Here is a 57,671-nt window from a genome sequence, read left to right as displayed (position 1 = left end):
TCGCTCGATCGCAGAAGACCTCAACGACCGCAGCTGGGCCTTCTGATTCCTCGCAAAATCACGGCGAACGAGCTCCCTCTTCTGAACTGATTGATGCCATCAACCAGGTGTTTGCCCTGTTCCGGATTAATTACCACAACCAGTATCACAGCGCGTTTGGCGATGTCACGACACTCAATCAAGCCAAGCGCCTGTGGGTGGAATCCCTGCAACGCTTTAGCCCTGACGCCATTTTGCGCGGCGCCAAAAAAGCGATTGAAGAATCTGAGTACTTGCCCACCCTGCACAAGATGATTGGCTTCTGTCAGGGTTCACCGGCGCTTCATGGCCTGCCCGATGTGCACAGTGCCTACATCGAAGCCTGTCAGGCACCCAGCCCGAAAGCCGAATTCAACTGGAGCCACCCCGCGGTTTATCACGCCGGCAAGCTCAGCGACTGGTATTTCCTGAACAGCAATATTGAGCGCGTAGCCTTTCCCGTGTTCCGCGATCACTATCGAACCTTGTGTGATCGGGTGGTCCGCGGTGAAACCCTGCCGCCTCCTGAGATTAAACGCCTGCCGGAAAAAACCGAAACACCGTTGAGCAAGGATGAAAACCTCGAGCGACTGGCGTCCCTGCGCAAAGATCTGGGGTTATAAACGCATTAATAACATTTGCCATTTCGAGAACATCGCCACTCACCTACCCGTTTTGTCATTGGGCGTAGCCTGACAACGCTGCGCTGTCCCGACACTAGTATTCAACAGTCATTTTGAGGTTTTTCATGAGCAACACACCATCCACTAAAAACGTCTGGCTCGGCTGGCTGTTTGTCGCGTTCAGCTGTTTCTGTCTGGCCGGAGTGTTTTTCTTACAACACTGGTTACATAACACCGAAGAATTTAAAGCCTCTCATGAAATCAAAAGCCAGGCCCGTGAAGAGTCTCGTGCATCGCGCAGAGAAACCCTGGAAGATGAAGATCAACAGGTCGCAGAGACACTTCAGATCCCCTCAATTCCACAAGATACTCCGGCACTGAAGAAAAGCTTTTACAAACGACTTTTGCCTGCGATCATTCGCCAAAACGCAAAAATCAGCAAACAGAGACAGCAATTGCAGGACATCGCTGAACGCCAAACGAACGGCAAAAGCCTCAGTCTCAGACAACAGGCGACTCTGGAAACCTGGGCTCTCAGATACCGGGCACCAGAAGAGTTATCCGATAAAGAGCTTGTTCAAGACCTGATGACCCGCATTGACGTAGTCCCTCCGTCGATGGCTTTGGCGCAAGCGGCGATGGAGTCAGCCTGGGGACGCTCCCGCTTTGCCAAAGAAGCCAATAACTATTTTGGTCAGTGGTGTTTTACCGCTGGCTGCGGCGTTGTACCCAGCCGTCGAATCCCCGGCGCAACACATGAAGTGGCGAGTTTTGACAGCCTGGATGCTGCTGTTGCCGCGTATATGCTAAACATTAATTCACACCCGGCCTATGAAAAAGTTCGAGAAATACGCGCTGACTTCAGACAAGAAAAACAGTCCCTCGACAGTCTCGCACTGGCTGAAGGACTGGAGAAATATTCAGAGAAAGGGGAAGTGTACATTCACGACTTGCAGGGGATGATTCGCTTTAACAAACTCAAGCAGTTTGATCCCAAGCGCTCAGCTTCAACCTCGGCTGAAAGCTAAGACATGGTGGCAACCAAACCCGGCGGCCTGCCTGTTGGTTGCAATATCGAAGGCCTGTTGGTTGCAATATCGAAGGTGGCTATAAATAATCCCTGGCATTCAAACCAAATGTCGAGGGAACCACTGCCGATGCGATATTGCCATACAAATCGGTATCTGCCAGATTAATGATCTTCTCCTGCATTTTTAGCTGACGCCTGCCGTCATACACCAGTTTTAATCTTGGCTGAGCGGGCTGACGAGTACAGACTTCCAGCACTACTCCCACATGACCAGAGTCAAGCTGCACCATAGAGCCAGCCGGATAAACCCCCACACAGCGGATAAGCTGATAAACAAGCTCACGATCCAGATGGTCGCCGCTCCACTCCAGCATTTTTTTCAAAGCCGCATTCGGCTCCAGTCCTTTGTGGTAAACCCTGTCCGATGTAATCGCATCATACACATCGACCACCGCCCCCATCCTCCCCTGCCGACTGATCTGAGCCGCGGGCTTGCGGGATGGGTAACCAGTGCCATCCAGCCGTTCGTGGTGCTCAGTACAAATGGCCATCGCGATTTCCGGGAAGTTATCAATCGCCTCTAACGCTTCAATGCCGTAATCCACATGGCGCTTCATCTCTTCCCATTCGGTCAGTTCCAGCTTGCCCGGTTTATGGAGAATGCTTTCAGGCACACGTATCTTCCCTACATCATGAACAAAAGCTCCCATCACCAAATGGTGAAGCTCTTCATCGCGATATCCCAAGGAACGGGCCAGCACCCCCATTAACACCGCCACGTTCATGGAGTGTTCCAACAGGTATTCGTCTTTCTCGCCCATATACATCAGGCTCAGCAAGGCATTTTGGTTATTCACCAGCGACTCGGTGATATCCAAGGCAATATTATCGACAGCTGAGCGATCAACAGAGCGGCCCATTTTGACATCGTGCATGACATCACTAACCAGCATCAGGGCTTTATTGCGCACTCTGATCGCGTTTTCACGCTCCTCTTCATAGGGAACTCTTGGGACTGGAAAATCTTCGTCACACTGAGGAAAGTGTGTCTCAACAGGATTGCGTAACGGCTTCAGCGGAATACCTTCGGGGCAATCATCTCCCTTGGCAGTATCGATGAAACACTCCTGCATGCCCTGCTGGCGGAACCGCTCAATGGTATCTTCACGAGTAATCAGCCCCTGTGCCCTGAGGTTGGCACCTGCAGCACTGGTTTTATCAACCTGGGTGACATACATCCCCACCCTGAGCTGCGCCAAGCTAATTTTTTTAATGGTCGTCATTCACTCACAATTCCTGTAGGTACCGCTACTCGTTAGCCAATTCTATTCAGGTGGCCACTCCCCGTGTTTATCGGGTTGAAAAAAGGGTTGAGAAAACCAGTAAAAACGCCCTTCGCCCGCAGCGGCAGTGCAGTTGATCCTGCTGCGGCCAGCCGGCAAGGGCTTTTGCAACTCGATCTCAACCCGCTGATCATCCACATGCGTATCTACTCGCCCCTGCCCAGTGGCAAAGCAACTGATCGTCTGCGCCAAAGCTGCAGAGCCCACGTTCAAAACCAGTTTGGGCTGGCTGTCGCCCGGCGGCAACAAAGGCTCAATGGCCACATCTTCTGAGGACGCAGTCTCTAAAAATACGGATTCCAGAGGCATCGGCAAGGTGGAGGCTTTCTGGGCAAAGTCACTGATATCGCCGTAATGCCCCCCGAACGGGAAACGCGGCAACGCCTGAGGAGAGTGTGAACTCCCCAAAGGGCCGGAATGCTGCCCAAAACCGACAAAATCCAGCGATTTCAACAATTTCATCAGCGCCAAATCGTACTCGCCAAAGGGATACGCCAAGATACGGTGATTTTGTCCGGTTTCCTGTTTAATACGTTTTTCGGCCAAAAGCAGATCTTCTTTAATCCGCTGACGCCATTCCTCCTCGCTTTCCCCCTCCTGCCGGCGGATCAGGTGGCCGTGATTCACGGTATGGTTAGCAATGGTTGCGCCGTTGGCGGCCATTTCCCGCAACTGATCCCAGTCAGTAAACTCCTTCCAATGCTCATCCAGGGGCTTGGTGTTCACAAACACCGTAAACGGCCAGCCGCGCTTTTTCAGCTCAGGGTACGCCGTGGTGTAGACACTGCTGTAACCGTCATCAAAGGTTATGGCAACCCGCTTTGCTCTGTCGTCCTCCGATGAAGTGTATCCCTCCAGCAACTCCGGCAAGGAGACCACCTCATAACCCTCACTTTCCAGATATTCCATATGCTGACGAAATAAGGCTGGCGTGGTGGATGTAGAGGCCGGTGTGGCATCTGAAACATGGTGATATTGCAAAACCACCGCAGCCTGCACCGGCAGGCAACTGAGCAGAAGACCCCAGATCGCAAAGACCCACCGTGATACGGCTGCTCTTTTCTGGTTCACAACTGCACCTGCCCTGTTCACACCTGTTCTGGCCCTATTCACACGCGTTTTAGCCATATTCACAACCGTTTTTGCCCTATACACAAAAGCTCCTCCGCAAAGATGACAGTATTTCGTTTATACGCCATCATGATAACAAGACTTGTCGAAACACTCTTCCTGTTGATAACGACTGATTGCCACCACGAAAGGGCGTAAGAAAGCTTTATGACCAACCAATCGCTGACCCCGACAGCCAAACGCATAGCCAAAACCATTCTCAATGGTTTTGATGCGTATTTTGCCGATTTTCAGAATATGACCCTGGGGGCAAAAGCACGCTTCGAAAAAGTCGACTGGCAAGGGATACAAGACGCCCACTACGAGCGGATCGAACTCTACAAAAACAAGGTGGATCAGGTCTGTAAGCTAGTGGCCGGCGTCACCAGCAAGGACGTCAGCGATCTTGAATTGTGGCAGCAAGCGAAGACCACCTACACTCAACTGATCTTCGGCCACAGCAACTATGAAATTGCCGAGACCTTCTACAACTCCATCTTTTGCTCTCAGTTTCATCACGATCACATCCACGACCGCAATATTTTTGTCAAAGCTTCACGCCCTCTGGAAGACAAACCGCTGAAAGACTACAGCATTTACCTCAGTTATCAGGTGGATAACAACTTGAAGGAAACCCTGCTTCAGGTGATGCGTGACTTTGAGTTTTCCGTCCCCTGGGAAGATCTCGACCGAGATCTCAACAATGTCATTCAGGCAATTCAGGAAAAGGTACCCGCTGGAGAAGACGGCCTTTGGAAAGGTCTTCGGTTCGACATTCTGGAAACCATTTTCTACCGTAACAAAGGGGCCTACTTGATAGGCAGAGTGAATATTAACAACCGATACCTACCTATCGTGTTGCCCATGCTCAACAATGGAGAGGGGGGGATTTATATCGACACCGCCATTTTTGATCGGGACGGTGCCAGTATTATTTTCAGCTTCACACGCTCTTACTTTATGGTGGACGCGTCGATCCCATCCCGACTGGTGCGTTTTATCAGCTCCTTTATGCCGAGCAAGGAAACCTCTGAAATTTACACCGCCATTGGCTTCAATAAACATGGCAAGACCGAGTTTTATCGCCATTTACTTCAGCACATGAAAAACAGCGATGACCAATTCATCATCGCCCCCGGCATCAAGGGCATGGTGATGACCGTATTCACACTGCCCTCTTACAGCATCGTCTTCAAAATCATCAAAGACAAATTCGATTACCCAAAACAAGTCACGGAAGAGGTCGTCAAACAAAAGTACAAACTGGTATCCCGCAGTGAACGCGCGGGTCGTATGGCAGACACTCAGGAATACACCAATTTTATTTTTTATCGCAATCGCTTTAGCGATGAGCTACTGGAAGAACTGCAAAAGGTGGCTCCCTCAAAGCTGGAAATCAACGAGAAGTGGGTCATTATCAAACACGTTTACACTGAACGCCGCATGACACCGCTCAATCTCTACCTCAAAGAAGCCAACGAAGAACAGACTTACGACGTAATGGACGAATACGGCAATGCCATCAAGCAGCTGGCCGCCGCCAATATTTTTCCGGGCGATATGTTACTGAAGAATTTTGGTGTCACCCGACACGGCCGCGTGGTGTTTTACGATTACGACGAGATTTGCGCGATCACCGAGTGCAATTTTCGTAAAATACCGGAACCTCGAAACGAAATGGAAGAGATGGCCGATCGCCCCTGGTACACGGTGGCCGAAAACGATATTTTCCCGGAAGAGTTTCGCTTGTTTTTTACCGGAAACCCCACTGCAAAAAAAGCGTTCGAGTCGCTGCACAGTGATCTCTATGATTACCGCTACTGGCAGCACATTCAGAATTCTCTTCGCGCAGGGCATATCGAAAACACCTATCCCTATCGTCGCCGTCTGCGCTTTAACCGCGACCGGCCTTCCACAGAATTGATTAATTGTGACTAGTGCATTGTCACTTATGCACCAAGCCACCAATCTCGTTGAAACCCGTTATTTTTACAGTGAACCATGAGGATAAGTCAGCTATGAGTAGACAGGATGCCCATTACGATCTGGTCATTATCGGCGGCGGCGTCAACGGTACCGGCATAGCTGCGGATGCGGCCGGCAGAGGCCTCAAGGTTCTTCTTTGTGAAATGAACGACCTCGCTTCGTCTACCTCATCCAAGAGCAGCAAGCTTATACATGGCGGCCTGCGCTATCTGGAGCACTATGAATTCCGGCTGGTACGAGAGGCTCTAGCCGAACGGGAAGTTCTGCTTAAAAAGGCCCCCCACATCATGTGGCCCTTGCGTTTCCAGTTGCCTCATCGGCCTCATTTGCGACCCGCCTGGATGATACGAATCGGGCTGTTTTTGTACGATCATTTAACCAAGCGAGCATCGCTGCCGGCATCCCGCAGCATTCGCTTCACCGCCAATGGACCACTGGCGAGTCATCTGCATAAGGGGTTTGAGTATTCAGACGGCTGGGTGGATGACTCCCGGCTGGTAATTCTGAATGCCATGACAGCCCGGAATCACGGTGCCACCGTGTTAACCCGAACCCGCTGTGAATCCGCCAAACGCAGCAATGGCCAGTGGACGATTGAACTGACAGATCGCAACAATCACGCTCAACCAATCTCTGTCACCAGCAAGGCTGTGGTCAACGCCGCCGGCCCGTGGGTCTCCCAGTTGTTCAGCAGTGCTTTTAAAACCCCCGCCCCGAAAAAGATTCGGCTGGTAAAGGGCAGCCATATTATCGTTCCTCGCCTGTACCCGGGCGAGCAGGCGTACATTTTACAAAATGAAGACCAGCGTATCGTGTTTGTCATACCCTATGAGGACAGTTTTTCATTGATTGGCACCACCGATGTCGAACTGCTCGGCGATCCCGCGAAAGCCCAAATCTCCGATGAAGAAGTTGACTACCTGATCCGGATCACCAACGAACATTTCAAGAACACCATTACCAAAGACCATATCGTTTCCACTTACGCTGGCGTACGCCCCCTGCTGGATGATGAATCCGACAAGCCCCAGACCGCCAGCCGGGATTACACGTTTGAACTGGACGCTCCAGACCATCAGATGCCACTGCTGTCCGTCTTTGGTGGAAAGATCACCACGTATCGCAAGCTTTCTGAAGCCGCCGTCAATCGCTTGTGCGAGTTTTTTCCGAGCGCAGGTCCCTGCCTGACCAAAACAGAACCGCTGCCTGGGGGGGATTTTTCTTCGCCCGCTGAACTGAACACGCTATTGGAAAAAACCTTTCCCTGGTTACCCGCAGCTATACGCAAGCGCTACGTGCGCACCTACGGAAGCCTGACGTTTGAACTGTTGCAAGGCATAAACAGTGTTGAAGGAATGGGAGAGCATTTCGGCGCGGGGCTGTATGCCGCGGAGGTAAAATATCTGATTGAGTATGAATGGGCTCGAACAGCAGACGATATTCTCTGGCGACGTACCAAGCTGGGGCTGCACATGGGTAAACGCGACATACAACGATTCAAAGACCGCTTTCAGGCTTCTCAACCCGAAACCTGTCAGGAAGACTGACAACTCAGGCAGGGATTACCGTCCGGCCAGAAAACAAAAAACGCGCAACCTCTTATAAGATTGCGCGTTTTTCAGTGGGCTCATAGTAAGTCTTTATGTATGGATATCAGGACTTAACCTCAGCCGCATCCACGTTCTGGAATCCTCTGGGTAACTTGTTGCCTCGACGGCCTCGTTCACCGCGATAATGATCCAGATCATTACCTTTCAATGTCAGATGACGCTTACCGGAATACATCACCAGCTGCTCACCCGCCGCAATCACTTTCAACGCCACAACGAACTCTTCGCGAGACTGGACCCGGGCCGATGGAATATTCATGATTTTATTCCCCTTGCCCCGCGCTAATTCCGGCAACTCATTGACAGGAAACACCAGTAAACGCCCTTCATTGCTGATGGCCGCCAGCAGATCCGTTTCGGGATCCTTGATCACCAGCGGCGGCATCACCCGACCACCTTTCGGCAGCGTAAGCGCGGCTTTACCGGCTTTGTTTTTGGTGTACAGATCACTGATCTTACCGACAAAACCATAACCCGCATCGGACGCCAGCAGAACACGTTGCTCGTCATTGCCCATCAGCACACCTTCAAAGGTTGCACCGCTGGGCGCGTTCAGACGCCCGGTAATCGGTTCACCCTGACCTCGAGCCGAAGGCAGGGTGTGAGCACCCAACGCGTAACTGCGACCGGTTGAATCGAGCAGCATCACGCTTTGATTGCTTTTCCCTTGTACCGAGATTTTGAACTTGTCGCCGGACTTATAGTTCAGAGCAACAGGATCCACATCGTGCCCCTTGGCTGCACGAATCCAGCCTTTATCAGAAATAACGACGGTCACCGGATCACTGCCCAACAGATCAGTTTCACTGAACGCCTGAGCTTCACTGCGACTGACAATCGGTGAACGGCGATCATCCCCGTACATGTCAGCCGCAGCCAACAATTCTTTTTTCACCAGCGTTTTCAGACGACGGGCCGAGTCGAGAGTCTGCTTCAGATCTTCACGCTCTTTCTCCAGCGCGGCCTGCTCTTCCTTGATCTTCATCTCTTCCAGTCGCGCCAATTGACGCAACTTGGTTTCGAGAATGTATTCCGCCTGAGTTTCCGTCAGATCAAAGCGTTCCATCAACACCGGTTTGGGGTGATCTTCCGTGCGGATAATATGAATCACTTCATCCACATTAAGGAATACGATCATCAACGCCGCCAAGCGCGACAGACGCTCTTCCACTTTCGACAAGCGATGCTGCAGACGGCGTCTGACCGTCACCATGCGGAAGCTCAACCACTCACTGAGGATTTTATCCAGCGGCTTGACCTGGGGCAGACCGTCAATGCCGATCATGTTCATGTTCACACGGTAGGTGCGTTCCAGATCGGTGGTGGCAAACAGGTGATTCATCATCGCCTCCACATCAATGCGATTGGAGCGCGGCACAATGACCAGACGGGTTGGGTTTTCATGATCCGATTCATCGCGCAGATCCGCCACCATAGGCAGTTTTTTAGCCTGCATCTGGGCAGCGATTTGTTCGAGAATCTTCGCTCCACTGACCTGGTGAGGTAAGGCGGTAACCACCACGTCACCCGCTTCCTGTGTCCACAGAGCACGCATACGCACACTGCCGCGACCAGTCTGATAGAGTTTTTGCAGATCTTCTTTAGGGCTGATGATCTCAGCTTCGGTGGGCATATCCGGACCCGGTACAAACTGAACCAGATCTTCAACCGTGGCCTTGGGATTTTCCAACATGTGCACGGTGGCATTCACCACCTCGCGCAAGTTGTGCGGCGGAATGTCCGTCGCCATACCCACGGCAATACCGGTGGTGCCATTCAACAAGACATTGGGCACCTGAGCCGGCAGTACGGCGGGCTCGTTCATGGTGCCGTCAAAGTTCGGCGTCCAGTCAACTGTGCCCTGCCCCAGCTCGGAGAGCAGCGCGTCACTGTATTTGGTCAGCCGGGATTCCGTGTACCGCATGGCCGCGAATGACTTGGGATCATCTGGCGCGCCCCAGTTACCCTGGCCATCCACCAACGGGTAACGATAGGAGAAAGGTTGCGCCATCAGCACCATGGCCTCATAGGCCGCAGAGTCGCCGTGCGGGTGGAACTTACCGATCACATCCCCCACGGTACGCGCCGACTTTTTGAACTTGGCCGTAGACTTCAGCCCCAGCTCGCTCATGGCATAAACAATGCGTCGCTGTACCGGCTTCAGGCCATCGCCAATGTTAGGTAACGCCCGATCGAGAATCACGTACATGGAATAATCCAGGTAGGCCTTCTCGGCGTAGGTTTTGAGCGCGATTTTTTCGTCAGCTTCCTGAGGGACAACCTCGGTGGTCATAAAACATCCTAAATGATCAAAGGGCGACTGTTTTTAGCGATTTATCATGGTCGCTGTGGTTATTCACCACAGCTTATACCAAAACCCCCTTTGGCCATCAATGCCGGAGCACTGTCCCGCCAACTGGCTGGTCGTGTGGAGAGCCATCTAGCGGGTTTTATGGAGTGCCATCTAGCGGGTCGTGGAGTGGCCCATAATCCATAAAAAGGCATATGAAGAACCACACGCAAGCCAGCTTGTTCTAGAAATACAGCCATAAAAAAAGCCTCCGCACGGGAGGCTTTTTCAGCATTGAAGCGAGTCTTCTATTTCGCTATCAACTCAACTCAACCGCAATGGCCGTGGCTTCACCACCACCCAGGCAGAGACTGGCAACACCCGTCTTTTGACCACTGTTTTCCAACGCGCCCAGCAAGGTCACAATAATGCGAGCACCGGAAGCGCCCAGAGGGTGCCCCAGTGCACAGGCACCGCCATTGACGTTCACTTTGGCGTGATCAATCGACAGCTCTTTCATCGCCGCCATAGGGACCACAGCGAAGGCTTCGTTGATTTCAAACAGATCCACAGACTCAGCGGTCCAGTCCAGACGCTGCATCAGCTTGCTCATCGCACCGACAGGGGCGGTGGTAAACCACTCTGGCTCGTGAGCATTCTGCGAGTGACCTTTGATGGTGGCGATGACTTTCAGGCCGCGCTTTTCAGCTTCAGACTTGCGCATCAGCACCAGAGCCGCCGCGCCATCAGAGATGGAGCTGGCATTGGCCGCGGTGATGGTGCCGTCCTTTTTGAACGCGGGGCGCAGGGAAGGAATCTTATCGGGACGTGCACTGCCCGGCTGCTCATCGGTATCGATGACTTGCTCGCCCTTACGGGTCTTGAGGGTTACCGGAACGATTTCGCGCTTAAATTTGCCCTCGGCAATAGCCTTGTTGGCACGAGCCAGAGACTCGACCGCGTAGGCATCCTGTTGCTCACGGGTAAAACCGAACTTGTCCGCACAAATTTCACCAAATGCGCCCATAGGCCCACCCTGATAGGCGTCCTGTAAGCCGTCGTACAGCATATGATCAAAGATTTGCTCATGGCCAAAACGGTAACCGCCGCGGGCTTTCGCCAGCATATAAGGAGCGTTAGTCATACTCTCCATGCCGCCAGCAATCACGATCGAAGCGCTGCCCGCCAGGATCGCATCGTGACCCATCATCACTGTTTTCATGCCTGAACCGCAGACCTTGTTCAGTGTGGTGCAGGGAACATGCTTGGGTACGCCAGCTCCCAGAGCCGCTTGACGTGCTGGCGCCTGACCCGTACCAGCTGGCAGGACACAGCCCATCAGAACTTCATCGACAGCATCAGCCTCAACTCCGGAATCCGCCAGTGCGCCGCGAATAGCCTCTGCGCCCAGCTCAGATACACTCAGATTACCGAACATACCCTGCATACCGCCCATGGCGGTACGAGCCATACCTACAATCACAACTGGATCAGACATAAGAACCTTACCCTTTATTTTAACATTTCTACGATCGCTGAATTATAAACAGAACTGCCGCCGATGACATCCAGACATAGCGTCATATACCGATCATGCTAATATGCTGTTCTCTTCAGGGCTAATTACTTTTTCGGCTAATTGCCTTTAGTATTAGAAGCTTAAATACCGCATTAGAAACTTAAATACAGAATTAAGGACTAAACGCAGTATTGGCAACGTCACGACAACAGAGGCGCCTAGAGACCGACTTTAGAAACCCCTTGCCGGGGTTCCGACTGGCTCCTGTACACGAACACTTATAGCAATAAGGGATTACGACTTATGGATATTTCATCCATCATCATTCTGGTGGTTTTGGCCGGCCTGGTTTTCTACGTCATCGGCATCTACAACCAGCTGGTCAGTCTGAAAAACCGCTACGAAAACGCCTTTTCTCAAATTGAAGTCCAGCTGAAACGCCGTTACGACCTGATTCCCAATCTGGTCGAAACCGCCAAGGGCTACCTAAAACACGAGAGAGAAACACTGGAAGCGGTCATCAGCGCCCGAAATGGCGCGGTACAGGGACTGCAAGCGGCCTCCAACGCACCTGGTGACAGCGCAGCAATGAACGCACTGGGCGGCGCCGAAGGCGCTCTGACCAACGCACTGGGCCGCCTGAATGTGGTCATGGAAGCCTACCCGGACCTCAAAGCCAATCAGAACATGATGCAGGTATCGGAAGAGCTGACCAGCACCGAAAACAAGGTCGCATTTTCTCGTCAGGCCTTTAACGATTCTGTGACGGCATACAATACCTACAAGCAGACTTTCCCACCGGTCTTTTTTGCCGGTTTTTTTGGTCATCGCGAAGATGCCAGTCTGCTGGAGTTTGAGGATTCTGCGGAAATTCAGGCAGCCCCTAAAATCTCGTTCTAAAGCAGCATTCTTACCGCTCTGTTTGTATTCAGTCTGTTGGTGAGAGGCTTGCCGGGATCAACTCGGCAAGCCCTCCCAACGTCACCACCACTTCCGCTCATCAACCTCAGCAACAGTAAGTCGAACCATGAACTTTTTTGAACATCAGGATCAGGCCCGTAAAAACACCACCCGTCTTATTGTGCTTTTTGGGATGGCAATATTGAGCCTGATTGCCATCACGACAGCTTTCGTCGCCGGATTCCTCTACTTTTTCGATGTTCAAAATCAAAAACGTCACGCGCCGTTGCAACAGATTGATGGCGGCGTCACGGGCATCATGCAGATCGTCAGCTGGGATCTGGTGGGCGGGATTGCGGCAGTGGTGTTGTGTGTGGTGGCCATTGGCAGCCTGTATAAACTGATGCAGCTTTCCGGTGGCGGTGAAAAAGTCGCGGAATCTCTGGGCGGACGACGCCTGCAACCCAATACCGCCGATGCCGATGAGCGCAAACTCCTCAATGTGGTGGAAGAGATGGCCATCGCCTCCGGCACCCCGGTGCCACCGGTGTTTCTACTGGATGAAGACGGTATCAACGCCTTTGCCGCCGGTTATGATGCCAACGACGCAGTCATTGGTGTTACCCGCGGCTGTATGAAACTGCTGAATCGAGAACAGCTTCAGGGCGTCATCGCTCATGAGTTCAGCCACATCCTGCACGGTGATATGCGCATCAACATTCGCTTGATCGGTATTTTGCACGGCATTTTGATTATCGGTCTGCTGGGATCGATTCTGCTGCGCAGCGGCATGTACAGTCAGGGGTTCAGCAGTCGACGGGATAAAGACAACTCCGGTATCGCCATGCTCGGTCTCGGCCTGGGTCTTGTGATTCTGGGTTATGCGGGCACGTTTTTTGGTAAATGGATTAAAGCCGCTGTCAGTCGCCAGCGGGAATTTCTGGCGGATGCCTCGGCCGTGCAATTCACCCGCAATCCCGACGGCATCAGCCAGGCGCTGCAAAAGATTGGCGGCTTCAGTCATGCGGCGGAGATTCGCCACCCCAACGCCGAAGAGTACAGCCATATGTATTTCGGCGAGGCGATTCTCTCTTCCATGAACAGCCTGATGGCCACTCACCCGCCACTGGAAACCCGCATCAAGCGCATCGATCCCAATTGGAACGGAGAGTATTCAGGCCCCCGAAGTTCAGCGTCACCCAACGCCAGCGAGGCTGTGAGCGGCTTTGCGGCGGGAGCAGGCTCTGCCGCCTCCCAACCCCATACCTCAAGCGCTCATCCAACAACAGCAGACAGAGATGTCGCCACTGCGGACATTTCTCTTGAAGACATCGGCTCACCCACGCCAGAGCATGTTCAGCAGGCACAACGCGTGCTGCAAGACATCCCCGATCACTTGTCCGAGGCGGCACATGATCCGTTTGCAGCCAGAGCGATTATCTACAGCCTGCTGATTCAGACGGACACTGCCGACAGCCAGTGGCAACAGCTACAGCAACGGGCGCATCCGGTCGTTTTTAAACTCACTCAGGAGCTGCAGAGCTCTGTGCAACAGCTGCCCAGAACACTGCGATTGCCGCTGTTCACACTCACGACCTCAGCCCTGAAAACTCTGTCGACACCTCAATACCAGCTTTTTAAAGAAAATGTGATTGCTCTGATCAAGGCCGACAAACAAGTCGATACGTTTGAGTGGGCACTGTATCGGATGCTGATCAACACCATGGAACCAAAGAGCTCCAACCACACAGCAAGCGCCAGCATCCGCCAGCTGGGCGTACCCTGCCAACAACTGATCAGCACTCTGGCCACGGCCGGGCACAATGCTGCAGCCCCCGCTGAAGCCGCTTACAATAGTGCCATGGCTAAACTGGGACTGGCCAACCTGCCTCTGCTGGGGGACGGTCAACTCTCTCTTCCCATGCTCGACAGCGCCATTCAGCAACTGCAACAGCTTAAGCCGCTGCAAAAACCGGCTCTGTTGAAAGCGTTAATCGCCTGCATTCAGCACGATGGCAAAGTGGATCCGCAGGAATACGAACTGTTCCGAGCTATTGCCGACTGCCTTGATTGCCCAGTGCCGCCGCTACTGCAGTAAAACCACTACTTCGACTGCTGTAAGACATCACGTCAGTAGCAGTATGAAGACCAACACACATAAACTGAAACCCTGTTAGCAAACACAAAAAAAGAGCCTTTCGGCTCTTTTTTATTGGGATATTATGATTGCTTGCTGGTTTCTTTAGCGGGTCAATCCACGTAGACAGGCCCCATTCCCATCCCCCAAACCAGTACAGAACCAACCCGCACAATCACCATCATCACCAGGCCCACAGTCACTACCGACGTGGCGTACATAAAGGCCTGCTCTTTGGAAATGTTCATCAGAATCGGAATGCCTTCATACACCAGATACACTGCATAGGCACCCGCAATCACCGTGGCCAGAGCATTCACCCAGAGATCGGGATACACCTGAAGAATTCCTGCCAGGAAGATCGGCGTCGAGACATACACCGCCAGCGCGGTTCCCTCATAGTGACGCTCTTCGTCGCTACCGGCGACACCGTAGGTTTTCGCCATCCAGTTAATAAATTCCCCCAACAGATACACACCTGCCAGTAACGCGACATAGGTCGCCGCACACAGACTCATGGCACTGGCTGCCGTCAGCCGCACGGGCTCTCCATCGGCAACGACCCACCCCACCTGAGTGACGCCATAATAAGAAGCAAGAGTTGGGATAAGCGCCAGAAACGGCACGTGACTAATAAAGACTTGCAGAAAGGAATGGCGTTCGTTGCGAATCGCTTTCCATTCTTTATCGGGATGTAGCAGGATTCCAAGGGTATGTTCCAAAATGGCCATACAGCGCTCCTTTTTCATTATATTTTCTAAGGACTCCAGAGTCAGTATTAAGGAGTTAAGGACAAGTCACCAATACGAATTCGTAATTAGCAAAATTAAGTTAATCCCAAAAGGCTATATATGGTTTTGCTTGCCAGCCGTTTCGGGGTGCGTTTCAATGGCGATTTAGGGCTAATTAACCAACCAAAGGATTTAAGTGATGAGCCAGATTTACCAAGATAATTCGCTGACCATCGGCAAAACGCCACTGGTCAAGCTGAACCGGATTACCGATAAAAATGTCTTCGTTAAATTGGAGTCACGCAATCCCGCCACCTCGGTAAAATGCCGCATTGGCGCCAATATGATCTGGGACGCAGAAAAACGCGGCGCCCTAAAACCAGGCATGACCGTGGTTGAACCCACCAGCGGCAACACAGGCATTGCACTGGCGTTCGTGTGCGCCGCAAAAGGCTACAAACTGATTTTGACCATGCCCAACACCATGAGTCTGGAGCGTCGTCAGCTGATCAAAGCGCTGGGAGCCGAACTGGAACTGACTCCTGGCGAAAAAGGCATGAACGGCGCCATCGCCAAAGCCGAAGAAATTGCAGCGCAGGATCCACAAGGCACCTTTATGCCGCGACAATTTGAAAATCCGGCCAACCCCGAGATTCACGAAAAAACCACCGGCCCTGAAATTTACGAAGATACCGAAGGCAAGGTGGATATCTTTGTCGCGGGCGTTGGCACTGGCGGCACCCTGACCGGTACCGCCCGCTACCTGAAAAATACCAAAGGACTGGATGTAAAGTGCATCGCAGTAGAACCTGAAGCTTCCCCTGTTATCAGCCAAACCATCGCCGGCGAGGAGATACAGCCCTCCCCTCACAAAATTCAGGGTATTGGCGCCGGCTTTATCCCAAAGAACCTGGATATCTCCCTGGTCGATGGCGTCGAAAAAGTCAGTAATGAAAATGCCATTGAGATGGCACAACGCTTGATGAAAGAAGAAGGTATTTTGGCAGGCATTTCCTCCGGCGCAGCACTGTCTGCGGCCCTGCACCTGGCAGAGCTGCCCGAGAATGGTGGTAAAAATATCGTTGTCATTCTGCCTGACTCTGGCGAACGCTATTTGTCCAGCATCCTGTTTGCCGGTCAGTTCAGCGAGAAGGAATTGCAGCAATAACACTCCCTCCGCAAACAAAAAAGGCGATGATTCACACCATCGCCTTTTTTGTTTAAGTCTCACAAGTTCAGCTTGGCCGGTTTTTCAACACACTGCGCCCCTTGCGAGCCTCCAGTCGTCTGGCCCAGCTACCTTCACTGTGCAACTCACAAGCCTCTTCCGAATCAAACACCACCTGTTGATTCAGAGCTTTGAATTTCACCCCAATTTTCAGCAGCTTCATCTGAATCTGCTTCTTCAACTGCTCGGCTTCGCCAGTCGTTATCGCAGCTTGAAGATTCTCTTCTGTATCAAATACACAAGTGACTAACAGGCTGGCTGGGAAGTTGGTGTAATTCGCCTGATGGGTCAACCACTCGAACCCCTGAAGTCGTCCCAACACCTGCTCACAGACATCCGTTAAAGCCAGACGGATATTGTTATCTATTTTCTTTTCAGTTTTGCTTTGCGGTTTTGCCATGAAATTGTCCTGTCAGCCCGGAATGAACAGCAGCCGTCGAGAATTATGAGGAGCGAGGAGCAAACATAATAATGGCCATGCCCAGTAACGCAACACCAGAGCCAAGCAAATCCCAGGCTGTTGGACGAACGCCATCGACAATCCACAACCACAAAATCGCCATCATAATGTAGACGCCACCATAGGCTGCATAGACCCTGCCCGCTGCCGTTGGGTGCAATGACAGCAACCAGGCAAAGACGGCCAAACTCAGTGCCGCAGGCACCAATAACAAAATGGATTTCCCTTCGCGCAGCCAAAGGTACGGCAAATAACAGCCAATAATTTCGGCCAACGCAGTCACCGCAAACAGTCCAACGGTTTTCAGTTCCGGCAAAATACGACTCCTCAAATAAAAAAGGCGCTTACCCCCTGGGCAGCGCCTTTTGCCATCGTCACGACAATCGCAACTTACTTCACCTGACTTACTTCACAACCTTCAGACTGGGGCGTTTAGCATCCGTCTGAGGCTCAACCGATTTTTCAGCTTTATCTTTGGTCGTCGGCTTTGGCGGCTCAGGATCCAGTTCAGGCTCCGGCTCAAAAATCATGCCCTGGCCGTTCTCTCGGGCGTAAATCCCCAAAACTCCGGAGCAGGGAACATAGATATTCGTGGGAATGCCGCCGAAACGTGCATTAAAGCTCACCGCAGCATTTTCAATGGTTAAACCCACCACCGCGGTTGGCGCAATATTCAGAACAATCTGACCATCCTTGTTCACATACTGCTGTGGCACTTCCACATCAGAAGCGTGAGCGTCCACCAGTAGATACGGCGTACACTCATTGTCCACTATCCAGTCATAGAGTGCCCGTAACATATACGGTCGGCTAGATGTCATACCCATTGAAAATTCCTTACCTGGTCGCTAGACCACATTGACTGTGTCATAACGACGCTGCCAGCTCGGCAGCATCGTGATTCAGCAACGATTAGAGACGCATTTCCCGCTCGAGCTCGGTCAAGCTCTCCTGGAATGACTCTCTGGCAAACAGACGATCCATATAATCCTGCAACGGCTTGGCCTGTTTGGTTTTCGGCAGTTCGATGTCCATCTGCTGCAGACGCCACAAGATCGGAGCCAGACAACAGTCAGCGATGGTAAACTCTTCACTCATAAAGTAAGGCAGTTCAGAGAAGATCGGTGCAATTGTCAGCAGGCTTTCTTTCAGCTCTTTACGAGCTTTTGCTGCGGCTTCTTTGTTTTTCCCATTAATGATGGTGTCAACCATAGGACTCCAGTCATTCTCGATGCGATGCATCCACAGACGAGTCTGGGCACGTGCTACCGGGTAGACAGGCAATAGCGGTGGATGAGGGAAACGCTCATCCAGATACTCCATCATAACTTTGGTTTCGTACAAAGACAGATCGCGATCCACCAGAGTCGGCAAAGCATTGTAAGGGTTCAATTCTGCCAGTTCTTCCGGCTTGTTTTTAGGGTCCACGTCAATGATATCAACGGACACACCTTTTTCCGCCAGAACAATACGAACACGATGACTGTAATGGTCACACGCATCAGAAAAATAGGTCATGGAAGAACGCTTGGCCACAACGCCCATGGGCTTCACCTCAATAAGTAGAATTTAAAAACACAAACGGGCGGACTGCTTATGCAGACCGCCCGGAAAGCCAAACCCCGAAAATCTAGTGGATTTCTCTCCAGTATTCGCGGTTCAACAGGTAGACAAAAACAAACAATACGGCGAGGAACAACAGCACGTAGACACCGATGCGCTCACGATCAACCGCAACCGGCTCAGCAATGTATTCCAGGAAATTCACCAGATCGTATATGGCCTGATCAAATTCCTTTTCATCCATGGTCCCTTTCACCTTGCCAACTTGCAGACTACCACACTCGGCTTCAGCAATGGCTTCACCCGTCACCGGATCGCGAATCACTTTACCGTGGTGGTCAAGTTTCGGGCCCGGCGCGCACTCCTGCAAGCCTTGCAGCTCAAGCATCACGTGCGGCATGGCAACCTTATCGAAGACCTTGTTGTTAACGCCAGTGTGGCGCGTGTCATCGGCGTAAAAGCTGCGCAAATAAGTGTAGAGCCACTCCGGAGAACGAGAGCGGGCAACCAGTGTCAAATCCGGTGGCGAGGCACCAAACCAGGCTTTGGACTGACTTGGCTGCATGGGAATTTCCATCAGCTCACCGATTTTCTGGTCGCCAAAGACGATGTTATCCAACATGACTTCATGAGGAATACCCAGGTCATCCGCTACACGCTGGTAGCGTGAAAACTTTGCTGCGTGACAGCCCATGCAGTAGTTAGCGAACCACTTGGCACCACGTTGCAGGGACTCTTTGTCTTTCAAGTCTGGCACCATCTCATCACACTGGATGGCACCACAATTAAAAGCCCCTTCCGCAGCAACCGCTTTGATGGGTGCGATGGTCAGGAACAGGAACAGAATAAAGCCACCCCAAACCAGCATTTTCGGCAAGCCTTTGGACTGCACACGCTCAGGCTCGGGCTCGACGCCATCTTTGGCGGTTAACCAAGGTGTTGCCGCAACAAACAGACCCATCACAGTACCAAACAGGCTGATAAACAGCGGGTACTTGTCAGAGCCTACCCAAGACAGCTTCAGCAGCAACGCACCCAGCAACAGGCTGATGACGATATTCACAATACCCGTCTGCTTCTTCAGCGGATTGGTGAACATCGGCATTTGGATAAAGTAAGCGAAGTAATACACCGTCGCCAGCTGAGCCAGAACTGTACGACCTTCCGTAGGCGCTTTCACACCCAGGTAACCCAGTACAACGAACATGGCCGCAAACAACATCAGCGATACGCGAGGCATAAAGCCTTTATAACGCATGGACTTCACAGGACTCTTATCCAGCCACGGCAAGACAAACAGAATCGCAATCGCACCGCCCATGGCCACCAGACCCAGGAACTTGGAACTCAGTGGACCAATATCAATGGTAACAGCCCGCAGGATGGCGTAGAAAGGTGTGAAATACCAAACCGGCGCAATGTGCGGAGGGGTTTTCAGACCGTTAGCCACTTCAAAGTTGGCATACTCCAGGAAGAACCCGCCCATCTCTGGCATAAAGAAGAGAACGAAGCAGAAAACAAACAGGAATACCGTCACGCCCACCAGATCATGGACTGTGTAGAAGGGATGGAAAGGAACGCCATCTTTCGGCACGCCGTTTTCATCTTTGTTCTTCTTGATTTCAACGCCGTCCGGGTTGTTGGAACCCACTTCGTGCAGTGCCAGAATGTGCATGACCACCAGAGCCAGAATCACAATCGGCAACGCAACCACGTGCAGAGAGAAGAAGCGGTTCAGGGTCGCACCGGAGATCAGGTAATCACCGCGAATCCATTGAACCAGATCATCACCCACAACTGGAATTGCACCAAACAGGGAAACAATAACCTGGGCACCCCAATAGGACATCTGTCCCCACGGCAGCACGTAGCCCATAAAGGCTTCGGCCATCAGCGCCAGATAGATGGTCATACCGAAAATCCACACCAGCTCGCGAGGAGCCTTGTAGGAACCGTACATCAGGCCACGGAACATGTGCAGATAGACCACCACAAAGAATGCGGAAGCGCCTGTGGAGTGCATGTACCTCAGCAGCCAGCCGTAGTCCACATCACGCATGATGTATTCCACCGAGGCAAACGCCTCTTCGGCACTGGGCGTGTAGTTCATGGTCAGCCAGATACCGGTTAACAGCTGGTTAACCAGTACCAAAATCGAGAGAACCCCGAAAAAATACCAAAAGTTAAAGTTCTTGGGAGCGTAATACTTGCTCATGTGGGTTTCCCACGCGCGCGTCACCGGCAAACGTGCGTCAACCCAACCCATAAAATCAGTCCATTTGCTCATTCTTAAGCCTCCTGATCCACACCGACGGTAATGACCGTGTCAGTGTCGTATGAGTGTGGGGGAACTTCCAGGTTCGTCGGGGCAGGAACGCCCTTGTAAACCCGGCCGGAAAGGTCGTATTTAGAACCGTGGCACGGGCAGAAGAAACCACCTAACCACTCATCACCACCCAAATCTTCGGCACCCACTTCCGGGCGATACATCGGAGCACAACCCAAGTGAGTACACAGACCCAGCAGGATCAGAAATTTTTCTTTACCCGGGATGGTTCTGGCCACACCTTTCACGTATTCAGGCTGCTGAGGCTCAACCGACTCAGGGTCGCGAAGCTCGTCATTGAGCTTGGGGAGGTTGGCGAGAGTTTCTGCCGTACGGCGTACAACATAGACAGGCTTACCGCGCCACTCTACGACAACCATCTGGCCTTCTTCGATATTATTTAAATTCGCTTTCACTGGCGCACCGGCCGCTTTGGCCTTGGCGCTGGGGTTCCAGGAACCCACAAAAGGAACAGCAACTCCCACCGCACCTGCAGCCCCAACTACAGAGGTAGCGGCCGTCAGAAAACGGCGCCGACCTGCGTTCACTCCGTCATTGCTCATGACGTTTTTCTCCCATAACAGCGTTACTTTAACAACATGAGTTCTACTGGCTGCAGTGCCTACAAAACAGTCAGTAACTTACTGAATTTTAAAGATTTACGGTTGTTTAAAATAGCTTAAATAAATCGCCACATAGTAAAGAAGTTACCCCCCCCTGACAAGGCATAACCACCTTTCCAATAAGGGTATTCTAGACACGAGCGCAAAAAAAAGCCCAGACTGTATGCAATCTGGGCCAATTTTGTGCAAGTCGAACCGCCAAAGCAAGACGATTCTCTTTGCAGAAACGTATTAACGCTTCGAGAACTGTGGCTTCTTACGTGCTTTACGCAGACCCACTTTCTTACGCTCAACTTCACGAGCATCACGAGTTACATAACCCGCTGCACGCAGAGACTGACGCAAGCTCTCATCGTACTCCATCAGAGCACGAGTCAGACCGTGGCGAATTGCACCGGCCTGACCGAAGCTACCACCGCCTTTAACGGTAACTTTAATATCAAATTTCTCAACCATATCAACCAGTTCCAGCGGCTGACGCACGATCATGCGAGCCACTTCGCGGCCGAAGTATTCATCCAGAGTCTTATCGTTAACAACGATGTTACCACTGCCCTGAGTAATAAATACGCGAGCTGTGGAAGTTTTACGGCGTCCGGTACCGTAGTATTGTGTTGCAGCCATTATCATCAGCTCCTGATTAGATGTTCAGTTCTTTAGGCTGTTGCGCAGCATGTGGATGCTCGGTACCAGCGTAAACTTTCAGTTTTTTGAACATTGCACGACCCAGCGGCCCACGGGGCAGCATGCCTTTAACAGCACTCTGGATAGTACGCTCAGGGGCTTTCTCGATCAGCTTTTCAAAGCTGATGGATTTCAGACCACCAGGATAGCCGGTGTGGCTGTGGTAGATCTTGCCTTTGGCTTTGTTACCAGTTACACGCACTTTTTCAGCGTTAACAACAACGATGTAATCACCGGTGTCGCAATGCGGAGTGTATTCTGGCTTATGCTTTCCACGCAGACGAGTTGCGATCTCTGCGGCCATACGGCCCAAAGTTTTGCCTTCTGCGTCGACAATGAACCAGTCTTGCTGAACTGATCCTGGTTTGGCACTAATAGTCTTCATGTTGTATTTGCCTTCGACGAATTTTGTAAAACAAGCCCAAAAATGGGAGCGCGGAGTATATAGACAGCCATCCGCCAACGCAAGTGTAAATTTCGCTCAGCGATCCCCAGTCTAAGGCCGATGAGGGGCGGCCAGATACTCCTGACTCTGCATTTCCAGCAGCCGACTGACTGTGCGCTCAAACTCGAAGTTGAGCTTTCCGCCACCGTAGATTTCTGCCAGTGGATTCGCCGCCGAAATAATCAACTTTACATTCCTGTCGTAGAACTCATCCACCATATTGATAAACCGGCGTGCCTGATCATCGGTATCCCGTGCCAGCGCAGGAACATTCGCCACCAAGACAGCGTGATACTCCTTGGCCAGTTCAATATAGTCGTTCTGGGAACGAGGGCCATCGCACAGCGCCATAAAATCAAACCAGACCACGTCGTCCGCCTCAAAACGCGCCTGGATAGGGCGTCCCTCGACCTCAATAGAGGTATTGGCGCGAATCTCGGACTTGTCCGGCACCAAACTCTCAAAACTGGTCAGCAAGCTGGCATCGGCTTCAGCATCCAGCGGTGAGTGGTACAACTCGGCTTGCTCCAGAGCCCGCAGACGGTAATCCACCCCGCCATCCACATTCACCACCTGCGTATGCTGGTTCAACATATCGATGGCAGGAAGGAATCGAGCCCGCTGCAGACCGTCTTTATAAAGGCCATCTGGCACAATATTGGAGGTTGCAACCAGCGACACGCCGCGATCAAACAACGCCTGCATCAAAGTCCCCAAAATCATGGCGTCAGTAATGTCAGACACAAAGAACTCATCAAAACAAATTACCCGCGCCTCTGCGGCAAGACGGTCCGCCACGGTGTCGAGCGGGTTTTTCTGACCATCCAGCGAGCGCAATTCCTGATGCACACGACGCATAAAGCGGTGAAAATGAGCCCGCATTTTGTCGGAAAAAGGCAGGCTCTCGTAGAAGTTATCCATCAGATAGGTTTTGCCGCGACCGACGCCGCCCCAAAAATACAGGCCTCGCTGCAATTCGCGCTGCGGCGGGGCCCCAAAGACGTTCTTCAGACGCCCGACAAGCCCCTTGGGAGCCCGCTCTTTTTGCCACCCCGTCACCAAGCGGTCATACAGGTCTTGCAGCAGCTTAACCGCCATCTCCTGAGCAGGATCGTAGTTAAAGCCGTCTTTTTTCAGATCAGCCTGATAGCGCTCCAAAGGTGTTCCTGCGTTCGCCATCATGCCTGCACCTGTTTTTGATGGACCAATTTTAGAGAAGCCTGCCTTAAATAGCCCTGCCTAAGAGAGGCCTGACGTAAAGAGATAAGCGCCCTGAGTATCATTGGTAGAAAATCTTCAATTTTAAGCTGTCAGAAAATAGGAGGTCATCCCAGCCATGCACGCCGCCATACCTCTTTTGTCATTACCTCTTCGCTATCACGAGAAGTTAAGGAGTTCGACGACAAAACGGCGCTCACTGTAGCGGCCACCCTATGCTGACGCAAGCCTGCGAGAATGCCGCCACGGCAAAAACGCCAAACCCTGTGACCAGATTCCCCACAAAGAATAAGCATAGCGGCAAAGAAAGGGCGTATAATAACGACTAAAGAAAGTGCTGATAATAGCCAAGCACCCTATAAAAGTACCAGATTAACAGCAGTGCCATAAAACAACGGCACCCTTAAGCAAAGGTGGTATCCTTGGCTTTGCGGTACACGTGCCTTCGTACGCAATGGCAAATGGCCAGCACACCAGGCAGCACCGGACCCGCTTCCCAACATCGTTTTGACCAGGAGACTTTTTAGTGTTCACACTCAGCACACTTATCATCACCGCAATCGCAGCCCTACTGATCGGCGGAGCGCTTGGAGCCATTCTGACCAAGTCCCTGCACCCCGATGAGAAGCAGAATCGTGAACTGGAAAACCGGGTCAATAAAGCCGAGGACAAGCTGAAGGATTACCAGCAGGATGTAACGGAGCACTTTGCCCAGACGTCGCAACTGGTCAATTCCCTAACCCAAAGCTACAAAGAAGTGCACGAATACCTGGCCGACAGCGCTCTCAAGCTCACCAACCCCGACATCAGTCGACAGCTTATCGACGCCGCAGACGGCAAGCTGCTGCCCGCCTCAAGTAAAGCGAAAGACACCAGCAGCCGCGACGAGCACGGCACCATGGCTCCCCGGGACTGGGCTCCCAGAGGTGCCGACGGCAAAGGACAACTGAGTGAAGACTTTGGCCTCGATCCACACCCTTCACACGAGGACAATGCCGACCACCCGCTGAAACCCAAGACGGGTAAAGCAGACGCCTAATAGACCAGGAGCCAGCCCACCCGCGCACAACCACTGCTGGCCACCCTCCAAGCCTCCCGACGCCTCTCGGCGGGAAGGCATCGCTTACCTCTCAAGCGCCAGCAAGATAAGCAAAAGACCCGGCAAAGCACCCGCCGACTGGCCTAGTGGCGGCAATCCCCTCTATAATCCGGCCTTGACTACTGCTTTAGACGTCAAGCTGAACAGCTTTTGACATTACCAAACCAACTGCGGAGCCCCACTTGCCCTTTTCCCGCCTGACAAAATCTCTCGGTTGGCCCGTCATTGCCGGCCTGCTAATGGGCGCCTGCATCATCCTGTGGCTGAACAACAACCACAGCGGTGAAAGCAATACCTCTGACCGAAGCTTTCAGATCGGTAACCTCAGCCCCAGCGCCAACGGATGGGGCGGGCCCGTCTCCTACGCCGAGGCTGTCGAGAACGCCGCTCCAGCCGTAGTAAACATTTACACTCGAACGCAACTCAAACGCCGTCGACACCCATTGCTGGACGATCCACTGTTCCGCCACTTCTTCAACAACTCCGACCTGCCCCAGCAGGAGCGCATGCAGTCCGCTCTCGGCTCCGGAGTCATTATCAGCCCCGAGGGCTACATTCTCACCAACAACCATGTAATCGAAGGTGCTGACGAAATTCTGGTGTTACTGCAAGACGGCCGTGAAGCCCAGGCCACACTGGTAGGCACTGACCCGGAAAGCGATCTGGCCGTACTCCGCATCACCCTGAATGATCTCACCTCCATCAAAGTCGGCGATCCCGTAAACGCCCATATTGGCGACGTGGTTCTGGCCATCGGCAACCCGTTTGGTGTCGGACAGACTGTGACTCAGGGCATCATCAGCGCCACAGGACGCTACGGTCTGGGCATCAACACCTACGAGAACTACATTCAAACCGATGCGGCCATCAACCCTGGCAACTCCGGCGGCGCACTGATCGACGCCCACGGCAATCTGCTGGGTATCAATACCGCCATTCTGGATAAAACCGGCTTTTCCGTGGGCATTGGCTTTGCCATCCCCGCCGATACTGCAGTGAAGGTGATGCAGGATTTGGTCAGTTATGGGCAGGTGGTTCGTGGCTGGCTGGGAATTGAAGCCCAGCAGATGACACCCGAACTGGCACAGTCGTTCAAACTTAGCGCACCTACAGGCGTCATCATCACCGCCATCTACAAAAACAGTCCGGCGTTTCAAGCAGGCTTACAGCCCGGCGATATTATTCTGCGGATGAACAATGTGACGGTCAGCGACGGACGCCTGAGTATGATGCAGGTTGCTCAAGGGCGGCCAGGGGACGAGATCGAAATCGAAGTTCTCAGAAACGGCCAGAAGGTGACCTTAAACGGTGTGCTGGGGGTCAAGCCTCCCGCCAAGAGCTAAAACAAGGACCAGAGTACAACCGAACAACGGCTAACAGCTGACAGAGTAAAAAACCTGACCCAAGACTGGCATACACGCCAGTCTTAATCCTCCAGAATACGGTATTCCGCAGAGCGCGCGTGCGCTTCCAGAGACTCTCCGCGAGCCAGCACAGAAGCCACCTTACCCAGCTCGGAAGCGCCTCTTGGCGAGCAGTAAATAATCGAACTGCGCTTCTGGAAGTCGTACACCCCCAGCGGCGAGGAAAAGCGTGCCGTTCCCGAGGTCGGTAGTACGTGATTGGGTCCGGCACAGTAGTCACCGATGGCCTCGGCGGTGTGACGCCCCATAAAAATGGCGCCAGCGTGACGAACTTGTGGCAACAGCGCCTCCGGATCAGCCACTGACAACTCCAAATGCTCAGGAGCTATTCGGTTGCTGACGTCAACAGCCTGCGCCATATCTTCAACCAGAATAAATGCGCCTCGACTGGTCATAGATTGACGGGCAATCTCTTCACGAGCCAACGTCGGCAGCAAACGATCAACACTGGCCTGCACCTGTGACAGGAACTCAGCATCCGGTGAAACCAGAATCGATTGAGCCTGCTCATCGTGCTCTGCCTGAGAAAACAGATCCATGGCAATCCAGTCCGGATCGGTTTTACCATCGCAAATCACCAGAATTTCAGAAGGCCCGGCAATCATATCGATGGCTACCGTGCCGAAGACGGAGCGCTTGGCAGTGGCCACAAAGATATTGCCGGGCCCCACGATCTTGTCCACCTTGGGCACGGTTTCAGTACCGTAAGCCAGAGCCGCTACCGCCTGGGCACCGCCCACCGTAACAACCATGTCCACTTCGGCAATAGCAGCCGCAGCAAACACCATTTCATTCACTTCGCCGCCCGGCGTCGGCACCACCATCACCACCTCTTCCACGCCCGCCACTTTCGCGGGCATGGCGTTCATCAGCACCGATGACGGGTAAGACGCCTTACCCCCAGGAACGTACAGACCAACACGATCCATGGCTCTCACCTGCTGCCCCAGCACCGTGCCGTCGGCCTCGGTGTACTTCCAGGAATCCTGCTTCTGGTGTTCGTGATAACGGCGCACGCGATCGGCAGCGGTTTCCAGCGCCTGGCGCTGCTCTGGAGTGATCTTGGTTAAGGCTTCTTGCAGGCGGGCTTTTGGCACCACCAAATCCGCCACAGTGGTCGCATCCAGACGATCAAACTGATTGGTGTAACGCAACAAAGCCTCATCACCGGTGGACTTCACATCGGCCAGAATCTTAGCCACCGTATCCGCCACCGCATGATCCGATACGGACTCCCAAGCCAACAGCGCCTCCAGCTGACTGTCAAAGTCTGCAGCACTGGCGTTAAGTTGTTTGATGGGTGTGGTGGATGACATGACCTGGCCTCACTGGGGGCTAAATAGAGCTCCTAAGCAGAGCTCAAACTTCTCTTGTTCAAATTGCGCTTCAACTGTTCAAATACGCCTCAACAGCGGAATCTACTTAACAACCTATTGATTACCAACCTACTGTTTAACAAACTACTGATTAACAACAGCCCGCTGAACGGCATCAATAACCTGCTGGATCTGATCGTGTTTCATCTTCATGGACGCCTTGTTCACAATCAGACGAGAACTGATGTCCGCAATGTGCTCACGAGGCTCAAGACCGTTGGCTTTTAAGGTATTACCGGTATCGACAATATCAACGATCTCATCGGCCAGATCCATAATCGGAGCCAGCTCCATCGCGCCGTAGAGCTTAATAATATCAGCTTGACGACCCTGCGCAGCGTAATACTGTTTAGCGACATTGACGTACTTGGTTGCCACCTTGATACGGCCTTCGGGGGTCTGCACCCCCTTAACCGCCGCTGTCATCAGCTGACAACGGGCAATGCCCAGATCCACAGGCTCATACAGGCCTTCGGCGCCGCTTTCCATCAGCGTATCTTTACCGGCAATGCCAATATCCGCGGAACCAAATTTAACGTAGGTAGGCACATCACTGCCGCGCAGCACCAGCAGGCGCACATGCTCCTGATTGGTCGCGAAGATCAGCTTGCGGCTTTTGCTAATGTCTTCCGCAGGCTCAATGCCCGCAGACGCCAGCAATGGCAGAGTTTCTTTCAGGATGCGCCCCTTGGTGAGGGCAATGGTCAACATGTGCGACATAACTCAATTCTTACGTTCTTTCAGTGGCCCTGATGACATCAACAGCCATCAGGCTCTAATAACTTAAAGCAGCTTTCGGTTAACCGGGCACCCGACGAATATTGGCACCCAGCTGCTGAAGTTTCTCTTCGATACACTCGTACCCGCGGTCGATATGATAAATGCGATCGACGATGGTTTCACCTTCCGCCACCATGCCGGCAATCACCAAGCTGGCAGAGGCACGCAAATCCGAAGCCATCACGGGTGCGCCTTTCAGCTTCTCAACACCGGTGACGATGGCGGTATTGCCCTCCAGCTTGATGTTGGCCCCCATCCGGTTCAACTCATGAATCTGAATCAGACGGTTCTCAAAAATGGTCTCAATGACGGTTCCCGTGCCTTCGGCGACCGCGTTCATCGCCGTGAACTGAGCCTGCATATCCGTCGGGAAAGCCGGATAGGGTGCGGTTTTCAAACTGACCGCCTTGGGGCGCTTGCCCTTCATGTCCAGCTCAATCCAGTCGGGACCGGTGGTGATCGTGGCTCCCGCCTCTTCCAGCTTCAACAGTACCGCTTCCAGAATGCTTGCATCGGTATCTTTCAACAGTACCCGACCACGAGCGGCAGCGGCCGCAGTAAGGAAAGTACCCGTTTCAATACGATCCGGCATTACCGAGTAGGTGCAGCCTTCCAGTCGCTCGACACCTTTAATTGTCAGGGTATCGGTGCCAATACCGCTAATCTCGGCGCCCATGGCCACCAGACAATTGGCCAGATCGACCACTTCCGGTTCGCGCGCAGCGTTCTCCAGAATCGTGGTGCCTTCGGCCAACGCCGCCGCCATCAACAGGTTCTCAGTACCGCCCACAGTTACCATATCCATAAAGATATGCGCACCCTTGAGGCGGCCATTGGATTTGGCGCGAATATAACCTTCATCGACCTCAATTTCTGCGCCCATGGCTTCGAGACCGCGCAGATGGATATCTACCGGGCGACTACCAATAGCACAACCACCAGGGAAAGAGACGTTTGCCTCTCCATGACGAGCCAAAATCGGCCCCAGCACCAGAATCGAGGCGCGCATGGTCTTCACCAGATCGTAGGGCGCGGTGTAATCGGTAATACTGGTCGGGTCGATCTCGACACACATCTTTTCATCGATGGTCACCCCTACCCCCATACAGCGCAACAGCGCCAGCATGGTGGTAATATCATTCAGATGCGGAAGGTTGCACACATGCACCGGCGAATCGGCCAGCAAAGTCGCCGCCAAAATTGGCAAGCCTGAGTTTTTCGAACCGGAAATCCGAACTTCGCCGGACAGCTCACGTCCGCCTGTGATGATTAATTTATCCATGTATGGAGTCGCTTATCTGTCAAAAGTAATGAATCTGAATAGACCGGTCCGAAAACTCCGGAAACGGCTTGTTGCCACCCGATTACTGGGCCGCAGCCCACTGTTCCGGAGTGTAGGTTTTCATGTTGACCGCATGAATAACACCACTGGCGATCTGATCAGACAGCGCTCCGTAAACCAGCTGCTGCTTTTTCACCGGGTTCAGTCCCTCAAACGCCGTACTGACCACAATCAGGTTCACGTGACTGCCATCGACACTCACCTCAACCTGGCTGCTGGCTATTTGCTGTTCCAATAAGGCTTTGATTTCTTCAGGCTGCATACCCTGTCCTCGTTTGTTCAATGGCTAAAAATGCCCGATTTGGGCATGTGTCCCCCGCTTGAGCCGCATAACTGGCTGGCGGCCAGACCTGTCTGATCACGACGAATTTGCAGGGGATTCGAATTCGACTCTACGACACCCCAATTAAAAGGCACCGCATTTTAAAGAAAATGGAGTGTAAAGAAAAAGACCTGCTCACGCACTTAGAGTCAGAGCAAAAAGCAAAATCCGTTGAAACTCATGCCAACCACTTCACTTTTCACCCCAGTCTTCAGCTTTGTCGCACGGACCTTTACAGCTGCGACGGCCCACCTCAGCCTTTTACGGCACCTTGGGCAGACCAGCCATCGATGACCTGATCCAGATCACCGTCTTTTCTCATAGCCTGGGAAAACTGTGAACGGAAAGTGACGCCCAGATTAATCCCGTTGATGGTCACATTGAGCAGTTTCCAGCTGTCATCCAGTTTGCTCTTGCCCATAGTGTAGTTGACCGTATGTTCTGCTTCCTCGGTTTGCACCTTCTGTACAACACTCACTTTGCGCTGCTCACCCACCGGCTGATCAGGTTCAACCAGTACAATTTTCTGCTGACCATACACCGCCATACCCTTGGCATAAGTGCTGATCAGATTATCCCGAAACACCTTACTGAAGCGTTTCCGCTGCTCAGGGCTAGCCTGTTTGGCATAGCTGCCCATCACGCCCCGGGCGATATAATCAAACGCAACTACCGGCGAAAGCACCTCACCAACCGAACTATAGAAAGCCTCTGGATCCTGCTCCAGCAAGTCTTTCTGATCTTCTACGACATTCAAAATATCCCGGGTCACCTGCTCAACCAGAGCGTAGGGGCCGTCAGCGGGATAGTTTTCAGAGGAGTTCGCTTGTGAACTGCCCTGTGCTTGCGCTTGCGCCCACAACACACTGAAAAAAACACTGACAAACAGCGCAACAACTCTTTTGTGAATTGTTTGTGGCTTACACATTACTTGTTGTCCCATCTCAGCTGACTCTCCTGATTAGTTCTTCCTGATTTTGTACTTAATGGTCGGCAGATCATCGCTACCGTGGTATTCCAGCATTTTTTGGCCTGGTGCTTTAAAACCTGGAGCCCTTCTAAAACAGGCTCCTCGTGACGTTAGAACCCCCAAACAGGGAAAGGTTTAACAGCGAGGGAACCCAAAAGGCGATAAGGTCGGCAATTTCCAGAAAAATGCACATTACGGCTGACATTCCAAGCAGGCCACTATACCATCTGCCACCTTTGACCTGCACCTATATTACTGCACTCAGATTACTAAGGAACATCAATGTCAGAACTGTGGCTGGCCTGGATCGCCATACTCGTTGGCTTCGGCGGATTAATCTGGAGCGCCGACCGCTTTGTCGGTGGTAGTGCCGCTATCGCCAGTAACTTTGGCGTTAGCCGTTTGATTATCGGTCTCACCATCGTTTCCCTTGGAACCTCTGCCCCGGAAATCGTTGTTTCCATCAACGCAGCCCTGGACGGCAGTGGCGAGCTGGCCATTGGTAACGCCCTGGGGTCGAACCTGGCAAACATCGGTATGGTCTTGGCGATTACAGCTCTGATCGCTCCTATGCCCATCCAGAAACACCTGCTGACTCAGGAAATTCCGATTCTGCTGTTGGTCACTGTGGCTGCCGGCATTGTGCTGTACGACGCAACCTTGTCACCTCTTGAGGGCTACTTATTGCTTGGCGGCCTGATTCCTCTGCTATACATCATGACTCGTAGCAAGAAAGATCACCCGGAAGAGGTTGTGGACGAGGACGAAATCCCCAACATGAAGACCGGCATCGCTTTCTTCTGGTTTGTGGTCGGCCTTGGGGTACTGATTGCCAGCTCCGATCTGCTGGTGTGGGGCGCCCAAATTGTCGCCACCGACTTCGGCGTCAGCCCTCTGATCATTGGTCTGACCGTTGTCGCCATTGGCACCAGCCTCCCGGAGCTAGCCGCCTCGGTCATGAGCGCCATCAAAGGCCACCACGACATGGCCCTGGGTAACATTATAGGCTCCAACATCTTTAACATCCTGGCCGTCATGTCACTGCCGGGCATCATCCACCCGCCCGTCATGGAGACCGACGTCTTCAGTCGCGACTTTATGGCCATGGGCGGCATCACGCTCCTGCTGGCGGCAGCTATCATTATTGATTACAAGGTACGCAACCGGCACCCTAACAGTCAGGGAGTCGCCTACCTGGGGCGCCGTATTGGGACCCTGCTATTGGCGGGCTACATCCTGTATTTCTATGTGCTGTTCCGCTGATCCTCGCCGGCCATCTACGGATACTAACCCGATGGCTGCCGCCTGAGGTTCCTTTAAACGCCGTTTGCCGATAGGCTTGTTGCAAACGGCAAAAACTCAAATTCCCTTAGAATAGCCTTATGACCCAGAACAACACACCACCGACAGACACCGCCCAACTCATCAAGGCCGGTCAGCGCACCATCGACATTGAGGCCAAGGCCGTCGCCGACCTCAAAAGTCGTGTAAACCAGACCTTTGTGGATGCCTGCCAGCTGATCCTCAACTGCAAGGGCAGAACCATTGTCACCGGCATGGGCAAATCGGGTCATATCGGCAACAAGATCGCCGCCACTCTGGCCAGCACCGGAACTCCCTCTTTCTTTGTCCACCCGGGCGAAGCCAGCCACGGCGATCTGGGCATGATCACCCGTGACGATGTGGTCATCGGCATTTCCAATTCCGGCTCCTCCGCTGAAATCGTAATGCTTTTGCCGATGCTCAAGCGCATGGGGATCCCACTGATCAGCATGGCGGGCAAAGCCGACTCGCCACTGGCGCTGGCCGCCAACGTCCACCTGGACATCAGTATTGAGAGCGAGGCCTGCCCTCTGAACCTGGCGCCAACCACCAGCACCACGGTAACCCTGGCCATGGGCGACGCCCTGGCGGTGGCCCTGCTGGAAGCTCGCGGCTTTACCGCAGAAGACTTTGCTTTTTCCCACCCCGGCGGCGCGCTGGGGCGCAAACTGCTGCTGAAAGTGGAAGACATCATGCACAAAGACAGCGAAGTGCCGCGAGTCAGTGCCGATACAGCACTCAGCCAGGCACTGGTAGAAATGACCGAGAAAGGCTTCGGCATGACGACCGTAACCAATCCTGACGGCCACCTGCTGGGCGTATTCACCGATGGCGACCTGCGTCGCTGCGTCGACCAGGGGGCAGACCTCAGCACCGCCACCATGGATCAGGTCATGTCGGCAAATCCCAAAACCGTTCACCACAACATGCTGGCCGCCGAAGCTCTGGGCATCATGGAAGGCCGCAAGATCACCGCCCTGATTGTTGAAGACGACGGTCATCGTCCCATCGGCGTCATTCACATGCACGACATACTGCGTGCCGGAGTTATGTAGGCAACCTCATCATGAATAAAAACTGGCTGGCCCCGGCTTTCATCATTTTGTTGACCTGTCTGTTTCTGGTGTTTTGGGATTCCCCACCGGAGACATTCCTGCCTCAGAAGCCCGAAACTCCGAAAACATCCAAACACCCGAGCAATATTGTGCACAACGCCGTTCGTCGTCGCTTTGACGAGAACGGCCAGTTGAGTTCGGTTTTTGTCGCGTCTGAAACCCGCTACTACCAAAAGAACCCCAAGCGACGCACAGCCAAAGACTACGCCGACCTCACCGCCCCGAAGCTGACAATGTATTCAGTGGACAAGCCGCCCACCACCATCGTGTCGAATACCGGAAAAGCCCGCAACAACGGCAACCTGGTTCAACTTTGGGGAGATGTGCACATCACTCGCACCGACACTCTGGGCCAATCCTCGGAACTCACAACGCCATATCTGGTCGTAAAACCAGAGAGGCAATACGCCGAAACTGACAAACCTGTTATCATCACCAGCCCCGGCAACACCACCCATGCCGTTGGTATGGAAGCGTACCTGAAAACAGACACTATAAAATTGCTATCCAACGTCCGAGGCATACATGATCCGCAATAAACTCGCCATTTCGCTTTTGTTATCCCTGACTCTGGGCGGGTTCAGCTCCACTCTTCTGGCACTGGAAAGCGACCGGGAGCAACCGATACACATCAGCTCTGACACCGCCGAGCGCAACGAAAAAAAGGGCATCACTACCTATACCGGCGAGGTACAGATGGATCAGGGCACCATGCGGATCAAAGCCGACAAGGTGGTGATTTACAGCATCAACAACGAGATTTCACGGGTTGTCGCCACCGGTGATCGCGCCCACTACCAGCAAATCCCCGAGCCCGACAAAGAAATGGTGATCGCCAAAGGCAAAACCATCGAATACCTGCTGGACACCGAAAAGCTGCACATCAGCGAAAACGCCTCGCTGCGTCAGGGCGATGGCACCACCCTGACCGGCAAAAAGATTGATTACGACATGAAATCTTCTGTGGTGAAAGCTCAGGGCAACAAAAGCACCACCAACCCAGACCGCATTCACATGACGATTCCTCCCAAAAGTGAGCGCAATCCCTAACAGTTAAAGCGCCACCGCACCGCCACACTGCCCAGCGCCGGATTTAAGGACAAGACCAACGCCATGCCCACACTCAACGCCCTGAACCTCGCCAAGAGCTACAAAAGCCGCCGTGTCGTTATCGACGTTTCCCTGTCGGTCAGCAGTGGCCAGATTGTCGGCCTGCTGGGTCCCAACGGGGCGGGCAAGACCACTTGCTTTTACATGATTGCCGGGCTGGTGGATGCCGATCAGGGCAAGGTCACTATTGATCAAAAGAACCTGACGCACCTTTCCATGCACGGACGGGCACGAGCGGGCATCGGCTACCTGCCACAGGAAGCCTCCGTATTCCGCAAGCTGACGGTCAACGACAACATTCTCAGTATTCTGGAAACCCGCAAGGACCTGAACCGCAAACAGCGCCAGGACAAACTCGATCAGTTGTTGCGAGAGTTTCACATCAGCCATATCCAGAATAGCCTCGGCATGGCGCTGTCCGGTGGTGAGCGTCGCCGGGTCGAAATCGCTCGCGCACTGGCCACCGACCCGGAATTCATCCGGCTGGATGAACCATTTGCTGGCGTCGACCCCATTTCCGTCAACGACATCAAGCACATTATTCAGCACCTGAAAGATCGCGGGATTGGCGTTTTGATTACTGATCACAACGTTCGCGAAACCCTCGATATTTGCGAGAAAGCCTACATCGTCAGCGAAGGCCACATTATTGCCGAAGGCACGCCGGAAACCGTTCTAGGCAACACGCAGGTCAGAGAGGTTTACCTCGGGCACCAATTCAGCTTATAGTGTGTTTTCTCAGGGCTAAAAGTGTGACCCCACACACAAAATTGTGGCCTCTGGCAAACAGCTTGGACAGCGCGTCCAACTAAGATCGACCACAACGCAGCCACCCGCTCCCAACATTCGCATTTCCTCCCAAGCAGGCAAGAAACAGGCATAAAACTTGCTTGTTTAAGTTGTTCTCCTCGGTTACTCTGGCTACACTTGCTCACCAACACGATCATTTCAATCGAGTCTGATCGTCGCAAGAATGGATTCTGCCGCACACATCACACAGCTCCACACTCGCTGACATTGCGGCAGAGCAGAGAAAGAATTCCTCAGTAGCCGTAGCCATACATGAAACAGTCGTTACAACTCAAGCTGGGTCAACAACTCACCATGACCCCCCAACTGCAGCAAGCCATCCGCCTGCTGCAGCTGTCGACGCTCGACCTTCAGGCCGAAATCCAGGAGGCGCTCGACTCCAACCCCATGCTGGAAGTCGGCGAAGACGACAATGCCGGTTCGGACACTCCCGACGAGAGCATCAACACCCCCAAAGATCAGCCCGAACAGAGCAGCACCAAAGATTCCGACAGCGAACCAGAACCCACCGCCAGCGCCCAGGAAGAGCAAAGTGGCGTCGACAGAAACAGCGATGACAGTCCCGAGGGCGACTGGGGAGACGCTATTCCGGAAGACCTGCCGGTAGACACCAGCTGGGACGATGTATACCAGTCAGGCCCTTCCGGCAGCGGCTTGTCAGCACCCGACAGCGAGGACAACGATTACGAAAGCCGGCGCGGCAGCGACGAATCCCTGCATCAGCACCTGATGTGGCAGCTCAACCTGACCCCCATGTCCGATCGGGACCAAGTCATAGCGATGGCGTTTATTGACGCTATTGAAGACACCGGCATGCTCAGCATGAACGCCGAAGAAATCCATGAAAGCCTGGTAGACGAGCTGGAAGAGCTCGAACTGGACGAAGTCTTTGCGGTGTTGCACAGACTGCAACAGTTTGACCCTCCCGGGGTCGCCAGTCAGGATTTGAGCGAATGCCTGCTAATCCAGCTGAATCAACTGCCAAAAACTACACCCTGCCGGGAAGATGCTAAACTCATAGTCAAAGACCACTTATTGTTGCTGGGCAGCCGCGATTACAAGCAGCTGATGAGAAAAACCAAACTCAAGGAAGCCCAGCTGCGAGATGCCATCATTTTGATTCAGAGCCTGAATCCACGTCCAGGGGACAGCATCTACAGTGGCGAGACCGAGTACGTAGTACCCGATGTATTTGTGACCAAACAGGATGACCGCTGGACTGTGAATCTGAATCCCGACATCGCACCCAAATTGCGTATCAATGATACCTACGCCTCAATGGTCAAGCGGGCGGACACCAGCAGTGACAACTCCTTCTTACGCGACAACTTGCAGGAAGCCCGCTGGTTCCTCAAGAGCTTGCAAAGCCGCAACGAGACCCTGCTGAAAGTCTCTACCTGTATCGTCGAAAAACAGCGCGGCTTTCTCGATTATGGCGCCGAGGCCATGAAACCGCTGGTTCTGCACGACGTGGCCGAAATTGTCGGCATGCACGAGTCCACCATTTCCCGGGTCACCACTCAAAAGTACATGCACACGCCTCAGGGCATCTTTGAGCTGAAATACTTCTTCTCAAGCCATGTGAGTACTGACTCAGGCGGCGAATGCTCATCCACAGCAATCCGTGCCATCATCAAAAAACTGGTGGCGGCTGAGAGCCCCCAAAAACCGTTAAGTGATAGCAAAATCACCACATTACTCGCCGAACAGGGCATTAAGGTGGCCAGACGCACCATCGCCAAGTATCGGGAGTCTTTAGGAATACCCGCGTCCAACGAGCGTAAGCGATTGGTCTGAGCAGCTGTTGACCGCAACACAAGTCCGCTGCAGCCGGTACTGGTCGCCCACTCGGGATAAAGGTTAAAGTCCTGCCTGTCAGGGCCTCGACAGCACCAACACAGCTGGTGCTAGTAGCCAAAGCTGTATGACAAGCGATTCAATACCGACGTTTCACGACAAGAGGAGCAACGCATGCAAATCAACATCAGTGGACACCATGTTGAACTGACAACTGCCATTAAAAACTACGTCAACACCAAACTAGATCGCCTCGAAAGACACCACGACCGAATTACCAGTACCAACGTCATACTATCTGTTGATAAACTACGCCAAAAGGCAGAAGCCTCAGTGCACGTGAGCGGCAAAGACTTCTTCGCAGACAGCGAGTCCGAAGACCTCTACGCCGCCATCGACATGTTGGCCGACAAGCTCGACCGCCAACTCATTAAACACAAAGAAAAGATGCGAAATCATCACCGCTAATTTATGGAAGTAAGATCATTTTTGTCTCAACATCGCACCTACTGCGGTGTTGAGGCCAGCAGCAAAAAACGCGCTCTGCAAGTCATCTCCCAACTGATTGCCGAAGACCAGCCGACTCTTAACGCCGATGAGATCTTCACCAGTCTGATCTCTCGGGAGCGGCTTGGCACAACCGGTCTGGGCGGTGGCATTGCTATTCCTCACTGCCGCATCAACAATTGCGCCAACACCGTTGGTGCTTTGATTCAGTTACAAAGCCCCATCGACTATGAATCCATCGACGGCCAACCCGTGGACATCCTGTTTGCCCTGATTGTTCCCGAGGAGGCTCACGACGAACATCTGAAAACTCTGGCCGCGATTGCCGAACAACTGCACCATCCCGACTATTTGCAGAATCTTCGCGACGCCAGCGACACCCAAAGCCTCTACCTGGCAGCCACCGAACAAGACGCCAGCGCGCCCCTCTGATGGCGCAGGGACGCGGTTTTGTAATCTACCCAAAGTAAGGTACCTTTAGAGTATTGCTCGTGGTGTTGTATCAATTGATACTCCTCCTTCAAAGGCCGTGCGTCCTGATGAGGCCATAACGCCCCAATAAGAAAGCACCCGGATAAAACGAGCACCCTGAAATATTGATAGTCGACGAGGCAGAAAATCCCATGCGTTTAGTTGTAATTAGCGGCCGCTCCGGCTCGGGGAAAAGCACAGCCTTGCACGTGCTTGAGGATGTCGGTTTTACCTGTATTGATAACTTGCCTGCCTCTTTACTGCCATCGCTGGTTCGACAGTTGGATCAGCATCCCCAGAGCCAGTCATTTGCCGTCAGTATTGACGCACGCAACACCTGGCAGGATCTTCAGGAGTTTCCCGAGTTTTTGTCGCAAGCCAAGATTCCCGGCTTGCAGTGCGAAATTCTGTTTCTGGATGCCCGCAGCCCCATTTTGATTCAGCGTTTCAGCGAAACCCGACGCAAGCACCCTCTCAGCGGACAGACAACCGATCTCAAACAGGCAATCGCTCTTGAGAGAAAATTTCTCGAGCCCATCGCCAACTCTGCCGATCTGACCATCGACACCAGCGGCCTTAGCCTGCATCAGTTACGAGACCTGGTGAAACAGCGCATTGTCGGTAATACAGGTCCCGGGATGGCGCTGTTATTTCAGTCCTTTGGCTTCAAGCGCGGCATTCCGGTGGATGTTGATCAGGTGTTTGACGTACGCTGCCTGCCAAACCCTTACTGGAAACCTCATTTGCGCAGCTTCAGCGGCAAGGATAAGGAAGTCGTTGAGTTTCTTGAGGCCGAGGACGATGTCAACGATATGTACAATGACATCGCCAGCTACCTGCAGCGCTGGCTACCTCGCTTCAGCGACAGCAATCGCAGCTACTTTACCGTCGCCATTGGCTGCACGGGCGGGCACCACCGCTCAGTGTATTTGTGCGAGCGCCTCTATGAGGCCTTCAAAAATGAGCACCCCAACACGCAACTGAGGCACCGGGAACTGGAACAATTACAAAAAACATAATCCATAGAGAACATTATGCTGACTGATACCGTCACCATCATTAATAAATTGGGGCTCCATGCCCGCGCAGCGGCCTTATTTGCCAGCACAGCCTCCCGCTATTCCAGCCAGATCAAAGTGGGCCTGAACGGAAAACTCGTCGATGCCAAGAGCGTCATGTCACTGATGTTACTTGCCGCGAATCAGGGCACCGAAATCACCTTGCAAGCCGAGGGGCAGGATCAGCAAGAGGCCATGCAAGCCATCATCGAACTCATCAACAATCGCTTTGACGAAGACGAATAAGCAACTACAACTCAGCCAACCAGACCTCGACGAAACGGCGTAAGTCTGGCCTTCCACTGGCTTATGCCGCCAAGCCCCATTAGAATACACGCCGTTAACCTCACTCAATACGGATACGTGTGAACGCCTATGTCTCAAAACACCGATGAATTGCTCGCATTAACTCAGGCACAACTCGGTGAAATCAATGAGGCATTGGAAAGCGGTACCTTTCAACAGGTACGGCGCATGCTCAACGGCCTGCAACCGGTCGAAATAGCTCACCTGCTGGAATCTTCCCCGCCCCCATCCCGCCGCGTGCTTTGGCGCCTGGTCGATAGCGATCTGGAAGGTGAAGTTCTGCAGGAACTCTCGGAAGAAGTACAGGCTCAATTCCTGCGCGGGATGGGCACCGAAGAGGTAGTCGCCATCACCGAAGGCATGGACACGGACGATTTGGCCGATGTTCTGCAACGCCTGCCAGACCGCGTGATTCAGGAAGTACTCGCCGCGATGGACGCTCAGGATCGCCAGCGGGTAGAGCAGGTGCTCTCCTACGACGAGGACACCGCCGGCGGCCTGATGGATACCGATACGGTGACCGTTCGCCCCAGGGTGACACTGGACGTCGTGTTTCGCTATCTGCGCCGCCACGACGAACTTCCGGACTCCACCGACAGCCTGATCGTAGTGAACAGTAAAGGGCAGTACGTTGGCCTGCTGCCGCTGTCGCGCCTGTTGACTTCATCGCCCACCAGTACCGTGCGGGAGTTGATGCGTACCGACTTTGAGCCCATTCCGGCGCACATGCCCGAGAACGAGGTAGCCAGTCTGTTTGAACGCCACAACTGGGTTTCGGCGCCGGTGATCGATGACAACGGCATTGTCGTCGGGCGAATCACCATTGATGACGTGGTCGACGTGATCCGCGAAGGCGCTGACCACTCCTTTATGGGGATGGCCGGTCTGGATGAAGAAGAAGATACCTTTGCCCCCGTCTCCAGAACCGCGCCAAGACGCGCCATCTGGCTGGGTATCAACCTGCTCACCGCGATTATTGCCTCGGCCGTGATCAATATTTTTCAGGATACCATCGACAAGGTGGTGGCACTGGCCGTGCTGATGCCCATTGTCGCCAGCATGGGCGGCGTAGCTGGCAGCCAAACTCTGACCGTTATGATCCGAGGGATGGCACTGGGCAAAATTGGCCGCAACAATATTAATTGGCTGCTCTCGCGAGAGTTTTTCGTCGGCTTGCTGAACGGACTGCTCTGGGCGGGGCTTATGGCTGTGATAGCCGGTTTGTGGTTTGACGATATGACCATCGCCGCGATCATCGCCGCAGCCATGGTCATCAACCTGATTACCGCCTCGGTCGCGGGTGCACTGCTGCCCATCACCTTGCGCAGCATGAATATTGACCCGGCGCTGGCTGGCAGCGTGGCGCTGACCACCGTGACCGACGTCGTGGGCTTCTTTGCCTTCCTTGGTCTGGCCACCTATTTTTACGCTTAATACGTTTTTAAACTCAACACGTTTTTAGACCTAACACATTTTTCAACGGATATTCCCGATGTCTCAATTTGACGATTTTCCCGACCGCGACGATGAAGAAGAGTACATTCCTTCAAAAACTGACATTAAGAAGGAAATGGCCGCTCTGCAGGATTTGGGAACAAAGATTGTTGAACTCAGCGATAAATTCATTGCCCGCATTCCCATTGAAGGCGAACTGGCCGATGCCATACACCAGGCACGGGGCATGAAGCACCGCGAGGGGCGCAGACGCCAGCTGCAATTTATTGGCAAATTGATGCGCAAAGCCGAAAATATTGAAGAGATTAAAACCGCCTACGAGCGGGTAATCTCAATTGGTCAGGAACACACCAAAATTCAGCACCAAACCGAACATAGGCGAGATCGCTTACTGGAAGACGGCAATGAAGCACTGCAAACGTTTGTGGCAGAGTACCCACACTGCGAGGTGCAATACCTGCGTCAATTGATTCGCAACAGCCAAAAAGAGCAGAGCCAACAGAAAGCACCAACCTCAGCCCGTAAATTGTTCCGCTACATTCGCGATATCATCGAAGCCTGAGCCCAGCCGGACCGAACCTCACTCACCGTTCGTTCGCTTTACGTCTTCTTTTTTTGCCTTCACTGGCGGCTTCACGACTGTCATCGGCGGCTTGTTGAGCCGCCTTGTTGTCAAACAGCTTATCAAACTCAATGGCCGGATCACTCCACGACCCTTTGATGCTATAACTGACGCTGGCGACCCGCTCCATCTGCTTCTTGAAAATTTTACTGATTGCATACACCCCGGCGGCGGCAGGCAGGCCGCCTGCAAACGCCGCGATCAGGGTGGCATTACCTCCCACGGGAAGCGTCGCCACCAAGGAGGTATCCAGGGTTTCTTCAGGCAAGTTGATCTTACCTCCCATTTTCAACACGGACGACGTATTTCTCACCTCCATAGGCTGAGTCAGGTACACGATACCTTTCTCAAACTGGATCTCGCCAGCCACACTCTCAAAGGGGGTTCCGCCTTTAAATACATCCGAAAAGTCCAACTGCAAACGGCGAATCCAGCTGTCGAAATTAAACAACCCCACCAATCGTAACAAGGCGTTACTGGCCTGGCCGGTTGAACGATAAAAACGGCCATCCTGTACACTCACCTTCATTTTGCCCTGCAGATCCGCCACGGAAACCTCAGCCGGATTGCCAGGCCACAACAAGTTAACATCCAGCTCCACGGACTTGCTGTCCATCATTCTGGGAAGCTCCCAGGCGTCCGAGATATTCGCCAGATTACCACCCGACAACTTGCCATAAAATCGCGTGCGCTCTTTGCCTCGACCTTTTCTCCAAATAAGAGAAGCACCTTGCTCTTGCGCAGTGTTGCTGTTTTGGTTTGTCTGTTCTTTTTGATTAGTGCTATCAGACTTTGGCTCTCTGGCCGACACATGAACACCATTGACACTGCCCAGCAAATTAGAGATCACCAGGCCTGACTGATCGGGTCGCGCCTGAAAACTCCAGCGACCATAGTGTTTATCGCCCAGAGAGAGCTCCCCTACTGAGAAATCCACAGCGGGAATATCCTGAGGCTGTACCGAACTCAACTTCTGACTGAAGCCGTTTTCTTCAGCGGCTGGATCCGCACCCTCTGCACTGCCTGATTCAAGCGCTGGCCAACGGATATAATCCAGCTCGACATTCAGCGGCCTGCCATCATCTGCCAGGAAAAAAGCACCTTTGACCCGATCATCATCCAGCCGGATGCGCCAACCCTGCTTGCGTTGCCCTCCCCCGACCTGAACGGCTTTCAGCTCGACCTCACCCCAACTGAATTCCTCAATAAATAACTGAAGGTTTAAATTAGAACTGGCTACAGTCTGAACCGTCGATACCTGTACCGTCGACGCCTCTCCCGCCGACAATTCCCCAGCCCCAACGCCAGAGGAAAACTGCTCTGCAAAAGTCTGATAACGCTGAACCACAGGCCACCACTGCTCCGCATCCAGACGATCGATCGCCCCATCCAGCCAGAGACCATCATTGACATGTAATTGACTGGGCTGCCCCAAAGCGATGAGGCCCTCCACAGGCTGATCTTTGGCCGTCTGAATATTCACCGAGACCAGATTATCGTAGTTGACCCTATAGCTGGTGTGATTGCGGGCAACAGGAATGTCTAGCTTGAGAGAACGTTTTTCCGAGACGGCTTTGCCGTAAGGGGCCGGCAGATCAATGCTTGCCCCGGACAAGTCTGAACTCGCCTGAATCCGCACCGGAATTTCACCCGATGCTACAGAAACCTCACCACTGACAGGCACTACACCTTCAATAAACATAAGCTCCGGTCTTCGGGACCAGGACGCCAGGCGAGCAAAGTCCAGCGGGCCTTTAAAGTGAATATCCGTATTCATAGGTGTAGATGGAGACGCAGGCGTAGAAGCAATGCGCAGAGCCAGAGACTGATCCCAGAGTCGGGCAGACAGGGTTTCTGCATACAGCCCGCGCGTATCCGAATACATCAGGTCACCGCCCAGCCGGTCAAAATCCAGTCCGAGACTTTGCATCATCAAATCGGCATTCCGCAGAGATACATCCACTTGCTGGCGACTGCCGGTCTCGCCCGCCTTTAGGGGGATGCGCAACTGCACTTCAGCCTTCATGTCACCTTTTAGCGACCATTCGTCCAGAGCACCACCCAGAGCATCACGGATAGGGGTTTGCGTCAGTACCTGCAAGCCGGCGCTGGCATCGCCCGACAACGCACCGTTAATTTGCAACAGCGAGCCTTCACCTTGGGGGTTGGCTCCCACCTCCAGATAGGTAGGCTGAAGCGCAGAACTCAGGAACTGCCCTTCATCCACCCAGCCCTGCACGCGAGTATCGTCGATTTCCAAAAAACCGGAAAACGTTTGCAGCACTGGCCAGCGGGGATCAAAGCTCAACTCACCGTCTGCGACATTCAAAGCGACCTGTACGGAGCGGGTGTCGGAGGCTCCTCCACCAAAATAGCCTTCCATCAGGAAGCCACCCGAGGGTACTGCACCTTGCACAATAGAACTGTCCAGCCAGGCCAGCAGCGAATCCGGAACCACCTTCGGCACCAGTTTCTTATGGTCGATTGCGTGACCATTCTGCAAACCGATCTGCAACATGAGTTCTGTAGGACGTGAGTTGCGCTCCAGCGGGGCGTCCAGATAAAAATACCCGCTGGCTTCACCCAGCTGCCCCTGCATGTTCAGAACATTGCTGTAGACCTGCGCCTGATTGTCTTCAGGTCGTACCGTCCAACCCACCACGCCCTGTGCCCGCTCAAATTCAAAGGCGTTGTGATACACCTGAGGAAAGTGCATTAATAGCCCTTCCTGACTGTCAATTTCCACAAAACCGCTTAGGGATGACGCCTCCAGATAGCCGTCCAGCTGCCGAATTTCCGGTGCGCCCTTCCAGTCATTGACCGAGACCTGCTGTAAATTTGCCCTCAACACAAAATCCATCGGTGACGTTTTGGGAATAGCAACGTGAATATTGCTGACCGTACCCGTAGCACCGAACTCACCCACCAGCCTGATTACCGCTTCCGGGATATCGTGCTCTGGAAAGCGACTGAACCGATCCAATTCCCGGGACAGTTCGGCCAATTCCAACTGTGGGATCTGCACCTCCCAACGCTCCGGATCAGGGTGACTTGCCAGACTCGCGCTGAGGGATTGGCTTTGTTGATCTCGCCAAAAGGCTTGTAAGCCCTGAAGGTTCAGCTTCCAGTCTTTTGGAGACGAATACTGCCCAGTGATTTCTCCACCGATACGCACAGGAATGGCGGGATTGACTTCAGTAGTGCGATGAAAATTGACGCTGCCCTGCAGAGTGACCGGCTGCTCCGGCCGGGTTTTCAGCCATATTTCCGATGATACCAAACCATCCTGGATGCCCGCCCGAGCTGCAGCGTCTTCAGAGACAAACGCCACCGCGCTGGGGAGAGGGTAATTGTCCAGTTTGAGGTAACCATCGCCGTGGAACTCACTGGCGTCTCGTGGATCACCGAGGCCTTCATACACCAGTTGTACCGTATCGGGCTGATTCGGTAAATCCACATCGGCGGTCAAACGGTGGAAGTGACGGTCATTTTCCAGCCGCAGCTGAGTAAACCCAACCTCTTGCTGGCGGCCGCTGTGAAAATTAAACGTCGTGTGAATATCGTCAAACAGGATATGCCGTCCGATCAGCATCGCATCGACCGGATCCAGTGAGGAAGAGCGGCTCTTGGGTGTATTAACCCCTGACAGCTGCCAGTGTCCTGCTGGTGTTTGGTCAAACACCACCTGCACTTCCGCAAGTTCAACCTCCCAGAAACGCAGATCCCAATCCCGCAAGGAGAGCAACAGACCCAACTGGGCAGAGGCGTGTTTCACCGTAAGCACTTGCTCGCCGTCTGCGGTAGTGACCAAAACCTGATCTACAGACAGTTCCGGGCGCAGGCTGTCCCAACGGGCCTGAATGTTGCCAATCTGAACACGAGCACCCAACTGCTCTGTCAGGTAGTTTTCGAGGCGCGTGCGATTTTCAGAGACCAGCGGAGCGAACATTCGCCCCAGCTGAACCACCACAGCCGTCACGATCAGCAAAACCGCGACAAATCCGATCAGCTTTCCCGCGATCCTGCGAGAGTGCTTTTTGCTCATGGATTACACCAAAATAATGTCGTACTGCTCTTGGCTGTAGATGCTTTCGACCTGAAACTGGATGGTACAGCTGATAAATTCTTCCAGGTCAGCCACGTTGGAAGATTCTTCGTCAAGCAGCCTCTCGATCACCATTTGGGAAGCCAACACCAGAAATTTTTCGTTGTTGTAGGCACGGGCTTCACGCAGAATTTCACGAAAGATTTCATAACAAACGGTTTCGGCAGATTTTAAGGTGCCCCGCCCCTGACAGGTCGTACAGGGCTCACACATAATCTGCCCCAGCGATTCCCGGGTGCGCTTGCGGGTCATTTCCACCAGCCCCAATTCCGACACGCCGGTAATCGAAGTTTTGGCATGATCCCGTTCGCTCATTTTTTCCAGCGTGCGCAATACCTGTCTCTGGTGTTCGGTATCTTTCATGTCGATAAAATCGAGAATGATAATGCCACCCAGATTGCGCAGCCGCAGCTGACGGGCAATGGCCGTAGCCGCTTCCAGATTGGTTTTGAAGATCGTCTCTTCCAGATTACGATGCCCCACAAACGCGCCCGTGTTCACATCCACTGTGGTCATGGCTTCTGTCTGCTCAATAATCAGATAGCCACCGGATTTCAGCTGAACCTTGGTTTCCAGCGCCTTCTGAATCTCATCCTCAACGCCGTAGAGCTCAAACAGAGGGCGTTCACCCGGATAGTGTTCAATGCGACGGGCAATCTCGGGAGCGTATTTCTCGGCAAAGCCGACCATTTGGGCGTGCACTTCCCGCGAATCGACACGCACCTTTTCAATCCTCGGCTTCACCAGATCTCGCAGAGTGCGCATAAATAACGGCAGGTCTTCGTGAATGGCAGATTTTACCGGGACTGTTTTGATCTTCTCTTCCAGCTCTTGCCAAAGACGGTACAGAAAAGGAATATCCGCACACAGCTCATCCCCCTGAACGCCTTCTGCCACCGTGCGAATGATAAAACCGCCATCGGCGGCGGCACCCAGGGGCTGCTCTGCCCATTCTGCCATGGTGTCTTCGACCAGAGACTTTAAGCGAGCGCGCTCGGACTCATCCTCAATTCGGGTGGAGATTCCAATGTGGCGAGTTTGCGGCATATACACCAAATAGCGACCCGAAACAGACAGATGCGTCGTCAGACGCGCCCCTTTGGTGCCAATCGGATCCTTCAGGATCTGAACCACCAGAGACTGGCCTTCGCGCACGATGTTGCGGATATCGTCCACTTCAGCGTTGCGATCTTCCATCCCGTCGGCGCCCAGCGGGGCGATATCCGCCGCGTGGATAAAACCGGCACGCTCCAGGCCGATATCCACAAACGCCGCTTGCATCCCCGGCAGAACCCGAACGACCTTGCCCTTAAAAATGTTGCCAACGTAGCCTTTGCGCTGAGTTCGTTCGATGTAAACTTCCTGCAACATGCCATTTTCCACCAGCGCTGTTCGCGTCTCGGTAGGCGAGGCATTCACCAATAGCTCTTCACTCATCAATCCATTCCTTTTACATCGCGCGCTACAAAACAGCCACACCGTATTCTTCTAATAATTCTCTGGTTTCGCTAAGAGGCAGGCCCACTACGCCGCTGTAGCTACCGGACAGGCTTTTTACAAAAACTGCACCCAGCCCTTGTATCGCATAGCCCCCCGCCTTGCCTGTCGGCTCTCCCGTGCGCCAATAGCGCAGGGCTTCGTCAGGACTGACCGAATGAAACACAACCTCTGTAGAGGATAGTCTTCCTATCGTGCCCTGCTCGCTTGTCAGCGCCACCGCTGACAGCACCCGATGCGCCCGACCCGACAACGCGGCCATCATCGCCAGCGCGTCAGCTTCATCCTCGGGCTTTTCCAAGACCTGGCCATCCAGCTCAATCAAGGTGTCTGCACCAATGACTGGCCGCACCGGCAGCGAGTCAGTCTCTGGCAAGCCTGTTAAATACTGCCATCCGGCAAGTGATTTTTCATGCGCTAAACGTTGAACGTAGCCTTCAGGTGATTCGTGAGATGCCTGTTGCTCGGGCACATTCACGGAAAGGACCTGGTATTGGACACCGATTTGCGAGAGTAATTCACGTCTGCGGGGTGACTGGGAGGCGAGGTACAGATCAACCATGTATTCAGTATTACATCCTGTTCTCTAGGGGCAAGTCGGCAGTCGTTAATATCTGTGGATATCTATGGCCAAAACGAACACCACAAACGCTCAGCTGACTCTGTAACGTATTCTGATGTGCTCCAGATATAACCAAAGCAGTGGCCACAGCAGGGCACTGGTGAGCGCCGGCATCAAAAACACCAGGTTATGAGCTGCGTGCCCCTGTAAGCTGTGAACCCAATTGTCGACCAATTGATACAGCCCCACCAGCACAAAAACAAAGAACGTCTGATGCCACAAAGTGTAATTGCGCATACGCTGATAAGACAACAGGCAGACATAGGCAACAACCATCAGCGCCATGGCGTGTTGCCCTAACATCACGCCCTCCAGCAAGTCCTGACAGCAGCCCAGCAGCCAGATAAACAACAAACTGCTCTGCTGTGGCATCACCAATACCCAGTAGATCACCAGCATGGGGACAAATTCAGGCCGCAACCAGCCGCTTTCACGACCGAGAGGAAAAATCATCAACAGCAGGGCGATCAGAAAAGAGAGCCAGATTATGAAACGGTTGTGGCCTTTTACCATTTAGGGAGCCTCATCACCTTCGGAGGGCGTCACCTTGGTCTTATCCGTGGTCGGATTGAGCGACTGAGCATCGGCTTCCACTCTCCGACTCTCACCACTGAATACCAACAACACATGACGGCTGCGGTTGAGCTGAGCCTCAGGACGCGCTTCAACCTGAGCGAAGGGCTCGCCAGGATCGTGAATCACCGAGGTGATCGTCGCCACCGGGTAGCCCACCGGGAAGCGTTGCCCCAACCCGGAGCTGACCAGCAAATCCCCTTCGCGGACGTCCACCGTATTGGCCAGATGGCGCAACTTGAGGCGATACAGGTCACCGGTCCCCTCTGCCACAGCGCGTACACCATTGCGGTTAATCTGTACGGGCAATGCGTGAATGGCATCGGTAATCAACAGGATCTGCGAGGAGAATTCGTTAACTTCAACCACTTGCCCCATCAGACCGTTGGCATCCAGCAGCGGCTGTCCCAAGTACACTCCATCCCTTCGGCCTTTATTGACGATCACCCGATGGGTCAGCGGATCGGGAGAAACGCCAATCAACTCCGCCACCAAAACCCTATCCTTAACCGTTTCAGCGGAGTTCAACAGTTGACGAAGACGCACATTTTCAGCCGCCAAGGCAGCCATACGCTGCAATCGGCGCTTGTGAATCAGTAACTCGGCTTTTAATTCCTGGTTTTCCTGCTGGAGCTGATCGCGAGTAAGAAAGGTCTCCTGCCCCCATTCCAGAACAGATCCGGGAGCATCCACCACCCAGTAGAGGGGTGCCACGACCGAGCCCAGCCTGGCCCTTAGGGGGTCGAGCAGGTCGGTGTAAACATTAAGTAGGATTAGAATCAGGGCAATCGCCCCCAGCCCCGTCACTCGGGAAGCCGCTGAGGGACCTTGAGAAAACAGTGGTTTGATGGTGCTCGCTCCTGCTCAGTCGCTGCAGGTTATGATTCACCTGCAGATTACTGATTGAATGAGTGAAATTAGATCAGCTGGACAGCAGGTCGATGCTGCGGCTGTCCATCAACTCCATTGCACGGCCACCACCGCGAGCCACACAAGTAAGAGGATCTTCCGCCACAATAACCGGCAGTCCGGTTTCTTCGGTCAGCAGACGATCGATATCGCGCAACAAGGCTCCGCCGCCAGTCAACACAATACCACTTTCGGCGATATCAGACGCCAATTCCGGCGGAGACTGCTCCAGAGCGCTTTTCACAGACTGGACGATACCCGCCAGTGTTTCCTGCAGAGCTTCCAGAATCTCATCGCTGTTTAGGGTAAAGCTGCGCGGTACACCCTCAGCCAGGTTGCGGCCGCGCACATCGATTTCACGCAATTCACTGCCGGCGTAAGCACAGCCAATTTCCTGTTTGATGCGCTCTGCCGTGGCATCGCCGATCACACTGCCGTAATTGCGACGCACGTAGTTCACAATCGCCTCATCAAAGCGATCACCACCAATGCGGACAGAATCGGAGTAGACCACACCATTCAGGGAAATAATGGCAATTTCAGTGGTACCACCACCGATATCCACCACCATGGAGCCTGTTGCCTCTTCCACTCTCAGACCAGCACCTATAGCGGCGGCCATTGGTTCTTCGATCAGGCGCACTTCACGGGCACCGGCGCCCAGAGCTGACTCACGAATGGCGCGCTTTTCAACTTCAGTAGACAGGCACGGCACACAGACCAGTACGCGCGGGCTCGGCTGAAACCAGCTGTTTTCGTGCACTTTCTTAATAAAGTGCTGCAGCATCTTCTCAGTGACCTGAAAGTCGGCAATCACGCCATCTTTCAATGGACGAATAGCGGTGATATTACCGGGCGTACGCCCCAGCATGCGCTTGGCTTCGACCCCGACGGCCTCAACGATTTTTTGGCCGTTGTGCTGGCGAATCGCCACAACAGAAGGCTCATCAAGCACGATCCCACGTTCGCGGACGTAAATTAGAGTATTGGCTGTTCCCAGATCGATGGAAAGGTCGTTGGAGAAAACTCCGCGCAGGCGTTTTAACATGTACTTGGTTAAACCTTATTTAGTGGTCTTTCTAATGGAGGGTTCACAGAGACTCTGCATACGCCCGGCGTCTGCCAGCGCCACTGCTCTCAAACTCACAAGAACGCAGCGCATACTCACCTCATAACGTTAGCAGGAATAGCACGTACTCACACGTTAGAAATCAGCGGTAATAGACTCCGGTACATCGCGTTAGTTCCCCCTTATACGTACCGCCTATCAACCAACAGAGCGCAAAACGGCCCGAATGACGGCGGCAGATGGAACATATTATGGGAAAAACGCGACAGAGACCCTTAAATGAACGAACTCTATCAACGGCAGGGATTTAGAGCAAGGCGCAAATATGGTAACTTTAGCGCCCTTATTCACAAAAGCCCGCTGAATACCCCTTTCATGAGGAGAACAGGCTCTAAAATGCCTACTCTCTGGCCGGGTACAAGCCCTTAATTTTCGGAGATACAAGTGGATCGTTCAGACATTGCAAAGCTGGCTGAACTGGCGCGCATCGAGATTGCAGATTCAACTGTCGATGAGGTCGCCAAAAGCATAACGGACGTACTGACCCTGGTTGACCAGCTTCAGGCCGCCGACACCGACGGCATTGCCCCCATGGCTCACCCCCTGGACGCCACCCAGCGCCTGAGAGCCGACGTGGTAACCGAAAGCAACCGACGGGAAGATTTTCAGGCTTTGGCCCCTGCGGCAGAGCAAGGACTGTATCTGGTGCCCAAAGTTATCGATTAACACTCTGCTACCGATAACTCTCAGGCCAAACGACTTAAAACACCCAGGACACCCCCATGCACAATTTGACCATTGCCGAGCTGATCAAGGGCTTGCGCAACAAGGATTTTTCCAGTGTCGAGCTGACGCGCCATTATCTGGATCGCATCGCCCGTCTGGACAGCCGCTACAACAGCTTTATTACCGTCACTGAAGACATCGCCATGGCACAGGCCAAGGCCGCCGATGAGCGCTTGGCTCTGGGCGATGCCCCGGCGCTGTGTGGCGTCCCCATTGCCCACAAAGACATCTTCTGCACCAATGGCATTCGCACCAGCTGTGGCTCCAAAATGCTGGATAACTTTATCCCGCCCTACGACGCCACTGTGGTCGAAAACTACCGCAACGCCGGTGCCGTGATGCTGGGTAAGGTCAACATGGACGAGTTCGCCATGGGCTCCTCCAACGAAAGCAGCTTTTACGGGCCGGTGAAAAACCCCTGGAACACCAATTGTGTGCCCGGCGGTTCCTCTGGCGGATCTGCAGCGGCGGTCGCCGCGCATCTGGCTCCAGCGTCCACCGCCACGGATACCGGCGGCTCCATCCGCCAGCCAGCCAGTCTGTGTGGCCTGACAGGCCTGAAGCCCACCTATGGCCGGGTTTCCCGCTGGGGCATGATCGCCTTTGCCTCCAGTCTGGATCAGGGCGGTCCTCTGACCCGCACCGCCGAAGACGCCGCCATCATGCTGAACACCATGGCCAGCTTTGACGCCAAGGATTCCACTTGTGTGGATCAGCCTCTGGAAGATTACACCGCCAACCTGAATGACAGCCTGCAAGGCCTGCGCATCGGCGTACCCAAAGAGTACTTTGGCGAAGGTCTCGATCCGCAAACCGGCGAACGCGTTCAGGCGGCCATCAAGGAGTTTGAAAAGCTGGGTGCCGAAATCAAGGAAATCAGCCTGCCACACACGGATCTTTCTGTGCCGGCCTACTACGTCATCGCTCCGGCGGAATGCTCCGCCAACCTGTCTCGCTTCGACGGCGTTCGCTACGGCTATCGCTGTGAAGATCCAAAAGACCTGAACGACCTCTATAAGCGCTCCCGCGGTGAAGGTTTTGGTGAGGAAGTGAAACGACGCATCCTGGTAGGTTCCTACGCGCTGTCTGCGGGTTATTACGACGCTTACTATCGCAAGGCCCAACAGGTTCGCCGCCTGATCAAACAGGATTTTGTGGACGCCTTTAATGATGTGGATGTGATTCTGGGGCCCACTGCAACGTCTCCGGCGTTTGAATTCGGCGCCAAGAGCAGCGATCCCGTCGCCATGTACCTGGAAGACATCTACACCATCGCCACTAACCTGGCGGGCTTGCCCGGCGTATCAATTCCCTGCGGCCTGGTCGACAACAAACCTGTGGGACTGCAATTGATCGGCAATTTCTTTGCTGAGGGCAAGCTGTTAAACGCCGCCCACCAGTTCCAGCAGGTAACGGATCACCACCAACAAACCGCACCGGATATTGATTGAATTCGGCCTCAGGGTGCGTCCCATTGTGACGAACCCTGCCGCTGACGATTACACATAAGAGCATCACATTATGGAATGGGAAACAGTTATTGGCCTGGAAGTGCACGTGCAACTGGCCACGACGACCAAGATTTTCTCCGGCGCCAGCACCGCTTTCGGCGCGGAGCCCAACACACAGGCCTGCGCCATTGACCTGGCCATGCCCGGCACACTGCCCGTCCCCAACGAGCAGGCGTTTCGCTACGCCGTTATGTTCGGTCTGGCGATTGACGCCGAGATCGGCAAGCGTTCCGTATTTGAACGCAAAAACTACTTCTACCCGGATCTGCCCAAAGGCTACCAGACCACCCAGCTGGAAAGCCCGATTGTTGGCCCCGGCCATGTGGAAATTCAACTGGAAGACGGCAGCACCAAGTCAATCCGCATACACCATGCACACCTGGAAGAAGATGCCGGCAAATCGCTTCACGAAGGTGATTTTGGCGGAATGGGGCACGGCATGTCAGGCATCGATCTGAATCGCGCCGGCACACCGCTGATTGAAATCGTCTCCGAACCCGACATGCGCAACGCCGAAGAAGCCGTGGCCTTTGCCCGAAAATTGCACTCGATTGTGACTTCCATCGGCATCTGTGACGGTCAGATGTCTCAGGGGTCGATGCGTTTCGACGTCAACATTTCTGTGCGCCCGAAAGGTACCGAAGAGTTAGGCACCCGAACCGAAACCAAAAACCTGAACTCGTTTAAGTTCATGGAAGACTGTATCGCGCTGGAAGTCGAACGTCAGATCGATCTGATTGAAGATGGCGGCACTGTCATTCAGGAGACCCGCCTGTACAACGGTGACACCAAGGTCGCGCGTTCCATGCGCAGTAAAGAAGAAGCCAACGATTACCGCTACTTCCCCTGCCCGGATCTGCTGCCCATCGAAATCGACGACGACTTTATAGATGCGGCTCGTCAATCCCTGCCAGAACTGCCCGACGCACGTCAGCAGCGTTTTGTGGATCAGCACAAACTATCCGACTACGACGCCGGCATTCTCGCTGCAGACTCTGCCACGGCACACTTTTTCGAAAGCACAGCTGAAAAGTGTGGCGATGCTAAATTGGCGGCGAACTGGGTGATGGGCGAAGTGTCTGCACACCTGAATGCGGAAGAAAAAGACATCACCAGCAGCCCTGTCAATACCGACATGCTGGCCGGACTGATTGCCCGCATCAAAGACAACACCATTTCCAATAAAATCGCCAAGCAGGTTTTCGAAGCCATGTGGCTGGGTGAAGGCGATGCCGACACCATTATCGAAGCCAAAGGCCTGAAACAAATGTCAGATACTGGCGAACTTGAAAAGATCGTCGACGATGTGATCGCAGCCAATCAGGCCATGCTGGAAGACTGGTTGTCGTCTGAACCGGACAAACGCAAGAAGAAGATGGGCGGATTTATGGGCCCTATCATGAAAGCCACCAAGGGGCAGGCAAACCCCGGAATGGTGAATCAGATTCTGGCGAAAAAACTGAATTCCATGCTGTAAGGCCTGTCAGGCACAGCAGCACACGAACAATGTAGACTTACGATTGAAAGGTAACTCCCATGTCACTGAAAAAAGACAAACAAAAAGTTCTCGGCGAAGTGTTCGATGACGAGCGCATCAAAACCTTCCTGGAGATTCAACCCTACGGCGACATGAACGCTGATTTTCACATGCTGGAAAAAGCCTATCGCGGTATGAACGTAGACAATTTTGAAACCTTCGTGAAATTCTTCCAGGAAGGAGGCCGCGACATTAACGCGACCAACGAAGCAGGTAAAACCCTGTTTCAGATCGTCAGTGAACACCGTCTGGGCGACGAATACGCAGAGGTCTTAAAAAAGGCCGGCGGTCAGTAATGAACGCCTGCCGGTAAGTCTTGCTTACCGGCAGCTATCCCCCATACCTGCCACTCCCTCCCATAACAACAAACACTGACCACTACTCAACACTCAAAAACGAGTCTCGATGTTATGACCAATCACCCAATCAATGGAATGACGTATCTGACCCGTGCTGCACAATTGATTGTCACACCGCAATTGAGGTTGTTTGTTCTGGTCCCACTGCTGATCAACCTGGTGCTGTTCTTCGCAGCCACCTATCTGCTGATTGAACAGTTTGGCGTTGCCATGAGCTGGCTACTGGGCAGTCTGCCGGGCTGGCTGGATTTTCTCGCCTGGATTTTATGGGTAATCTTCGCCGCACTGGTGCTGGTGGTGTACGGCTACAGTTTCAGCATGATCACCAACATCATCGCTGCGCCCTTTTACGGCATATTGGCGGAGAAGACCGAAATTCTGGTGCGTGGCAAAGGGCCTGAACCGGAATCCCTCGGCCATATGATCCCCCGTACACTCGGACGTGAAATGGTGAAGCTCTGGTATTTTATCCTTCGCGGGCTTGGGATTTTGATACTGATGTTTGTGTTGTCGTTCATTCCGCTGATCAACGTCATCGTGCCAGTGATCGGTTTTCTCTGGGGTGCCTGGAGTATGGCTATACAGTATGTCGACTACCCCGCGGACAACAATCAACTCACTTTTTCTGACACCCGCAACCGTCTCTGGAGCCGCAAGTATTCCAGTTTTAGCCTCGGCGGACTGGTCATGCTGGGCACAATGATCCCGCTGGCCAATATTTTTGTCATGCCAATTGCTGTCGTGGGTGGGACACTGTTCTGGATTGATGAGCTGGACGCTCAGGCGACGGGAACGGCTGTACGATAACACCCGTCTTGTCGCTCACGAGCTCGGCTCTAACGATGACACAGGCGCAGCCAAGGTCACAGGCAGTCGAATGATAAACAGGGCTCCCGCACCGGCAGTGTCAACACAACGTATTGAGCCACCCAGATGCTTTGTCACCCACTGATGCACCAGATGCAGCCCCAGCCCAGTGTGACCTTTACCGCGCGCGGTGGTCACAAAAGGATCAAACTCCCGCTCTTTAATGTCTGGGGCTATCCCCTCACCGTCATCTTGAACGTGAATTTCGGCATACCCATTATCGGTTAAATTTGCCTTCACCCATATTGTGCCTGCCTGCCCCGCCTTATACCCGTGGGATAACGCGTTAACAATCAGGTTTTCAAGTGCCTGTGACAACAAACCTGGATTGGTTTTCAACCTAAGCTGCGGACTCACTTGATCAACCAGAGTTACATTGCTGTTTTTCAAACGAGGCTTCAAAGAAAGCTGGAGATCCTTCACCAGCTGCAGCAACGGAAACTCAACAATGTCGTCATGAGTCCTTTCTAGCGAGAAGCGCTTGAAGCTGTGAACCACAGCATTTGCCCGCTCAAGATTAGCCATCGACATTTTCACACTCTCTTCAGAGTAATCAACATACCCATCAAGTGCACTGCGAGTAAGCCCCGCATTAAGAGCCTGCTTGAGGTCATTGATCTTCTCTTGCAATCCCGACACCGCTAGCTGAGCCCCACCAATTGGCGTATTGAGTTCATGCGCAACGCCCGCCACCGTCATCCCCAAAGAAGCCAGCCGCTTACTCTCCACCAAATCATGTTGCAGGCTTTGTTGCTCTGCCAACGAACGGTCAAGATCAGCGTTTATCTTGGCTAACTCATCTTTTTCTTCCCTCAATTTCAAATTCAACCCGGCCACTTTCACCCGCGTACGGTAATCCCACCAAACGCAATAACCTCCAACCATAAGCAGTAAAAACGTAACCATGGCCGCAAGCTGAAGAGACAACCATCGATATTCTTCGATAACGGATTCCGGAGTTTGCGTCATCACGTAAAAAAACTTGCCATCCTGCCTGGGATCTCCACTCAGTAACAATCGACGATAGCTAGTCAGAGCTCCATCAAAGTGCTCTCCTACAATCGAATCAGAGTGTTGCATAGAGAACCAGAGATCCGGGTTCTGCTTTAACAATGAAGTGTTTCTGTTGCCTAGAACCCACCCCCACTCTTTACTTTTTTGCGGGTGCAACAACCAGTATCCCTCGGGATTAAGAACCTGACTCGCCGTCACATCGTTATTCCTGTCTGAAATCCGCTTCAACAATGGACCCAGATTATAATTAACAATTAACACACCCTTGGGCAGTGAATCCGCAATCCCTGTCTGAAGGGCTAATCGAAAAGTGGGCTGAAAGGGTGTGACAATGCTGCCATTTTCGACATTCAAATCAATCGGAGAAATGTATATATCAGGCGGCATAATTTTTTGAGACTCAATAAAATAATAACGCCCACTCTTATTCTGCCTCTCAAAATCTGGTACCACATAGGCCTCTTGGCCTGAAAAATCTACTCGAACACGTTCTATCCCCGAATCATCTATCCATCGAATTTGGAGAAAATTTTTGACCGTCTGGCCAAAACGCGAAAAGGTTCTGGCCACAAGATCCTGATTAAGCACAGGCTCAGCCTGAAGCCCCTCTACAACCCCATCATCCGTCGCGATCAAGCGCAACAGCGTCTCCAGATCGCCAACCTCACGAAGGATCAATTCAGAAACTTCGGCCCGCCTATTTTCCTGAGCATCCCAAATGCCCTGCATTCGGCCCTCAAAAAGCTTGTTATACAGAAAGTAACCCGTCAGCAATGAGCAACAAAGGACTAAAAACCCGATGAAAAGCATACGGAGCTGAAGGTTTCGATTCAGACTTTGGGACACAACCATTCCCCTAAAACAGCGCCAATCAGTTTTGTCTCAACCATTTCAGCAGCTCATCAAATCCCATCGGCTTGGCGAAAAGATAGCCTTGCCCCAATTCGCACCCCTTTTGTAATAGCATTTGACGCTGCTCCTCAGTTTCTATGCCTTCCGCAACCACCCGAAAATTAAAACGTTTACCCAGCTGAAGTACCATGTCCGCCACATGCTCCTGTGCCTTGTTCTGAGTGATCGCAGAAACGAAC

54 protein-coding genes (2 of these 54 only partly in view) are annotated in these 57,671 nt (G+C 53.1%); 27 read left to right on the top strand and 27 right to left on the bottom strand.

Features of this window, described 5'->3' with window-relative positions:
- On the top strand, nt 1–46 hold the end of the coding sequence (locus tag ACTG33_RS00595) for a DnaT-like ssDNA-binding domain-containing protein (protein ID WP_439133216.1). Its footprint begins 1,184 nt before the window's first position; the window shows 46 of its 1,230 coding nt (coding positions 1,185–1,230); its start codon lies beyond the left edge, outside the window; its stop codon occupies nt 44–46.
- Nucleotides 1–641: the 3' portion of a replication protein P gene (locus tag ACTG33_RS00590; RefSeq protein WP_439133215.1), read on the top strand. The gene continues 43 nt to the left of window position 1, outside the view; the window shows 641 of its 684 coding nt (coding positions 44–684); the start codon falls outside the window, past its left edge; the stop codon is at nt 639–641. Before ACTG33_RS00595 ends, ACTG33_RS00590 begins: the two co-directional genes overlap by 89 nt.
- 125 nt (nt 642–766) lie before the next feature.
- Entirely contained in the window at nt 767–1,669 is a 903-nt protein-coding gene (locus tag ACTG33_RS00585; protein ID WP_439133214.1) for a glucosaminidase domain-containing protein, read from the top strand.
- 79 nt (nt 1,670–1,748) lie between these two features.
- Here ACTG33_RS00585 and ACTG33_RS00580 read toward each other — a convergent pair whose 3' ends face one another.
- Entirely contained in the window at nt 1,749–2,954 is a 1,206-nt protein-coding gene (locus ACTG33_RS00580; protein ID WP_439133213.1) for an HD-GYP domain-containing protein, read from the bottom strand.
- 42 nt (nt 2,955–2,996) lie between these two features.
- Nucleotides 2,997–4,085: a polysaccharide deacetylase family protein gene (locus ACTG33_RS00575; RefSeq protein ID WP_439133212.1), complete on the bottom strand. Its 1,089-nt coding sequence runs from the start codon at nt 4,083–4,085 to the stop codon at nt 2,997–2,999.
- Between the two features lie 207 nt (nt 4,086–4,292).
- On the opposite strand from ACTG33_RS00575, the gene aceK reads away from it, so the two are divergent.
- Together aceK and glpD are read left to right on the top strand one after the other, a co-directional pair.
- Nucleotides 4,293–6,062 carry a bifunctional isocitrate dehydrogenase kinase/phosphatase gene (gene aceK, locus ACTG33_RS00570; protein ID WP_439133211.1) on the top strand — a complete coding sequence of 590 codons (1,770 nt, stop codon included), beginning with the start codon at nt 4,293–4,295 and terminating at the stop codon, nt 6,060–6,062.
- Nucleotides 6,063–6,142: 80 nt separating this feature from the next.
- Nucleotides 6,143–7,657 (top strand): glycerol-3-phosphate dehydrogenase, encoded by a 1,515-nt coding sequence (glpD, locus tag ACTG33_RS00565; RefSeq protein WP_439133210.1) that lies wholly within the window; start codon nt 6,143–6,145, stop codon nt 7,655–7,657.
- A 106-nt stretch (nt 7,658–7,763) separates the two neighbouring features.
- On the opposite strand, the gene parC is transcribed toward glpD, so the two are convergent.
- Nucleotides 7,764–10,013: a DNA topoisomerase IV subunit A gene (gene parC, locus ACTG33_RS00560; RefSeq protein ID WP_439133209.1), complete on the bottom strand. Its 2,250-nt coding sequence runs from the start codon at nt 10,011–10,013 to the stop codon at nt 7,764–7,766.
- A 316-nt stretch (nt 10,014–10,329) separates the two neighbouring features.
- Nucleotides 10,330–11,508 (bottom strand): acetyl-CoA C-acyltransferase, encoded by a 1,179-nt coding sequence (locus ACTG33_RS00555; protein WP_439133208.1) that lies wholly within the window; start codon nt 11,506–11,508, stop codon nt 10,330–10,332.
- Between the two features lie 324 nt (nt 11,509–11,832).
- Here ACTG33_RS00555 and ACTG33_RS00550 point away from each other — a divergent pair, with 324 nt between their 5' ends.
- A complete protein-coding gene (locus ACTG33_RS00550) occupies nt 11,833–12,429 on the top strand; it encodes a LemA family protein (protein ID WP_439133207.1) in 597 nt (198 codons plus the stop codon).
- A 127-nt stretch (nt 12,430–12,556) separates the two neighbouring features.
- On the top strand, nt 12,557–14,527 hold the full coding sequence (locus tag ACTG33_RS00545; RefSeq protein ID WP_439133206.1) for a M48 family metallopeptidase: 1,971 nt from the start codon (nt 12,557–12,559) through the stop codon (nt 14,525–14,527).
- Nucleotides 14,528–14,679: 152 nt separating this feature from the next.
- Here the strand turns inward: ACTG33_RS00545 and ACTG33_RS00540 are convergent, their stop codons facing one another.
- Nucleotides 14,680–15,297: a Yip1 family protein gene (locus ACTG33_RS00540; RefSeq protein ID WP_439133205.1), complete on the bottom strand. Its 618-nt coding sequence runs from the start codon at nt 15,295–15,297 to the stop codon at nt 14,680–14,682.
- A 199-nt stretch (nt 15,298–15,496) separates the two neighbouring features.
- Between ACTG33_RS00540 and cysK the strand changes: the two genes are divergently transcribed.
- Nucleotides 15,497–16,465, top strand: a complete 969-nt coding sequence (cysK, locus tag ACTG33_RS00535) for a cysteine synthase A (protein WP_439133204.1) — start codon at nt 15,497–15,499, stop codon at nt 16,463–16,465.
- Nucleotides 16,466–16,532: 67 nt separating this feature from the next.
- Here the strand turns inward: cysK and ACTG33_RS00530 are convergent, their stop codons facing one another.
- The 9 genes from ACTG33_RS00530 to zapE form a co-directional block, all read right to left on the bottom strand.
- Nucleotides 16,533–16,925, bottom strand: a complete 393-nt coding sequence (locus ACTG33_RS00530; RefSeq protein ID WP_439133203.1) for a Fis family transcriptional regulator — start codon at nt 16,923–16,925, stop codon at nt 16,533–16,535.
- Nucleotides 16,926–16,968: 43 nt separating this feature from the next.
- Nucleotides 16,969–17,301: a YnfA family protein gene (locus ACTG33_RS00525; protein ID WP_439133202.1), complete on the bottom strand. Its 333-nt coding sequence runs from the start codon at nt 17,299–17,301 to the stop codon at nt 16,969–16,971.
- 88 nt (nt 17,302–17,389) lie between these two features.
- Nucleotides 17,390–17,812 (bottom strand): ClpXP protease specificity-enhancing factor, encoded by a 423-nt coding sequence (locus ACTG33_RS00520; protein WP_439133201.1) that lies wholly within the window; start codon nt 17,810–17,812, stop codon nt 17,390–17,392.
- Between the two features lie 85 nt (nt 17,813–17,897).
- Nucleotides 17,898–18,530 carry a stringent starvation protein SspA gene (gene sspA, locus ACTG33_RS00515; RefSeq protein WP_439133200.1) on the bottom strand — a complete coding sequence of 211 codons (633 nt, stop codon included), beginning with the start codon at nt 18,528–18,530 and terminating at the stop codon, nt 17,898–17,900.
- Nucleotides 18,531–18,615: 85 nt separating this feature from the next.
- Nucleotides 18,616–20,835 (bottom strand): ubiquinol-cytochrome c reductase, encoded by a 2,220-nt coding sequence (locus ACTG33_RS00510; protein ID WP_439133199.1) that lies wholly within the window; start codon nt 20,833–20,835, stop codon nt 18,616–18,618.
- Between the two features lie 2 nt (nt 20,836–20,837).
- Complete coding sequence (gene petA / locus ACTG33_RS00505) at nt 20,838–21,437, bottom strand: ubiquinol-cytochrome c reductase iron-sulfur subunit (protein WP_439133198.1); 600 nt, start codon at nt 21,435–21,437, stop codon at nt 20,838–20,840.
- 291 nt (nt 21,438–21,728) lie between these two features.
- Nucleotides 21,729–22,121 (bottom strand): 30S ribosomal protein S9, encoded by a 393-nt coding sequence (gene rpsI, locus ACTG33_RS00500; RefSeq protein WP_439133197.1) that lies wholly within the window; start codon nt 22,119–22,121, stop codon nt 21,729–21,731.
- Between the two features lie 16 nt (nt 22,122–22,137).
- Entirely contained in the window at nt 22,138–22,566 is a 429-nt protein-coding gene (gene rplM, locus ACTG33_RS00495; protein ID WP_167181171.1) for a 50S ribosomal protein L13, read from the bottom strand.
- A gap of 111 nt (nt 22,567–22,677) precedes the next feature.
- The gene (zapE, locus tag ACTG33_RS00490) at nt 22,678–23,805 is read right to left on the bottom strand and encodes a cell division protein ZapE (RefSeq protein ID WP_439133224.1); all 1,128 of its coding nucleotides are present in this window, start codon (nt 23,803–23,805) and stop codon (nt 22,678–22,680) included.
- 565 nt (nt 23,806–24,370) lie between these two features.
- Here zapE and ACTG33_RS00485 point away from each other — a divergent pair.
- Complete coding sequence (locus tag ACTG33_RS00485; RefSeq protein WP_439133196.1) at nt 24,371–24,883, top strand: YhcB family protein; 513 nt, start codon at nt 24,371–24,373, stop codon at nt 24,881–24,883.
- Nucleotides 24,884–25,182: 299 nt separating this feature from the next.
- Entirely contained in the window at nt 25,183–26,286 is a 1,104-nt protein-coding gene (locus ACTG33_RS00480) for a trypsin-like peptidase domain-containing protein (RefSeq protein ID WP_439133223.1), read from the top strand.
- A gap of 83 nt (nt 26,287–26,369) precedes the next feature.
- Here ACTG33_RS00480 and hisD read toward each other — a convergent pair whose 3' ends face one another.
- The 5 genes from hisD to ACTG33_RS00455 form a co-directional block, all read right to left on the bottom strand.
- A complete protein-coding gene (gene hisD, locus ACTG33_RS00475; protein WP_439133195.1) occupies nt 26,370–27,683 on the bottom strand; it encodes a histidinol dehydrogenase in 1,314 nt (437 codons plus the stop codon).
- Between the two features lie 144 nt (nt 27,684–27,827).
- Nucleotides 27,828–28,463 (bottom strand): ATP phosphoribosyltransferase, encoded by a 636-nt coding sequence (hisG, locus tag ACTG33_RS00470; protein ID WP_439133194.1) that lies wholly within the window; start codon nt 28,461–28,463, stop codon nt 27,828–27,830.
- A gap of 79 nt (nt 28,464–28,542) precedes the next feature.
- A complete protein-coding gene (gene murA, locus ACTG33_RS00465) occupies nt 28,543–29,805 on the bottom strand; it encodes a UDP-N-acetylglucosamine 1-carboxyvinyltransferase (RefSeq protein ID WP_439133193.1) in 1,263 nt (420 codons plus the stop codon).
- Nucleotides 29,806–29,887: 82 nt separating this feature from the next.
- Nucleotides 29,888–30,127 (bottom strand): BolA family protein, encoded by a 240-nt coding sequence (locus ACTG33_RS00460; RefSeq protein ID WP_439133192.1) that lies wholly within the window; start codon nt 30,125–30,127, stop codon nt 29,888–29,890.
- 313 nt (nt 30,128–30,440) lie between these two features.
- Nucleotides 30,441–31,130 carry an MlaC/ttg2D family ABC transporter substrate-binding protein gene (locus ACTG33_RS00455; RefSeq protein ID WP_439133191.1) on the bottom strand — a complete coding sequence of 230 codons (690 nt, stop codon included), beginning with the start codon at nt 31,128–31,130 and terminating at the stop codon, nt 30,441–30,443.
- Nucleotides 31,131–31,439: 309 nt separating this feature from the next.
- Between ACTG33_RS00455 and ACTG33_RS00450 the strand changes: the two genes are divergently transcribed.
- The 12 genes from ACTG33_RS00450 (at nt 31,440) to yjgA (ending at nt 41,671) form a co-directional block, all read left to right on the top strand.
- Nucleotides 31,440–32,420, top strand: coding sequence for a calcium/sodium antiporter (locus ACTG33_RS00450; RefSeq protein WP_439133190.1), 981 nt, complete (start codon nt 31,440–31,442; stop codon nt 32,418–32,420).
- A gap of 119 nt (nt 32,421–32,539) precedes the next feature.
- Nucleotides 32,540–33,535: a KpsF/GutQ family sugar-phosphate isomerase gene (locus ACTG33_RS00445; protein WP_439133189.1), complete on the top strand. Its 996-nt coding sequence runs from the start codon at nt 32,540–32,542 to the stop codon at nt 33,533–33,535.
- Between the two features lie 11 nt (nt 33,536–33,546).
- Nucleotides 33,547–34,134 carry an LPS export ABC transporter periplasmic protein LptC gene (gene lptC / locus ACTG33_RS00440; RefSeq protein WP_439133188.1) on the top strand — a complete coding sequence of 196 codons (588 nt, stop codon included), beginning with the start codon at nt 33,547–33,549 and terminating at the stop codon, nt 34,132–34,134.
- Nucleotides 34,121–34,645, top strand: a complete 525-nt coding sequence (gene lptA / locus ACTG33_RS00435) for a lipopolysaccharide transport periplasmic protein LptA (protein ID WP_439133187.1) — start codon at nt 34,121–34,123, stop codon at nt 34,643–34,645. The genes lptC and lptA overlap by 14 nt, the downstream gene beginning before the upstream one ends.
- A 63-nt stretch (nt 34,646–34,708) precedes the next feature.
- On the top strand, nt 34,709–35,434 hold the full coding sequence (gene lptB / locus ACTG33_RS00430) for an LPS export ABC transporter ATP-binding protein (protein ID WP_439133186.1): 726 nt from the start codon (nt 34,709–34,711) through the stop codon (nt 35,432–35,434).
- Between the two features lie 333 nt (nt 35,435–35,767).
- The gene (locus tag ACTG33_RS00425; protein ID WP_439133185.1) at nt 35,768–37,312 is read left to right on the top strand and encodes an RNA polymerase factor sigma-54; all 1,545 of its coding nucleotides are present in this window, start codon (nt 35,768–35,770) and stop codon (nt 37,310–37,312) included.
- A gap of 174 nt (nt 37,313–37,486) precedes the next feature.
- Nucleotides 37,487–37,780, top strand: a complete 294-nt coding sequence (gene hpf, locus ACTG33_RS00420) for a ribosome hibernation-promoting factor, HPF/YfiA family (RefSeq protein WP_439133184.1) — start codon at nt 37,487–37,489, stop codon at nt 37,778–37,780.
- A gap of 21 nt (nt 37,781–37,801) precedes the next feature.
- Nucleotides 37,802–38,251, top strand: coding sequence for a PTS sugar transporter subunit IIA (locus ACTG33_RS00415; protein ID WP_439133183.1), 450 nt, complete (start codon nt 37,802–37,804; stop codon nt 38,249–38,251).
- 191 nt (nt 38,252–38,442) lie between these two features.
- Entirely contained in the window at nt 38,443–39,309 is an 867-nt protein-coding gene (gene rapZ / locus ACTG33_RS00410) for an RNase adapter RapZ (protein ID WP_439133182.1), read from the top strand.
- Between the two features lie 15 nt (nt 39,310–39,324).
- Nucleotides 39,325–39,594 carry an HPr family phosphocarrier protein gene (locus ACTG33_RS00405; protein WP_439133181.1) on the top strand — a complete coding sequence of 90 codons (270 nt, stop codon included), beginning with the start codon at nt 39,325–39,327 and terminating at the stop codon, nt 39,592–39,594.
- A 129-nt stretch (nt 39,595–39,723) separates the two neighbouring features.
- Nucleotides 39,724–41,088, top strand: a complete 1,365-nt coding sequence (gene mgtE, locus ACTG33_RS00400) for a magnesium transporter (RefSeq protein WP_439133180.1) — start codon at nt 39,724–39,726, stop codon at nt 41,086–41,088.
- 58 nt (nt 41,089–41,146) lie between these two features.
- A complete protein-coding gene (gene yjgA / locus ACTG33_RS00395; RefSeq protein WP_439133179.1) occupies nt 41,147–41,671 on the top strand; it encodes a ribosome biogenesis factor YjgA in 525 nt (174 codons plus the stop codon).
- A 22-nt stretch (nt 41,672–41,693) separates the two neighbouring features.
- Here the strand turns inward: yjgA and ACTG33_RS00390 are convergent, their stop codons facing one another.
- The 6 genes from ACTG33_RS00390 to ACTG33_RS00365 all read right to left on the bottom strand — a co-directional run bounded on the left by ACTG33_RS00390 (nt 41,694) and on the right by ACTG33_RS00365 (nt 50,485).
- Nucleotides 41,694–45,776, bottom strand: coding sequence for a YhdP family protein (locus ACTG33_RS00390; RefSeq protein ID WP_439133178.1), 4,083 nt, complete (start codon nt 45,774–45,776; stop codon nt 41,694–41,696).
- 3 nt (nt 45,777–45,779) lie between these two features.
- Nucleotides 45,780–47,273, bottom strand: a complete 1,494-nt coding sequence (gene rng / locus ACTG33_RS00385; protein WP_439133177.1) for a ribonuclease G — start codon at nt 47,271–47,273, stop codon at nt 45,780–45,782.
- A 25-nt stretch (nt 47,274–47,298) separates the two neighbouring features.
- Nucleotides 47,299–47,895 carry a Maf family protein gene (locus tag ACTG33_RS00380; RefSeq protein ID WP_439133176.1) on the bottom strand — a complete coding sequence of 199 codons (597 nt, stop codon included), beginning with the start codon at nt 47,893–47,895 and terminating at the stop codon, nt 47,299–47,301.
- Between the two features lie 90 nt (nt 47,896–47,985).
- The gene (gene mreD, locus ACTG33_RS00375) at nt 47,986–48,468 is read right to left on the bottom strand and encodes a rod shape-determining protein MreD (RefSeq protein ID WP_439133175.1); all 483 of its coding nucleotides are present in this window, start codon (nt 48,466–48,468) and stop codon (nt 47,986–47,988) included.
- Nucleotides 48,469–49,335 carry a rod shape-determining protein MreC gene (gene mreC / locus ACTG33_RS00370; protein WP_439133174.1) on the bottom strand — a complete coding sequence of 289 codons (867 nt, stop codon included), beginning with the start codon at nt 49,333–49,335 and terminating at the stop codon, nt 48,469–48,471.
- A gap of 115 nt (nt 49,336–49,450) precedes the next feature.
- Nucleotides 49,451–50,485 (bottom strand): rod shape-determining protein, encoded by a 1,035-nt coding sequence (locus ACTG33_RS00365; protein WP_439133173.1) that lies wholly within the window; start codon nt 50,483–50,485, stop codon nt 49,451–49,453.
- A gap of 465 nt (nt 50,486–50,950) precedes the next feature.
- Here ACTG33_RS00365 and gatC point away from each other — a divergent pair, with 465 nt between their 5' ends.
- From gatC to cysZ, 5 genes are all read left to right on the top strand, one after another.
- Entirely contained in the window at nt 50,951–51,232 is a 282-nt protein-coding gene (gatC, locus tag ACTG33_RS00360; RefSeq protein WP_369413160.1) for an Asp-tRNA(Asn)/Glu-tRNA(Gln) amidotransferase subunit GatC, read from the top strand.
- 56 nt (nt 51,233–51,288) lie between these two features.
- Nucleotides 51,289–52,743, top strand: a complete 1,455-nt coding sequence (gatA, locus tag ACTG33_RS00355; RefSeq protein WP_439133172.1) for an Asp-tRNA(Asn)/Glu-tRNA(Gln) amidotransferase subunit GatA — start codon at nt 51,289–51,291, stop codon at nt 52,741–52,743.
- A gap of 70 nt (nt 52,744–52,813) precedes the next feature.
- Complete coding sequence (gatB, locus tag ACTG33_RS00350) at nt 52,814–54,280, top strand: Asp-tRNA(Asn)/Glu-tRNA(Gln) amidotransferase subunit GatB (RefSeq protein WP_439133171.1); 1,467 nt, start codon at nt 52,814–52,816, stop codon at nt 54,278–54,280.
- A 59-nt stretch (nt 54,281–54,339) separates the two neighbouring features.
- A complete protein-coding gene (locus ACTG33_RS00345) occupies nt 54,340–54,636 on the top strand; it encodes a PA4642 family protein (RefSeq protein ID WP_439133170.1) in 297 nt (98 codons plus the stop codon).
- 114 nt (nt 54,637–54,750) lie between these two features.
- Nucleotides 54,751–55,506 carry a sulfate transporter CysZ gene (gene cysZ / locus ACTG33_RS00340; RefSeq protein ID WP_439133169.1) on the top strand — a complete coding sequence of 252 codons (756 nt, stop codon included), beginning with the start codon at nt 54,751–54,753 and terminating at the stop codon, nt 55,504–55,506.
- 15 nt (nt 55,507–55,521) lie between these two features.
- On the opposite strand, the gene ACTG33_RS00335 is transcribed toward cysZ, so the two are convergent.
- A complete protein-coding gene (locus ACTG33_RS00335; protein ID WP_439133168.1) occupies nt 55,522–57,426 on the bottom strand; it encodes a sensor histidine kinase in 1,905 nt (634 codons plus the stop codon).
- Between the two features lie 25 nt (nt 57,427–57,451).
- On the bottom strand, nt 57,452–57,671 hold a 220-nt coding region (locus ACTG33_RS00330), incomplete at its 5' end, for an EAL domain-containing protein (protein WP_439133167.1).

It is taken from the genome of Pseudomaricurvus sp., assembly GCF_965662505.1.
Lineage (GTDB): Bacteria > Pseudomonadota > Gammaproteobacteria > Pseudomonadales > Cellvibrionaceae > Pseudomaricurvus.
The sequence above is the reverse complement of the archived record's forward strand: the minus strand, read 5'-3'. Positions and strand labels throughout refer to the sequence as shown.

What these genes read in the sequence shown, in the direction of transcription:
- ACTG33_RS00585 (WP_439133214.1), top strand. Translation starts at nt 767, where the DNA reads ATGAGCAACACACCATCCACTAAAAACGTCTGGCTCGGCTGGCTGTTT.
- ACTG33_RS00580 (WP_439133213.1), bottom strand. Translation starts at nt 2,954, where the DNA reads ATGACGACCATTAAAAAAATTAGCTTGGCGCAGCTCAGGGTGGGGATG.
- aceK (WP_439133211.1), top strand. Translation starts at nt 4,293, where the DNA reads ATGACCAACCAATCGCTGACCCCGACAGCCAAACGCATAGCCAAAACC.
- glpD (WP_439133210.1), top strand. Translation starts at nt 6,143, where the DNA reads ATGAGTAGACAGGATGCCCATTACGATCTGGTCATTATCGGCGGCGGC.
- parC (WP_439133209.1), bottom strand. Translation starts at nt 10,013, where the DNA reads ATGACCACCGAGGTTGTCCCTCAGGAAGCTGACGAAAAAATCGCGCTC.
- ACTG33_RS00555 (WP_439133208.1), bottom strand. Translation starts at nt 11,508, where the DNA reads ATGTCTGATCCAGTTGTGATTGTAGGTATGGCTCGTACCGCCATGGGC.
- ACTG33_RS00550 (WP_439133207.1), top strand. Translation starts at nt 11,833, where the DNA reads ATGGATATTTCATCCATCATCATTCTGGTGGTTTTGGCCGGCCTGGTT.
- ACTG33_RS00545 (WP_439133206.1), top strand. Translation starts at nt 12,557, where the DNA reads ATGAACTTTTTTGAACATCAGGATCAGGCCCGTAAAAACACCACCCGT.
- ACTG33_RS00540 (WP_439133205.1), bottom strand. Translation starts at nt 15,297, where the DNA reads ATGGCCATTTTGGAACATACCCTTGGAATCCTGCTACATCCCGATAAA.
- cysK (WP_439133204.1), top strand. Translation starts at nt 15,497, where the DNA reads ATGAGCCAGATTTACCAAGATAATTCGCTGACCATCGGCAAAACGCCA.
- ACTG33_RS00530 (WP_439133203.1), bottom strand. Translation starts at nt 16,925, where the DNA reads ATGGCAAAACCGCAAAGCAAAACTGAAAAGAAAATAGATAACAATATC.
- ACTG33_RS00520 (WP_439133201.1), bottom strand. Translation starts at nt 17,812, where the DNA reads ATGGGTATGACATCTAGCCGACCGTATATGTTACGGGCACTCTATGAC.
- sspA (WP_439133200.1), bottom strand. Translation starts at nt 18,530, where the DNA reads ATGGGCGTTGTGGCCAAGCGTTCTTCCATGACCTATTTTTCTGATGCG.
- ACTG33_RS00510 (WP_439133199.1), bottom strand. Translation starts at nt 20,835, where the DNA reads ATGAGCAAATGGACTGATTTTATGGGTTGGGTTGACGCACGTTTGCCG.
- petA (WP_439133198.1), bottom strand. Translation starts at nt 21,437, where the DNA reads ATGAGCAATGACGGAGTGAACGCAGGTCGGCGCCGTTTTCTGACGGCC.
- rpsI (WP_439133197.1), bottom strand. Translation starts at nt 22,121, where the DNA reads ATGGCTGCAACACAATACTACGGTACCGGACGCCGTAAAACTTCCACA.
- rplM (WP_167181171.1), bottom strand. Translation starts at nt 22,566, where the DNA reads ATGAAGACTATTAGTGCCAAACCAGGATCAGTTCAGCAAGACTGGTTC.
- zapE (WP_439133224.1), bottom strand. Translation starts at nt 23,805, where the DNA reads ATGGCGAACGCAGGAACACCTTTGGAGCGCTATCAGGCTGATCTGAAA.
- ACTG33_RS00480 (WP_439133223.1), top strand. Translation starts at nt 25,183, where the DNA reads ATGGGCGCCTGCATCATCCTGTGGCTGAACAACAACCACAGCGGTGAA.
- hisD (WP_439133195.1), bottom strand. Translation starts at nt 27,683, where the DNA reads ATGTCATCCACCACACCCATCAAACAACTTAACGCCAGTGCTGCAGAC.
- hisG (WP_439133194.1), bottom strand. Translation starts at nt 28,463, where the DNA reads ATGTCGCACATGTTGACCATTGCCCTCACCAAGGGGCGCATCCTGAAA.
- murA (WP_439133193.1), bottom strand. Translation starts at nt 29,805, where the DNA reads ATGGATAAATTAATCATCACAGGCGGACGTGAGCTGTCCGGCGAAGTT.
- ACTG33_RS00460 (WP_439133192.1), bottom strand. Translation starts at nt 30,127, where the DNA reads ATGCAGCCTGAAGAAATCAAAGCCTTATTGGAACAGCAAATAGCCAGC.
- ACTG33_RS00455 (WP_439133191.1), bottom strand. Translation starts at nt 31,130, where the DNA reads ATGGGACAACAAGTAATGTGTAAGCCACAAACAATTCACAAAAGAGTT.
- ACTG33_RS00450 (WP_439133190.1), top strand. Translation starts at nt 31,440, where the DNA reads ATGTCAGAACTGTGGCTGGCCTGGATCGCCATACTCGTTGGCTTCGGC.
- ACTG33_RS00445 (WP_439133189.1), top strand. Translation starts at nt 32,540, where the DNA reads ATGACCCAGAACAACACACCACCGACAGACACCGCCCAACTCATCAAG.
- lptC (WP_439133188.1), top strand. Translation starts at nt 33,547, where the DNA reads ATGAATAAAAACTGGCTGGCCCCGGCTTTCATCATTTTGTTGACCTGT.
- lptA (WP_439133187.1), top strand. Translation starts at nt 34,121, where the DNA reads ATGATCCGCAATAAACTCGCCATTTCGCTTTTGTTATCCCTGACTCTG.
- lptB (WP_439133186.1), top strand. Translation starts at nt 34,709, where the DNA reads ATGCCCACACTCAACGCCCTGAACCTCGCCAAGAGCTACAAAAGCCGC.
- ACTG33_RS00425 (WP_439133185.1), top strand. Translation starts at nt 35,768, where the DNA reads ATGAAACAGTCGTTACAACTCAAGCTGGGTCAACAACTCACCATGACC.
- hpf (WP_439133184.1), top strand. Translation starts at nt 37,487, where the DNA reads ATGCAAATCAACATCAGTGGACACCATGTTGAACTGACAACTGCCATT.
- rapZ (WP_439133182.1), top strand. Translation starts at nt 38,443, where the DNA reads ATGCGTTTAGTTGTAATTAGCGGCCGCTCCGGCTCGGGGAAAAGCACA.
- ACTG33_RS00405 (WP_439133181.1), top strand. Translation starts at nt 39,325, where the DNA reads ATGCTGACTGATACCGTCACCATCATTAATAAATTGGGGCTCCATGCC.
- mgtE (WP_439133180.1), top strand. Translation starts at nt 39,724, where the DNA reads ATGTCTCAAAACACCGATGAATTGCTCGCATTAACTCAGGCACAACTC.
- yjgA (WP_439133179.1), top strand. Translation starts at nt 41,147, where the DNA reads ATGTCTCAATTTGACGATTTTCCCGACCGCGACGATGAAGAAGAGTAC.
- ACTG33_RS00390 (WP_439133178.1), bottom strand. Translation starts at nt 45,776, where the DNA reads ATGAGCAAAAAGCACTCTCGCAGGATCGCGGGAAAGCTGATCGGATTT.
- rng (WP_439133177.1), bottom strand. Translation starts at nt 47,273, where the DNA reads ATGAGTGAAGAGCTATTGGTGAATGCCTCGCCTACCGAGACGCGAACA.
- ACTG33_RS00380 (WP_439133176.1), bottom strand. Translation starts at nt 47,895, where the DNA reads ATGGTTGATCTGTACCTCGCCTCCCAGTCACCCCGCAGACGTGAATTA.
- mreD (WP_439133175.1), bottom strand. Translation starts at nt 48,468, where the DNA reads ATGGTAAAAGGCCACAACCGTTTCATAATCTGGCTCTCTTTTCTGATC.
- ACTG33_RS00365 (WP_439133173.1), bottom strand. Translation starts at nt 50,485, where the DNA reads ATGTTAAAACGCCTGCGCGGAGTTTTCTCCAACGACCTTTCCATCGAT.
- gatA (WP_439133172.1), top strand. Translation starts at nt 51,289, where the DNA reads ATGCACAATTTGACCATTGCCGAGCTGATCAAGGGCTTGCGCAACAAG.
- gatB (WP_439133171.1), top strand. Translation starts at nt 52,814, where the DNA reads ATGGAATGGGAAACAGTTATTGGCCTGGAAGTGCACGTGCAACTGGCC.
- ACTG33_RS00345 (WP_439133170.1), top strand. Translation starts at nt 54,340, where the DNA reads ATGTCACTGAAAAAAGACAAACAAAAAGTTCTCGGCGAAGTGTTCGAT.
- cysZ (WP_439133169.1), top strand. Translation starts at nt 54,751, where the DNA reads ATGACCAATCACCCAATCAATGGAATGACGTATCTGACCCGTGCTGCA.